Origin of the sequence: Halosimplex rubrum (genome assembly GCF_013415885.1) — an archaeon.
GTDB lineage: Archaea > Halobacteriota > Halobacteria > Halobacteriales > Haloarculaceae > Halosimplex > Halosimplex rubrum.
In genome coordinates, this window is sequence record NZ_CP058910.1 from 387335 (window position 1) to 441509 (window position 54175).

Sequence of the window (54175 nt, forward strand, 5' to 3'; positions counted from 1 at the left end):
CCAGGCACTCGCGACAGTAGGTGTAGCTCTGTTCGTCGGCGTTGGCCGTCCCGCACTGGTGACAGCGGACGCTGCCGTCGCCCTCGTCGGCCTCCTCGGGCGAGCGCGGGTCCCGTTCCCCGACCGACCGTCCTCGGTCCCCCGACTGCGGCGGCGAGGCCTCGTTGGACTCCAGCGAGACGCCCCCCAGCGACCGGTCCTCCGAGAAGTACCGGACCAGCAACAGCTGCAGGAGGGTGAACCCGGCGAGGTAGACGAGGATCCAGCCCCACGGTTCCATGTCGTGCTATACGTTGTCACGGCACTTGGGTGTTTGGCCGGGAGGCGAAACCGGCCCCGACCGGCAAGAACCGGAAGCTGGCCCTGTGACCGCCACGTTTTTGCCGGACAGACGTATCGGTTCGAACGAACGATGTCCCCATCCGCCCCCTCCTCCGAGCGGCCGGTCGATCCGTCTTCCCACCCGTCGCGCCGTCGCGTGCTCCGGGCCGGCGCCGGCCTCGCCGGCGTCGTCGGCCTCGCGGGCTGCGTGCTCTCGACCGAACCGTACACCGAGAGCGTCGAGCGGTCGTTCGACCCCGGTGACGCCGAGGAACTCGCCGTCCGGACCGACTCCGGCGACGTGACCCTCTCGGCCGAGGACGGTGACGCCGTCACCGGCACCGTCCGCAAGGTCTCGCGCGCCGGCGAGGACGCCCTCGACGAGGTGACCGTCGAGGGGAGCGTCGACGACGGCCGGCTCACCGTCGCACCGCAGCGGCCGGACTCGAACACGAACGTCACCGTCGACCTCGACCTGGCGGTCCCCGAGGGCCTCGCGGTCGTCGAGGCCTCGTCGGGCAACGGCGATATCGAGGCCGACGGCGTCGCCGGCGACGGCACCTACAGCTCGACCAACGGCGACGTCGACGTGACCGGCGTCGACGGCTTCGTCACCGTCGCGTCGACCAACGGAGACCTCGCCGCGACCGACGTGGGCGGTCTCGACGGCGCCGAGACGACCAACGGCGACGTGACCGTCGACGTGGCCGCGATGCGCGGGGACGCGACCTGCCGGTCGCGCAACGGCGACGTGACCGCCGCGGTCGCCGACGACCTCTCGGCGACGGTCACGCTGGCGACGGACAACGGCGACGCCACGGTCGAGGGCGTGCAGCTGACCGTCGAATCGTCGGGCGAATACCGCGTCGAGGGGACGATGGGCGCGGGCGACCACGCGCTCGAACTCCGCTCGACCAACGGCGACGTGACGCTTCTGGGGCTGTAGAATCGCTCGCTCGCTACGAGCCGCCCGGCGGCTGGCGCTCGCGCTGGAACTCGTCGAACACGTCCAGGTTCTCCGGTAGCTCGTACGCCAGTTTTCGCTCCGCCCGGCGGTCGACGTTGGCGTCTTCGAGGTCGTCGGCGACCGGCTCCCAGCCGTCCTTGACGGCGATCGATTCTGCGGGCGTGCCCGCCGCGATGTGGTGGGCGGGCACGTCCTTGCCGGCGATGGACTTCGCGGCGAGGACGGAGTTCTCGCCCATGCGGACGCCCGCGCGGACCATCGAGTCGTAGGTGACGCGGGCGTCGTCCTCGATGACCGTGTGGTAGTTGTCGACGGCGGTCTGGTCGTTGACATCGTGGTCGTGGCTGTAGACGTGAGCGTCGTCGGAGATGGAGACGCGGTCGCCGATGGTGAGCATGCCGCGGTCGTCGAGGTGGACGTCGTCGTGGACGACGACGTTGTCGCCGACGGCGATGTTGTGGCCGTAGGTGAAGGTGATCCCCTTGAAGAAGCGGCAGTCCTCGCCCACCTCGGCGAAGAGGTGGTCGGCGAGCATCCGCCGGAACCGCAGCGCGAACTCGACGTTGTCGGCCATCGGCGTGGCGTCGAACTGCCGCCAGAGCCACTGGAGGTACTTCGTGCGCTCGAACTCCCCCTCGTCCATGTTCTCGACCTCGGCGTAGTACTCGCTCTCGAGGGTGACGTTGCAGGGGTCGTACCCCTGGAGCCGCACCCGTTCGGCGGGGGTGACGTCGCCGCCCGACTGCCAGCGCTCGTAGGCCTCCCGGTCGCCGAACAGGTCGACGAGCACGTCCTCGACCACGTCGCAGGTGTCCTCCTCGCCCGACAACCGGTCGTCGACCTCCGCGATGAACGCGTGGATGCCCTCCTCGCCGCCCGGCGGCAGCGAGACGTGGCGCTTTGTCATACCCCGTCGAACGGCCGCGGCGACAATAGGGGTTTCTGTACCGGTCCGAAACCCGGTGACACCGGTGTCACCACCCCGTCGCCCGACGTGGCTTTAAGTCGCCGACGGCCGACCCTCCGCCAATGTCACCGTCCGAGGGGCGGGGCCTCCGCGGGGTCTTCTGGAACGACCGCGAGCGGCGGCCCCGGGCACCCTGGCGGCTCGCGCTCGCGCTCGTCGCCCTCCTCGGCGGCGGCGTCGGGGGCGTCCTCGGCGCGTCGGCCCTGGTCGCGCTCGCACCCGGTACCGCCGGAGCCACGCTGACCGCGCTCGTCACCGTCGCCGCCCGCACCCTCCAGATCGCCGGCTTCGTCGCCGGGGTCCTCGCCGCGGCGTGGCTGGTCGACCGCCGCCGGCTCTCGGACATGGGCCTCGACCGCTCGCCGGCGTGGTGGGCCGACCTCGCGTTCGGACTCGCGCTGGGCGTCGCGCTCCCGGGGCTCGTGTTCGCGGTCGAACTCGCCGTCGGCTTCCTGCGCGTGACCGGCACCGTCGTCGCCAGGGCCGACCCCACGCTCGCCGTCGGCCCGGGCGTCGCACCCGCGCTCGCGCTCGCGCTCACCCTCGCGTACTTCGTCGGCGTCGGCGTCTTCGAGGAGTTGCTCTTCCGCGGGTACCTGCTCACCAACGTCGCCGAGGGGCTCGCCGGCTGGCGCGGGATCGGCCTCGGCGGCGCGTTCGCCGGCGCGACCGTCGTCTCCAGCCTCGCCTTCGGCGTCGGCCACGGCCTGAACCCGAACGTCACCGTCCTGGCGCTCGTCAACATCGCGCTGTTCGGCGGCCTGTTCGCCGCCAGCTACCTCCTGACCGGCCGGATCGCCGCCGCCGTCGGCCTCCACGTCACCTGGAATTTCTCGATCGCCTCCCTCTTTGGCTTCCCCGTCAGCGGCTTCACGACCCCCGTCACGGTCGTCGCCGTCGAGCAGTCCGGCCCCGCGGTCCTCACGGGCGGCTCGTTCGGCCCCGAGGGCGGCCTGATCGCGCTCGGCGCGCTCGTCGTCGGGTTCGGCGCGCTGGCCGGCTGGGTCCGCTGGCGCGAGGGGGAGCTGCGGTGGCGCGAGTCGGTCGCGCGGCCGGCGCTCAGGGGAGCGCCGGGCGACGGTGCTGGGACCCCGACGCGGGACGACCTCGAACGCGCCGACGAACCGTCGACCGAGTAGCCGGTCGTCGGCCGCGCCCCCGCCCGCGGAGCGGCCGCGCTATCGGTAACCGAAAGACGCGTTTCACCCATCGAAACCACGTTACGGGACCCCTCGCTACCGCGAGGTATGACGGACCAGTCGAACGACGGCGACGGCGAGAGCGCCACCGGGTCGGCGCCGGTGTCCAGGCGCCGACTGCTGGCCTCGGTGACGGCTGCGGCCGGCACGAGCGCGGTCACCGGGCGTGCGTACGCGACGGCGGTCGGCGACACGGACGGCACCGCCGACGCCGGCGGCGCGATCCGGGAGGAGGCCTGGGTCGAGACTGGCGTCGACACGGACGACGACGGGACCGCCGACCGCATCCACGTCAGGGTGTCGTACCCCGAGGGGGCGACCGACGGCGAGCGACCGCCCGTGATCGCGATCGCGAGCCCGTATCACGGCGAGCAGACCCACGGCGACGCGACCGCGGCGATGTACTACGACCGGTCGATCGCGCCCGCCGCGGACGACGCCAGCGGCGCAGCGACGAGCGCGAGCGAACCCGCGACGCTCGGCGATCCGTCGACCGGCGGGGGGCCGGGACCCGGGCACTCGCCGATCGGCGACCCCGCGACAGCCCGGCGGGCCGAACGTCGGTACGTCCCCCAGGGATACGCCCTCGCTCGGGTCTCCTCGCTGGGGACGGCCCGCTCGACGGGCTGTTACACCGCCGCCGGGCCGCCGACGGTGTCCGCGCTCGAATCGGTCGTCGACTGGTTCAACGGCCGCGCGACGGCCTACGACGCGCCTGAGGGCGGCGCGGAAGTCGCGGCCGACTGGACCAACGGCCGGACGGGGATGATCGGCGCGTCGGCGCTGGGCGAACTCGCCAACGGCACGGCGACGACCGGCGTCGACGGCCTGGAGACGATCGTCCCCCAGTCGGCGAACGTCGGCCAGTACGGCCTCTTCCGCTCGAACGGCACCCCGATATCGGTCGTTCCCGACGGGAGCGAGGGGATGACCGACATCGGGACGTGGATCCAGGCGAGCAACGCCAGGCGCGACGACTGCGCTCGCTGGACCGAGCGCGCCGAGGACGGGCAGGACCTGGCGACGGGCGACTACAACGACTTCTGGCACGAGCGCACGTTCCTCGCCGACGCCGACGCGGTCGACTGTTCGGTCCTGATCGCCCACGCGGTCGACGACCCGATCGTCAAGCCGAACAACGCCGCCGACTGGTACGAGACGCTGGCCGCCCGCGACGTGCCGCTGAAGCTCTGGCTCTACGAGGGCGGCCACAGGGGCCCCGCCGGCGAGGCGTGGGAGCGGACCCTCGACCGCTGGTGGGCCCACTGGCTGAAAGACGAAGACACCGACGTGATGGACGAGGACCCGGTCACCGTCGTCCACGGCCGGTCGGCGGCCGAGGGGTCGATGGAGACCTACGCCGAGTGGCCGGCCCCGGCCGCCGAGCCCGCGACCGTCCGGTTCGGGTCCGGCGGCGCGACGAGCGGCGCCGTGACGACGGGCGAACCGGGCTCCGGGACGGAGTCGCTCGTCGACGACCCGTCGACGCCGGCGACGGACCTGGTCGCCGCCGAGGAGTCGTCCCACCGCCTGCGTTACGAGACGCCGCCGCTCGCGGAGCCGGTCCACGTCAGCGGGCGGGTCGTCCCGTCGCTGTCGCTGTCGCTCGACGAGCCGACCGTCGTCAGCGTCGCCCTGGTCGAGTACGGCCGCTACTCGGCCGATATCGTCACCCGCGGCTGGGCGGACCCGCTGAACCGACCGTCCTACCGCGACCACGACGCGCCGCTGGCCTACCGCCAGTCGCTCCGGGACTCGGCCCCGCTGCCCGAGGACGGGTCTGTCCGAGTCGAGTTCCCGCTGCAGGCGACCGACCACGTCTTCGAAGCCGGTTCGCGGGTCGGGCTCGTCGTCTACGCCAGCGACAACCAGTTCACGCTCCACCCGCCCGGAAACCGGACCGTCGAGCTGTCCCTGGCCGACAGCGCCGTCGACCTGCCCGTCGCCGGCGGCGAGTCGGCGCTCTCCGGCGCGTTCGCGGACGAGTCGACCGACACCGCGCGGCCGACCGGCACCGCGACGGCCACCGACTCGTCGGCCGGGACGACGGCGGGCGCCGAGCCCACGACCGATTCGCCGACCGCGACCGCGGGCCGGCCGACCGGGACGACCGACGGACCGGTCGAGTCCACCGTGGTCCCGGAGGGTGACGCGACGGTCGGCGGGACCACGAGCGGCGACGGGCCGGGCTTCGGCGTCGGCGGCGCCCTGGCGTCGATCTTCGGCCTCGGTGGCCTCATTCGACGATATTCCGACGGGGAAGACTGAACGGCGATCCGCGAGTCCGCGGGCACACAGCGGCGAGTCCAATTCTTTACTCGAACCCGACTCAGAGGGGGCTTATATGTCCGACCGCCCACGTCACTGGTAATGACGCACCTGTACGCGATCCAGCGCGAAATCCTCGAGTTCCTGGACGACCGAGCCAGCGCGGACACGACCGCGATCCGCCGACAGCTCGCGTACACCGCCGACGTGACCGTCACCTACGACGCGCTCGAACCGCATCTCGATCGGCTCGAAGACAGCGGCCACATCGAGTCGGTCGGCGCGGACGAGCCCGGCGCGACCTACTACCAGCAGGCCGACTCGGCGGCCGTCCAGCCCCAGACGGCGAGCGACTGAGCACCGGAGTACCCGCGCGACCGACCGGTGCGGCGCGCAACCGCGGCGGCTAAGTGCGACGACGCCCAATCGCCGGCCATGAACCAGCGCGAACTCGGCGATTCGGGCGTCGAAGTCAGCGAGGTCGGTTTCGGCGCGTGGGTCGTCGGCACCGATTGGTGGGGCGACCGCACGCGCGAGCAGGCCGTCGACATGCTCCACCACGCCGTCGACCAGGGGATCACCTACTTCGACACCGGCGACGTGTACGGCCACGGCGACAGCGAGGAACTCGTCGGCGACGCCCTCGGCGAGTACCGCGACGAAGTGACGGTCTCGACGAAGGTCGGCTACGACTTCTACAACAACCCCCAGGCCGGCCACGGCGAACTCCCCAAGCGCGTCGACCCCGAGTGGGTCGAGACGGCGCTCGACCGCTCGCTCGACAGGCTCGACATGGAGTACGTCGACCACCTGATGCTGCACAACGCCAACGTCGACGAGGTCGACGAGAGCGTGCTGGAGACGCTCGATTCGCTCGAAGAGTCGGGCCGCGTCGACTCCGTGGGCTGGGCCCTGGGCCCCTCGATCGGCTGGCTCGCCGAAGCGGAGGCGGCCGTCGAGGAGGGCTTCGACGCCGTCCAGCTCGTCTTCAACGTCTTCGAGCAGACGCCCGGTCGCCACACTATCGAGGCGATCCGCGACCTCGACGCCGAGACGAGCGTCGTCCCGCGGGTCCCCCACTCCTCCGGACTGCTGAACGAGCAGGTCACGCCCGAGACGGAGCTCGGCGAGGGCGACCACCGCGCCCACCGGCCCGACGAGTGGTACGAGACGGGCTGGGAGAAGGTCGAGGCGCTGCGGTTCCTCGAAGATCCGGCGGGCGTCGAGGGCACGCGGACGATGGCCCAGGCGTCGATCCGCTGGCTGCTCGGCCACGACGAGGTCGCGTCGGTCACGCCCACCTTCCGCACCACCGACGACATCGACGAGTGGGCCGGCGCCGCCGAGGTCCCGCCGCTGTCGGACGCCGAAATGGAGCGCGTCGAGGAACTGTATCGGGACAACTTCGGCGTCGACCGCGACGACGGCATGGACGCGCTGCGCTCGTCGGTCGGCGGCGCCGACCTCGAAGGCTTCGACGAGCAGGCCGCCGGCGACTGACCGCCGTCGGCGCTCCCAGCGGACGGCGAACCCCCCTTTCGACACCAGATCGGCAACCCCCTCGTTTCACCTCAAGCCGGCGCTATCCCGCGATTCTCTCCGAACCCCCTCGTTTCGACTCGAACCCCACTCACGTCTTGCGATTCGATGGCACGGACTTCACTTTCACCCCGCCCCGTCAGACGCTCGTCACACGACCGCAGTCGTGCGGTTTCCGATCGTGGGGGCTCCGGGGTGCGGTCCACGCGAAACGGGGGTGTTCGCGGCGGGGTCGGCGGCGGAGCCGTCAGTCCAGTCGGTCGAAGGTCTTCTCGGCCCACTGGACGGCGTAGTCGGCGCCGTACTCGCGGTAGGCTTCGGTGTCGAGCGCGCCGAAGGGAGTCGGCGGCTCTCGCCCGTGTTTGACGGCTGCACAGGCCAGCTCGGCGGCGTCGCCGAATCCCGTCTCGCCGCGGGCCAGTTCCGTCGCGAGGTCGGCGAGTCGGGGTTCGAGGCGTTCGCCCGCGTCGGCCCACGCGTCGAAGAGGTCGGGATGGTCGTCGGTCCAGTCGGCGAACGTCTCGCGGGTGGACAGACCCAGGTAGGCGTCGTAGAGCGCGACGGCCAGTTGATAGGTGCTCGTCGGGTCGAGGCGCCCCTCGCCGGCGGCGGCGAGGTCGCGGTAGCGCTCACCGAAGAAGCCGAGGAAGTGTTCCGGCAGGTCCAGCCCGACCTGGACGAGCGCCTCCGCCACGAGGAAGTCGACGAACGCGTCGGGCGACCCCTCCAGGCGAGGCTTGACGAGGACGACCGGCGGGTCGGTCTGGCGCGTCCAGGCGACGCCGCCGTCGCCGGGCGCGCCGACGGTCAGCTCGTCGCCCGCGTACCGCCGGAGCAGTTCGGGGGCGTCGGCGGGGAGCCACTCGTCGGGGTACGACCGGGGGTCGAGAGCGTCGGTGACGAGCGCCAGGTCCTCGGCCTGGGCGGCGGGGAGCGTCTCGAAGTCCCGCGCGCAGTCGAGCACGAGCGCGTCGGGCGCGTGTTCGTCACGGACCGCAGCGAGCTCCGCCGAGAGGTCCCGTTCGCTGAACATCAGCGGTCACCCCCCACGGACCGGTCTCCGGGAGCGCGACGGCGGTCGCGGACCGGCGCGGCGCTCGGCGCGGTGGTCATGTCCGCCGGGAGGGGCTGTCGGGGGTAAACCCCATCGGTTCCCGCCCGGACCGGGCGAGTCGACCACCACGGCCGCGGTATCGCGGTGGCACCGGCGCGAACCTTTAAATCGGATGGCGGGGCCAAGCGGTGATGTATGGTCGACGACGTTTCGCGGCGGGGCGTCCTGCTGGCAGGGGGCGCCGCGCTGTCGGGGGGTATCGCGACGAAACTGGGTTCCCGTTCGGCGGTCGCCCGGGGAGATCGGGACGGGGCGCCGGCGATTCGCTGGCAGGCGCTCGTCGAGAACGACGACGACGTGACCAGGCCGGTGTCGGTACGGGCGGACGACGGGCGCGTCCACGTCGGCGGGTTCTCGGGGGACGAGTCCGATGACACGGACCCCTGGCAGTTCGGGGCCGACGCGGTCCGCGGAACGGACCGCACCGGGACGACCGCCTACGTCGAGGGGCAGTTCCTGACCGAGGGGGCGGTGCCGGCGGCCGACGGCGGTCGCTTCTTTCTCGGGCGGTACACGGCGGACCCGGGTACCGACGACGCCACGACCGAGCCGACGGTCGTCAGGACGACCGCCGACGGCGAGGTCGACTGGCGCCGAGCCTACGAGCCGCCGTTCGACGACTTCCGCGTGACCGACGTGACACCGGGTACCGACAGCGGCGCGGTGTTTGTCGGCTACTCCGAGGCGTGGCGCGACCCGAACACGTGGCTGGTGGCCGTCGGCGGCGACGGCTCGGTCCGCTGGCAGCGGCGCCTCGACGAGTTCTACGCGACGTACGCGTGGGGAGTCCAGCGGACGGCTTCCGGGTCGTACCTCGTGTACGGCGGCGCCCGGAGGGGGTCGGAGCGCGATTCCGGTAGACAGAGCGGGTGGGTGGCGAAGGTCGGTGCCGACGGCGAACCGACGTGGTCGAAGCTCTATCGGCAGCGCTCGGCCGGCGAAGCGAGCGACTTCCACTACGTCGAGGACGCCGCCGAGACCGACGACGGATACCTGTTTGCGGGGTACGTCTCGCCCGCTGCGGAGGACGCGGAGGGGCGCGCGTGGGCCATCTCGACCGACGCCGCGGGCGACCGACTGTACAGCGCGCTTCGCCGACCCGGTGGCGACGGTGCCGGCGAGTTCGTCGCGGTCGTCCCGCACGGCGACGGGTACGTCCTCGCGGGTTCGACGTTTCCGACCGGTGACGCGGAGGTCGGCTACGCCTGGCTCCGCGGCGTCGACGCGTCGCTCTCCTCGAACTGGGAGCTGATAGACCCACTCGACCAGCCGTCCGTGCTCACCGACGCCGTGGCGACCGGCGACGGCGGGTTCGCAGTCGTCGGCAACCACCTCAACGCCGGCGGATGGTCGTCTCCGCTCGCCGCCAAACTCGGCGGCGACCCCGCCGAGACCCCGACCCCGACACCCACGGCGACACCGACCCCCTGGCCGACGCCGACCCCGACACCCACGGCGACGCCCACGGAGCCCCCGACCGAGACGCCGACCCCGCAACCGACGACCGCCCCGGCGCCGACCGGGACGGTGGAATCGGCGCCGGAGAGCCAGTCGACCGCGGCGTCCGAGGACGGTCCCGGATTCGGCCTCACCGGGACGCTGGCGGCGCTGGGCGGGAGCGCGCTGCTGGCCCGGTTTCGGGGCGAGTCGACGGACGGGAACTGACCCGCCGCGGCGGACCCGCCGGGCTCGGCCTACGCCAGGAAGACGACGACGAGCGCGAGCGCGAGCAGTGCAGCGATGCCGATCGTACCGAGCGTGAACTTCGTCGCGTAGCTCATGATCGGCGGTTCCGCGGCCAGCGACCTAAAGGCCCCGTTCCCGCGCGGCGGAACCGACCGCCGTGACTCACGACCCCGTCGCAACCCGCCGACCCGGCACGGCTCCTCGGCCCGGCGCGGCCTCGCGACTTCCGCGGTCGAATGTGGGCGATTTATCAGGACGACGGGGTTACTGACGGCCGTATGACGAGTGGTCTCTCGAGACGGCGGCTGTTGAGCGGTGCCGGGGTCCTGGCGTCCGGCGCTGTCCTCGGTGGAATCGCGGGAGCGTCCCGCGGAGACGGTGTGAACGACGCCGGCGCGGCCGAGGAGTTACCCCTCCGCTGGAATCGGACGTACTCGGACGCCACGTACAACGGGGCCGCCTCGGTCGTCGAGGACGGCGACGCGTACGTCGTCCTGGGTCAGTCGGGATCGGAGGCGTCGGGGATCCCGGGCTGGCTGTTCGGTACGGACGCGACGGGCGGGGAGGGGGAGTGGACGGCGACGGTGGCGAGCGACGGCCGCCAGCCGCCGACGTTCCAGACGCATCTCCCGGCCGTCGACGGCGACGGCTACGCACTGCTCGGCGTCCGCGCCCAGGCCGGGTCGATGTCGCTCGTCCGGACCGACGCCGACGGGGCTATCCAGTGGTGGGAGACCTACGAGGGGGACGCCGACGGGGGCGCGAACGCGAGCGTCCTCGCTCGCGACGCGATCGCCGCCGGGGACGGGTACCTGATTGCCGGCGCGCGCGCCGGTGGGCAGGGTACCGACTCGCACGGGCTCGTCGTCAGGGTCGGACCGGACGGGAGCGAGCGGTCCCGGACGCGGCTGTTCACCGACCAGCAGTCCGAGATCCGGAGCGTCGTGCCCGACGGCGACGGCTACGCGGGGGTGGCCGTCGTCCAGTCGTCGTCCGGCGACGGCGCGTCGGTCCGGTCGGTCCTGTTTCGCGCGGACGCCGACGACGAGATACAGTGGCGCGAGGAGTTCACCGCATCGACCGACGGCGGCCCGCTGGCGCAGAATCAGCTGGTCGACCTCGCGGTCGACGGCGACGGCTACGTCGCGGCCGGGTACGCCGCGAGTAGCTCCTTCGACACGGTCGACGGCTGGGTGCTCTCGGTCGACGGATCCGGCGAGGGGCGGGCGACCCGTCGGCTGTCGCCCCGACCGGTGACGCTGTTCACGGGCGTCGCGACCACCGACGACGGTGTCGTCGTCGCCGGCCAGGGCAGCGAGTCCCCGTCGAGTCAGGCGGCGGTCGGGCTGGTCGGCGAACTCGGCGACGGCCTCGAAGCCAACTGGAGCAAGAGGGTGTCGGTCGGGGCGGTCAACAACGTCCGCGACGTGATCGCGACCGGCGACGGCGGGGTCGCCCTCGCGGGGATCACGCAGTACCGGTCCCGGACCGCGGACCCGCGGAGCGAGGCGTGGCTCGTCAAACTCGGCGGCGAAGACGCGCCTCGGGTCACCGCGACGGCGCCCGACACGGACGCCCCGTCGTCGACCGCGACGGCGTCGCCGACCCCCGAACCGACGGCGACGCCGTCCCCGACCCCATCGCCGACGCCCGAACCGACCGACGACCCGACGGCGACCGCGACGGCGACCGTCCCCGCGACCGCGGCCCCCGACCCTACCGAGACCACCGACGGTGACGGCTCCGGCTTCGGCGCCGGCGCGGCGCTGGCCGCGCTGGGCGGGACGGCGCTGTACGAACGGGTTCGCGACGAGGACTGATTCGCGACGAGGGCCGGTCCGGGACAGAACCGTTCAGTCGTCGGCGCCGGCGCCCACGCCCGAAGCGCGGGCCACCTCGCGCCACTTGCCCGACCGGAACCGGCCGGTGTTGACCGCCGCCTTGACGTCGAACGTCCCCTCACCGCGGGCCGTCTCGGTCGAAGACGACTTCGCCACCGACCAGCGTCGTCCGCACGTCGATGGCACCGATCTCGTCGGGGTCGACGGCCCACGGCGACCGGTCGAGGACCACCAGGTCGGCGAGCGTGCCCGCCTCGACGGTGCCCAGTCGGTCCTCGTCGAACCCCGCGTAGGCCGCGCCGCTCGTGTACGCTCGCAGGGCCTCGGTCACCGAGAGCCGCTGGCGGTCGTCGGGGGCGGTCGCCGCCTGCCCGACGCCGAACAGCGGGTCGAGCGGCATGCAGTCGCTCCCGAAGGCCAGGTCCGCGCCCGCCTCCTGCAGGTCGGCGAACCGGTTCGAGGCGCGTCGGCGCTCGTCACCGAGTCGGGCGGCGTACAGCCCGTCCGCCCGCGCCCACTTCAGGAAGTTCGGCTGCATCGACGCCACGACGTCGCTCTCGCCGATTCGCTCGACCAACTCGTCGGTGAGCACCTCGGCGTGTTCGATCCGGTGGCGGGCGCCGTCGGCGGCGGCGAGCGCGTCCAGCGTCTCCCGGATCGCCTCGTCGCCGATGGCGTGAACGGTGACCTGCAGGTCGGCCGCGTCGGCGCGGGCGACCAGGTCGCGGAGCTCCTCGGGGTCGACGACCCACTGGCCGGTGGCCGCTTCCGATTCGTTATCGTCGGGATCGGCGTCGGCGTACGGTTCGGAGAGCTTCGCGGTGCGGCCACCGATGGAGCCGTCGGTGTAGGTCTTGATCGCGCCGGCGCGGACGCGGTCGCTCCCGTGGTTCGTCCGGAGGCCCAGCTCCTCGACCGCGTCGAGGTGGTCGCTCCAGTAGTTGAGCCGCACCCGGATCGGGAGTTCGTCAACCCGGTCGAGTTCGCGGTAGACGGCGGGCGCCACCGAACGGCGGACCATGTCGTGGACGCCGACGACACCGAGTTCCGTCGCCCGCTCGGTCGCGGCGCGGATCGCCCGACCCATCGCGGACCGGTCGGGTTCGATGGCGTCCCAGACCGCGTCGAGGGCGCGCTCGACGACCACGCCCGTCGGCTCGCCGGCGCGGGTGCGCACGTCCGCGCCGGGCATCGACCCGCGCAGGCGGTTCAGGGCCACCGAGTCGAGCGACGCGAGGTGCATGTCCTCCCGGACGGCCGCGACCGGGCGGTCCGTGTCCACGCGGTCCAGGTCGTCGGCGGTGAGGTAGCGGTCGTCGGCCCACGCGCTCTCGTCGTAGCCGAAGCCCAGCACCCACCGGTCCGGTCCCTCCTCGGCGTCGAGTTCGGCCGCGCGGGCCGCGAGCAGGTCGACGGCCGCCCCGGGCGAGTCCGCCGCCGAGAGGTCGGCGTTGACCAGCCGGCGGCCGACCATCGGCAAGTGGGTGTGGGCGTCGACGAAGCCGGGGAGGACGACCCGGCCCTCGCAGTCGCGGACCGTCGTCTCGACGCCGGCGAGGTGTTCGACGTCGAAGGCCGAGCCGACCGCGACGATCCGCCCGTCTCGAACGGCGAGGGCCTCGGCCGTCTCGTCGGGGTCGGTCAGCGCGTGGATCTCTGCGTTCGTGAGCACCAGATCCGCGGCCGCTGTCATAGTGGGAACTGGCGACCGGAGCGTCCCTAAGCGTTCGGGCGCGAACCGGACAGCAACTGTTAGGGGCGTCGACCGCGAGGCTCCGGGCATGACCGACGACTCCGACGCCGACGGTGCGGACGCGGACGGAGGGAGCGACCCCGAGGCCCTCGCCGACCGCGTCGCCGACGGCGACCTGCGACTCTACGAACTCGAGGACCACGCCGACGCCGAGACCGCGGCGACCGCCCGCCGGCTCGTCGTCGAGCGCGACACCGGCGTCGACCTCTCGGCGACCGGCGACTACGCCTTCGCGGCCGACTCGGCCGACTCGAACATCGAGAACCTCGTCGGCGCCGCGCAGCTCCCAGTCGGCGTCGCCGGCCCCGTCACGGTCCGCGGCGAGGCCGCGGACGGCGACTTCTACCTCCCCATCGCCACTACCGAGGGGGCCCTGGTCGCCAGCGTCAACCGCGGCTGTGCGGCCATCTCCGCCGCCGGCGGCGCGACCGCTCGGGTGACCAAGCGCGGGATGACCCGCGCGCCCGTCTTCCGCGTCGACGGCGTGGCCGAGGGCGCCGAGGTCGCCGAGTGGGTCGAGGAAAACGAGGACCGACTCGCCGAGGCGGCCGAGTCGACGACCGGCCACGGCCGCCTGCAGTCGGTGACGCCCTACCTCGTCGGCGACTCCGTCTTCCTGCGGTTCTCCTACGACACGGGCGACGCCAACGGGATGAACATGGCGACCATCGCGACGCGGGCGGCCGCCGAGGTGGTCGAGGACGAAACCCCGGCCTCCCTCGTGGCGCTGTCGGGCAACCTCTGCACGGACAAGAAGCCCGCGGCCATCAACGCCGTCGAGGGCCGCGGCCACACCGTCACGGCCGACGTGACCATCCCCCGCGAGACCGTCGAGGAGCGCTTGGGCACCACGCCCGAGGCCGTCGAGGAGGCCAACACCCGCAAGAACCTGATCGGCAGCGCCAAGGCGGGGAGCCTGGGGTTCAACGCCCAGGCGGCCAACGTCGTCGCCGGCGTGTTCATCGCCACCGGCCAGGACGAGGCCCACGTCGTCGAGGGGTCCAACTGCATCACGACCGTCGAGGCCCGCGACGGGGTCTCCGCGAGCGAAGCGAGCGGAGGCTCGGGAGAGCGGAGCTCTGCCGGTGAACTGTACGCCAGCGTCAACCTCGCCAGCCTGCAGGTCGGCACCGTCGGCGGCGGCACGGATCTCGCGACCCAGTCGGAGATGCTCGACGTGGTCGGCGTCGCCGGCGGCGGCGACCCGGTCGGGTCGAACGCCGACGCGCTCGCGGAGGTCATCGCCGCCGGCGCGCTCGCGGGCGAACTCTCCCTGGTCTCGGCGCTGGCCTCCCGGCACCTCTCCAGCGCCCACGAGGAACTCGGGCGGTAGGCAGTACCTGACTCCCGGAAATCTTTTCAGCGGTCACACCCCGTTTCACGTTCACTTCCGCTCCGGTGACGGCTGGCGTTTACGTATCGTCCCCCGGTAGTTCGACTGCGTCCGACCGGGAGCCCCGGCGGACGCGCCCACACCCATGCCTTCGAACAGCACCGCGGACCGCAGGGTCCGCACGACCGACAGCGGCGCCCCTCCGGCCGAGGGGGACGGCGACGGTGACGACGACCTGCCGGTGCGCCGCGCGACCCGGGTCATGCGCCTCCTGAAGCTCGCGGCGACGACGCTGGCCGCCCTCGCCACCGCCGCGAAGGCGCTCGGCCTGGTCTGAGCCGCCGGTCCGGGCGGCGCGCCGGCCGCCCGGGACCGCGTCGACCGCCCGGGACCGCGCCGACCGCCCGGGACCGGGTCGGCACCGTCACCGGTGCCGGAGAAACGCCTATTGCGGTCGCTTCCCTCGTGTCCGACGATGGACGACCGGGCTCCGATCTACGCGGCCGCCGCTGGGGTCATCGCGCCGGTGGCGACCGTCCGTCTCGTCGGCGGCGCGGTCGACGCTGGCGTCCTCAACCCGCTCGTCGGCCTCGTCGTCCTCTTTCTCGGCCCCGTCCTCGGGATCGTCTGGGTCGTCTCGGCGGCCTGGAAGCTCGGCCTGACCGACTGGGACCCCCTCGACCGCTTCCGCACGCGGGCCACCGTCCGCGAGGACATCCCCGCGCAGTTCCACGACGCCATCGACCACGAGACGCTGGACGCCGAGAAAGAGGAGGGGAAGATCCCGACGAACCTGTTCGTCTACGGCCTCGTCTACCTCGTCGGCGTCCCGATATTCGCGGTCGTGTTCATCCTCTAGAGTAGTCGGTAGGTCCCGCGGTTCTCCGTCGCCTCGCCCGCCCGGACGAGCTTTTCGAGCGTCTTTCGGGTGTACTCGGCGTCGACGCCCCGCTCGGCGGCGTCCTCGACGACCGCGTCCTCGGTCGCCTCGTCGACCTCGCGAACGGCGTCGCGGACGCGCTCTTTGCGGCTCTTCGACCCGCTCGACTCCATCGCCCGCTCGCCCGCCTCGGCGACCGCGTCGGCGTCGAGTCCCGACCCCTCCAGATACTCGGTGTCGGAGGGCCCCACGTCGTCGAGCTGGCGCTCCATCTCCGAGAAGGAGTCGAGTTCGGCGAAGGCGTCGCCGTGGCCCTGGCGGTTGGCGAGCATCGACGCGCGCACCTCCCGGGCGTGGTCCTCCTCGTCGGTGGAGACGAACTTCTTGCGCTTTGCGTACTGGCGGGTCGTCCCGCAGCGGGGACACTGGCTGGTCTCCGGGCGCCCCTCGACGACCCAGAGCATCGAACAGTCGCTACAGCCCACGACGGCGTACATCACTGATGGCTATCGCGCCCGCCGGTATCAACGTTCGGCAAGCGCGGCGGACGTGGTTCCGGCGTATCGCGGCGGCACATCGGGCCGCGACGCTACTCCCCGACCGCCGCGACCGTCTCCCGGATCGCCGCGACGTACTCCTCACGAGAGTATCCGAGTCGACCGATCCACACCTCCTGGTAGGAGGGATGCACGAGCGGGACGAGCCCACTCGCTCCAGCGACGACTTCATTCACGGCGTGCTCGAGCGGCTCTCGTGGGCCACCGAGCACAGTCCTCGTCGTCCGACTCAAGTTCAGCCACGTCGAGGTAGTAACCAATACGAAGAGATTAGTGCCAAGGGACAGGATGACCATAATACAGTGAATCTGTCGTCACGGGCCGTTTCACCAGTCATAGCGAACATTCTAATGGTCGCTACTGTGGTGATACTCGCTGCGACAGTTTCGGTGTTTGCGCTCGGTTTCGTCGACGAGGCTAACCAGCCCGGCCCCGTTGTTGGTCAATCGAGTGGTGAACTCCTGACACAAGACGGGTTCGATGGCGGAATCGTTAACATCACACACGTTGCAGGTGACACCTTATCCGCATCTGCCCTCGAAATCGCTGTCGATGCACAGGGCGCCTGCGGGAAGTCCGGTCGGTTAGTGAACCTGCCAGCGAGTGGTGGCGACCCGGTACCGACGAGCGAGTATGTTCGAGGCGACGATATTTTCGACAACTCATATAACTCAGTGGGCGGGCCAATTGGCGAAGCAGGCGGTCAGTGGCAGGCAGGCGAGACGGCAACGTTCCGAATCGCCGGGACGCCATGTCAACTTGATAGTGGTGATACGATTACCGTTCGCGTCGTCCACACGCCGACGAACTCGGTGGTAATCAAAGAGACACTGACCGTGACGTAGGTCAGTCCGATTCAGTCTTCGTCGTTCGGTTCTCGTCCTGCCACCCGTGAGAGATGAGACAAGCACGACGCGACCCACTGCATAGACATGCCTGAACAGAACGTCGGTGGCTGTGACCGACTTGCCTGCGCACTACTCGCCGCCCTGCTGACTGTCGTGGCCATCAGTAGTACCGCATTCGTAGAGTAGGCGTCGCTGGCGTAGCCCGCGTCGGGCGCTTCGCCGCCAAGGAGCACCGTAGAATATGATAGACATCGCTCGGACGACCGTATGACAGCCTGCGATCGACCGTGCAAACGCTTTCACATTCTACGATAGCCCGGTATCCCCGGGGCCGTTGCCCCAGGCGATGCGCTCGCGACACTCCGTGAGCGCGGGGCAGCGCCGGCAGTCCTCGGCGAGCGCGTTTCGGGTGTCGGGGTCGGGGAACTCGGGCATCGATCGGCTGGGTCACTCGGCCCCGGTGACGCCGCGCCAGGCGCGACCGGGCAGCGCGAGGACGGTCGCGAGGCCGGGGTAGCCGTCGGCCCGCCAGACGACGGCGGCGACCCCGACGAGCAGGAACTCGAAGGACAGCTCCGGCGAGAGGTCGACCAGCGCGAAGTGCGCCGCGAAGCTCTGCTCGACCTCGGACTCCAGCGGCGGGACCGCGGGCCACAGCATGAACCCGGCCTCGCGGAACTCCAGGGCGACCAGCGAGTACAGCGCGTCGCCGAACGTGTGGACGAGCGCGCCGATCCCGAACGCGACGACGAGCGGCTCCTCGCCCTCCTCGCGGGCGGCGGCGACGGTGTACAGCAGCGCGACGACCGGCCCGACGACCAGCAGCGAGTGGGCGAGCGACCGGCCGGTCGGCAGGATCGACAGCGTCCACGCGAGCGGCTTGTCGACCAGATCCGGAAACTGCGACCCGAACGCGACGACCAGCGTGGCCGCCGCGGTCGGGCGGTGACCGCGGCCGAATCGGGCGTAGAGACTGTAGACGAGATACGCCATCGCGAGGTGTCCCCAGGGCCACATCACCGGAGGGGAGGGCCGTCCGGTTCTTACGTGTGTCGGCTCTTCGACCGCGCTCCGGGGTGGGACGCCGTCGCGGTCGGTCGCCGCCCGTCGCCCGCCACCCTCGACCGGTTCTGAAAGGCATATGCGCCTCGCGGCCGTCGGGGCGGGTATGGGCTACGCGTGTCCCGTCTGTGGCGACCCCCAGACCGACGCCGAGCACCTCGCCAACCACCTCGCGTTCACGGCCATGCTCCGCGGGGGCGACCACGAGGCGTGGCTCGACGACCGCGTCGACGACTGGGCGGAGATGGACCCGCCGGATCTCGCCGAGCGCGTCGTCGACCACGCCGACGAGGCGGAGTTCCCGCAGGTCTTCGAGGACACCACCGGCGGCGACCACGACAGCGGTCACGGCCACGACCACGGACACCAACACGGGGGCGGGAACCGCGGTGACGGTCGAGGCCCGGGCGCCGCCGACGCCGTCGAGAACGCGGCGCCGGGCGGCGTCGCCGACCTCGACGAGTTCGAAGGCGAGACCGACGACGTACTCGCCGAAGCGAAGGAGCTGACCCGCCGGCGCCGGGAGAACGCCGGCGACGACGGCTCTGGGGACGGTGCCACCGACGACGGCGACGCCGCGGACGCGGCCGACGCCGACGCCGACGGCGACGAAACCGGGGACTCCTAAGTCGCGGCGGCCGAACTGGGGCGTATGGACACCGAGGGGACGATCGCGCCGGCGACCGCCGCCGCGGCCCGCGAGCGCTACGAGGCGCTCGGGCCGACGGCGCAGGTCGTCGTCAAGGAGACCGCGAAGGCCATGGAAATGGACGCCGAGGAGTACCGCGACCGCGTGACGAGCGAGGTCGTCGAGACCGCCCGCGACGCGCTGTTCGCCTCCATGCTGGAGGTCCGCGTCGGCTCGCGCGAGGCGTTCGACGAGTGGGTCGCCGACAACGACGGCTACGAGGTCCACGAGGTCGGCAACGAGAACGTCGACCGCGTCGTCTGGCACGCCGCGCCGGCGGCCGACACCGTCGTCGCCGCGACCTTCCACGAGGAGCGCGAGGCCGCCGTCGGCACGCTCCGCCGGCAGGCGTTCGGCCGGATCTACCGCGAGATGGTGACCGACGGTGACGCCACTGGAACCGACGAGCGCGGCGAGGGGGCGGACGGAGCGAGCGACGAGTAGCGCGCTCGCCCGTCGCCGTCGCGTATCCGTGTCGTTTTCACGCGCACGGCCGTAGCGAGGGGTATGCGTCGGGTCACTCGCAACGCCGTCCTGTTGATCCTCGGAGTGGTGGTCGCGCTGCTCGCGCTCGGTGCCCTCCCGTCGCTGCTCGCGAGCGGCGACCCCTACTACGTCACCGCCGAGCCCGTCGACGGCAACGGGTCCGCCGACGGGTCCGGCGCGGCGGCCGTCGACGCCAGCGCCGCCGTCAACGGCTCCGCGCTCTCGGAGCGACAGTACCCCTACACCACGCAGGCACTCCGCAACGGCACCTCCGACGGCTACCGGGAGGGACCGTGGGGGTTCAAGGAGGCGTTCACCCACTCGCCGTTCGACGAGCGGTCGGCGCTCTCGGCGCGCAACGCGACCGCCGTCTCCGAGTCGGGCGTGCTCGTCTCGTACAACGGCACGCTTTACCGGGTCGCGGTCGGACAGCGACCATGAGCGACCCCGACGACGGCGACGGCGTCGACGGTACCGACGCCGACCGAGAACGGACCGACGACGGTGCGCCGACTGTCGACCCCGCGGCGGACGGACCGGTTCGCGAACCCGACCACGAGTGGCGGGTCACCGACCGCGAGGCGGAGTACGAGACCGGCTGGTACACCGGCGGCTACGACCGCGTCGAGCAACCGGACGGCACCGAGAAAGAGTACTACTGGGCCGAGCTCCCCGACGCCGTCGTCGTCGTCGCGCGGTCCGGCGACGACCTCGTCCTCGTCGACCAGTACCGGCCGGTCATCGGCGAGCAGTGCCTCGAACTCCCCGCCGGCATCGTCGAGGACGGCGAGTCGTTCACGGCCGCCGGCGCGCGCGAACTCCGCGAGGAGACCGGCTTCGACCCCGCCGGCATCTCGCTGATCGAGGACTTCTGGTGTTCGACCGGCGTCCTGCGCCACCGCCGGGGCATCGTCTTCGCCGAAGGCCTCGAACCGGTCGAGCGCAAGCTCGACGGCAACGAGTTCCTCTCGGTGACGACGGTCCCCATCGACGAGGCGCTCGAGGTGGCGCGGCGCCAGCCCGCCAACGACGCCACCATCGAAGGGGTGTTGCTCGCGAAGGAGGACGGGCTGCTGTGAGCGGGGACGACGACCCGGGAGCCGACTCGGCGGACGAAACCGGGACCCACCCCTGGGAACGCGAGGACCCGGCGTGGCCCGTCCACGGTCGCGAGGTCGTCTGGGAGACGGATTTCTTCGAGGCCGGTCAGGACGTGGTCGAGCGGCCCACCGGCGAACGGGCGGAGTACTACTGGCTCGAACCGGGCGACGCGGCCGTGGTCGTGGCCTTCACCGACGACGAGGAAGTCGTCGTCGTCGAGCAGTACCGCCCGCGCCTGCGTCGCTACTCGCTCGGGCTCCCCGGCGGCGGCGTCGAAGCGGGGGAGGACCCTGCGGTCGCCGCGGCCCGAGAGTTACGCGAGGAGACCGGTTTCGTCGCCGGCGACCTGCGGAAGCTCGACGCGTACGTCCCGACGCCGTGGACGCGCTACACCCGCCACGTCTTCGTCGCCACCGACCTCGACCGCGGCGAGCGCGACCTCGACGACGCGGAGTTCGTCGAGTGGGAGACGGTCCCCGCCGACGAAGCGGTCGGCCGGCTGCGCGAGCGCGAGGGACCGGCGAACGGCATCTCGCTGCTGCCGCTGTTACTCGCCCGCGAGGAGGGACACCTGTGACCGACGGCGGGAGGCCGGCCGAGCCGACTCCCGCGAGCGCCGCCGACCTCGACGACCCGCCGGCCGACGCCGGCGCCGGCTGGACCCGCCTGGACACCGAAGTCGTCTGGGAGAACCCTTACTTCGCGGCCGGCTACGACGAGTACCGCCAGCCCGACGGCGCGGTGAGCCGCTACTACTGGATCGACCCCGGCGACTTCGTGGCCGTCGTCGCCGAGACGCCCGACGGCGAGGTCCTCTTGCTCGAACAGTACGACGCCCGGCTGGATCGGTCGCTGCTCACCGTCCCCGGCGGTGCCGTCGACGACGGCGAGTCGTTCGTCGACGCGGGCGTCCGCGAGTTGCGCGAGGAGACGGGGTTCCGCGCCGGCGAGGCGGAGCTACTGGAGGTGTTCGAACCGACGGCGTGGACCCGGATGACCCAGGCCGTCGTCTACGCGACCGGCCTGGAACCCGGACGCGCCGAGCGCGAGGGCGGCGAGGACATCGAGGCGTTCGCCGTCCCCGCCGACGAAGCCGTGGCCGCGGTCCGCTCGCGCGAGGTCCCGTTCGCCGCCTCGCTCGTCTCGCTGCTGGTCGCCCGCGACGAGGGGCTGCTGTAGTCGGGGACCGCCGGGTGCTCCCGGCGAACTCCGACGAACATATGCCGTCCGACCACCGATCGCGACCAACGATGGACGGCGAGATCTCCGGCGATGAACTGCAGGAGCTACTGGACGAGAACGGGGAGCAACCGCCCGAGGACCTCCGGATCGTCGACATCCGGAACCCCGGCTCGTTCGAGCGCGGGCACATCCCCGGCAGCGAGAACATCCCGGCAAACCAGCTCACGGACCGCGTCGAGGAACTCGACGGCGCCGACCGCGTCGTGACGGTCTGCCCGATGGGCAAATCCAGCGTCCAGGCCGCGCGGCTCGTCGGCTCCTACGAGGGCGTCGACGGCCCCGTCGAGAGCCTCCACGGCGGGCTGAACGACTGGGACGGGCCACTCGACGCGGCCGACGCGAGCGAGTCCGACGAGGGGCCGGCGTCGCCGTTCTGACCGGTCGTCCGACTCAGAGCCAGCGTTCCAGCGCCGCCGCTCGCGGGCGTGAGACGGTGGCTCGGTGAAAGTCCTCGTCACAAGGGGCTCAGTGGGGGTAACTGCTCGTCATCGCCACCGTGAACAGGTAGCCGAGCGGGCCCCAAAAACCCGTTTATCGGAGACAGGTCCGACACCGAGGGAGTGATTCTCCGGTGAGCGTATTGCGAGCTATCCCGACCTTCGACGACAGGTAGTGGTAATACTGCAAATTGCCAGTCCGCTATTTGGATTTCGGATAAGAAATAACAATAACGGACCGTGTATCTGTGCGCGTACGACTACTGATGGATCGAGACGACTTCGGCGAAGCGGCGCCCGGCGAAATCGTTCCAAGTACGACTCCGAAAGGGACATACTCGGCATTCCGGCCGGCCTCACTGCCGCCTTCGATCAGCACTGACGACCTCGTTACCCCGCTGGCAGAAGCGACGCAAGCGCTCGGTCGACTTCACGGAATCGGGCCGCGTGTCGGTTCGAGAGAGATCCTCATCGAACCGTTCATTCGGAAAGAAGCACTGGAATCTTCGCAGATTGAGGGGACACACGCTACGCTGTCAGACATCTACGCATACGAAGCCGGACAGGAAGCGCTCATCGACGAGGACAGGCGACAGGGCACCCAGGAAGTCGTGAACTATCTCCGGGCGCTCACACACGGATTAGACGCGATAACCGCCGGTGATCCCATCACTACCGAGCTGTTGTGCGAGATGCACTATCGCCTGCTCTCTGGAGTCCGTGGAGACAGAGCCGATCCCGGCGAACTCCGGACGACGCAGAACTTCATCGGTAGCACTCCGTATATCCAGGACGCGCGATACGTCCCCCCGCCACCGAGCGAGATTCCGGAGTTACTAGAGGACCTGCTCGAATACGCCAACGAGGACACCGACCTCCATCCGTTACTTCGCATCGGACTGATCCACTACCAGTTCGAGACGATTCACCCGTTCCTCGACGGGAACGGACGGCTGGGACGGCTCCTGATCAGTCTGCTCCTGCAGCGCGATGGACTGCTACCGGAACCATATCTCTATCTGAGTTCGTATTTCAACGCACGACGCTCGGAATACGTCGACCACCTGCTGGCGGTCAGTCAGCGTGGAGAGTGGGTGGAGTGGCTGCTGTTCTTCCTGCGTGGTGTCCAATCGCAGGCCGACGAGGCACACCGGCGGGCGGACTTACTGGTCGATCTTCGCGAGGACTACCAGCGACGCTATCAGAGCGAACGGTCGGGGAACATTCTCGAACTGGTTATGCGTCTCTTCGAGGATCCGTACCTCGACGTCAATACGGCAGCCGAGTGGCTGGAGGTCGAGTACAGCACGGCTAACCGACTCGTCGGGCGGCTCGAAGACGACGGGGTACTTGAGGAACTCACCGGGAAGGATCGCAATCGGTTCTACCGCGCCAACGAGGTTTTCGACATCATCAACAAGCCGATCGATCGACTCTGACAGCCTACCCAGAGAAAATCTATTACTAGAAATCGGGCCTCAGTGGGGTAACTGCTCGTCATCGCCACCGTGAGATATTACTCCGGCACAGGTCAAAAGCTCGTTTATCCGGGACGGGCACAGCGGGCCACAGCGTGAGCGCCGCAATTACCACGGACGGGCTCTTGGCCCACAGTATGGACCGCACTCCGGAGTCGTTTGCCGAGGCACTCGCTTCCGGCGACACCGGCCGCGTGAACGAGGCAATCGACACGATCGAAGCAGTCGATTCGGCTGTGCGCGCCGAACAGTATGCGGCGCTGTTCGACGCCTGCTATCCGGTCTACGAGAGCGACGACGGCTACGTCCGCCAGTCGGTCGTTCGGTTCTTGCGCGATGCCTATCCGATGCTCGAACTTACGATCGCCGCCAGCGAAACAGAGCGCATCGACGGCTACACGATCGACGACCTGCGCGAGAACAGGACTCGTCTCGTCGAGTTCCTGCTCGAAGCACTCGAAGACGACGACGGACGAGTCCGGACAGCCGCCGTCGACGGCTTCGACACGCTCGGCGTCGCGATCGACCTGGCGGAGATCGACGCCGAGAAACAGGTGCTACTCGAAGAACTCGACGACCGTACCAGCGACCTCCCCGAGGAGAAAGCCAAACACGTCGAGGAAGCGAAGCGGTCGGTGGCGCGAATGGATTTGGTCGGCAGTCTCGTCGCAGACCTCGATCTCGATGTCCCGTGAGTGTGACCGATCTACTGTCGCAGGAGTGGCGCCTCCGTGTGCAAGATTTGTGCATTCTGACGCAATCCTTATCAATCTGTGTGCAGAATATGCACATCGAATGAGCGCGAGTGACGATCCCCGACGAGTCCACTTCCAGTCGCCCGAGTCCCTCGTCGATCAGCTTGACGCCATCGCGGACCTCCTGGGTACGGATCGGACCGACCTGCTCGTCGAAGCGATCCGCGAGTACATCGAAGAGACCGCGCACAGCGACCAGTTCCAGGAACTCGTCGCCCAGCGGTACTACGACGACGAACTGGACTTCGAGACGGTCAAGCGACTCGTCGACCCCGAGACAGCCCAGCGGTTTCGGCTCCTCAAGGCCGACCTCGACGGAGAGCCCCACGATCTCGCCGCGCCGGAGGAAACTGACATCTACAACGGTGATCGACGGTCCGTGTCGCCCGAGGCGTCTGACGAGTCGGCAGACCAGCGATGAGCGGCCGGCCACGCCTGCGGACGGTCGTCGCGGACACGAGCGCACTCGTCAGCCTCGCCGTTCCCAGCGCCGACGAGACGTACGACATAGAGACGGGGCCGGACCCGCTCCAGTACGTGCTGACATCGTGTGCGGTGTCGGTCCCGCCGTCGGTCGTCACCGAACTCCGGGAGATTGCACAGTACAGTGACATCCACGCGGCGGCGGCCCAGAACGTCCTCGCGGCGCGAGCCCACTACGACATCGACGACCCGTATCAGCGTTCGGCGACACCGGAGTCACGGCCGACGTTCGGACTCGACGACGGCGAGACGGACGGGATCGCCCTCGCGAACGCGATCGAAGCCGACGGCTTTCTCACGGACGAGTTCGGTGGGAACAACTTTGCTCTCGTCCACGCCGCGCTGGCCGGACCGCGGATCGTCCCAACGCCCCGGTTGCTCTGTGACTACGCGCGCGACGGGCACATGACCGCCGAGGAGGTACGCGAGCTGATTCGGACGATCAGTCCGAACCGAAGCTGGGACGATAGCCCCTACGTCGCACAGTTACTCGATCAGCTCGAGTGATCGTTTTGGGTGTCCCCGGTGTCCATCTATCAACAGAAGACGGGTCTCAGTGGGGGTAACTGCTCGTCATCGCCACCACCCGCGGGTTCGCCGTCGCTCCTGAAAAGTCCACGTATTCGCACCGTATCCGAGGTAAGACAGCGCAAACGCGCACGTTCGGTCGACAAGCACCCGACTTATGTGCGCCGAGACGCGTAGGGAGACCAATGACCGTGCGCCACGACGGGATCACCGTCGAGTGGCTGGGCTACGCCACGCTGCGGTTCGCCGGCGAGGAGACCGTCGTCTACACCGACCCCGGCCGGTACGGCGTGCTCACCGGCGAGTGGGAGCCGGACACGGAAGGGATCGGCCACCCGCCCGCGCGGGACTACCGCCCGGAGGACGCCGACGTGGTGTGTCTCACCCACGTCCACCACTACGACCCCGACGGCGTCGAGCGCGTCTCGGGCCCCGACACGACGATCGTCGCGTTCGAGGCCATCGAGGACGGCGTCGAAAACCGCGAACTGCCGCCGCTCTCCTCGCTGCCCTACGAGGTCGTGACGGTCGGCGACACGGAGTCGCTGACCGTCGGCGACGTGCCGATCTGGACGGTCCCGGCGTACAACGAGGAGGACGGTCCCCACACCAGACCGGACGGCACGCCGTTCCACCCCGAGGGGTTCGGCTGCGGGTTCGTCGTCGACGTTGAGGGCAAGCGGGTGCTCTACCCCGGCGACACGGACGCGCTCGGTCCCCACCAGAACGTCGAGGTGTCGGTGTTCTGCCCGCCGATCGGGCCGCGGTTCACGATGGACCGTCACGAGGCCGCCGCCCTCGCCGCCGCGATGGAGCCCGAACTCGTCGTCCCGGTCCACTACAACACCTTCTCCACGCTGGAGACGGACTCCCGGGAGTTCGCCGCCGGCGTGGCCGAGGCCGGCGTCCCCGTCGCCCTCGACGAGCAGTGAGCGCCGGGTCGGTCAGTCGTCCCCGATCGCGGACTCGCCGCCGTCGCGGGGGAGGAAGTCGAACTCGGTCGTCTCGCCGACGCGGTCGCCGCCCTCGACGGCTTCGACGGTGAGCGTCACGTCCGCGGTGGCGCCGCAGCCGCGGCTGACGAACCCCTCCCACTCGTCGCCGACGGCGACCGGTCCCGACTCCGTCCGTCGGAGGTAGGCGCTGTATCGCGAGGTCACCAGTTCCTCGGAGATGCGGTCGGTCACCGGTGCGTACCGGACGACGACGCGCTCGGCGACCGGACCCGCGGCGGCATCGGTCGTCATCGGTCGATCCGAGGACGGTCTCGGTCAAAACGGTTTCGCGGGACGACGCCTGAACCGACGCGACTGCGCTGCGACAGCGTGTTGTACCCGGGCATCGAAGCGACGGCACGCTCGGATATGTCGCTAGCGATCACGCACTTCGCGGTCGGGGCTGCATGCACCGCGGTCGTTCTGACGGTGATCCCGCGCGTCCCCTTCCAGCGGACGCTGGTCGTCTGCGGCGGGATCTGGGCGATGCTCCCCGACGCGTGGCGATTCTTGCCGACCGCCGGCGCTCGATACGCCCACGAGTTCCACGCGACGGCGCTGGCGAACCTCTTCTGGTTCCACAGCGCCCTCGACCGCGCCGACGTGGGCGACTCGCAGGCGACCGGCGTCGCGCTCCTCGCGGCGTTTCTCCTCGTGACCGCGGTCGTCGAGTACCGCGACTACCGCGCGCCCGAGCCGCTCCGGGAGGCGCTGTCAGACGGGAGCCGCGAGGACGACTGAGCGCCTCGGCGGCGGTCACCGCCAGCCGGCGAGACCGGCGTGTTCGACCGCGACCTCGCGGACCCCGTCGGCGTCCAGCGCGCCGCGTTCGGTGACGACCGCGTCGACCAGCTCCGGGGGCGTCACGTCGAAGATCGGGTTCGCGACCGCGACGGCGGCGTCGCCGCCGTACACTTCCCGGGCGTCGCGCTCCTGGCGGTCGGCGCCGTCGGTCTCCGCGCGGTCGGCGCCGTCCACGCCGTCGCCGCCGTTCGCTTCAGCCGCCGCGATCTTGTCGCTCGCGGCGACGACGTAGCAGTCTGCGCCGGCGGTCGCGGCCGCAGCAGCGGCCGCTCGCGTGCCGACCTTGTTGAGGACCCGACCGTCCGGAAACACCGTGTCGGCGCCGACGACGACCGCTTCGACGCCCGTCGCCGCCAGCCGGTCGGCCAGCGCGGCATCGGTCGTCAGCGTCACCGCCGCGTCGGTCGTCTCGGCGACGCGCTCGGCCGTCCCGACCCCTTCCCGACCGGGACGGGACTCGGCGACCAGCACCGCCTCCGGGTCGGCCCGCTCGACCGCCGCCGCGACCGTCCCCGACCGCGAGACCGTGGCGATCCGGTCGGGCAGTCGGTCGGCCGCGAGGGCGGCGGCATCGGCGTCTGCAGCCGTCGCTCGCTCGATACCTTCGAGGGCAGCGGCTTCGATCGCCGCCGGTGTGGTCGCTCCGACCGCGGCGTCCATCGCTCGATTGACCCGGTTCGCGACGACGGCCATCGACGGGCGGGCGTCGAGCAGGTCGCGGGCGACGGCGGTGAGGGCGTCCCAGCTCGCGGGACCGTCCCCGATACCGGCGCCGCGGCCGTCGTTCGCCCGTTCGATCGCCAGCGCGGCTTCGTCGCGGAGGACCTCCAGCGCGCGCAGCGAGAGCCAGGCCGCCCCGTGGGCGGTATCACCGGCGACCGTCTCGACGGTCGGTCGCACCCGGTCGTAGGAACGCCAGAGGTCTGGGACCGTCTCCCGGCGGCGGAGCGCCGTGGGCGGGACCCACTCGAACTCCGCGGTCTCCTCGTTCGGGTCGACGGCCCGGGCGTCGCAATCGAAGAGATAGGGGTGGACGACCCAGCGCCGGCCGAGGCCGTCGTCGACGACTTCGAAGGGGTCGCCCCGCCGGACCAGGGCAGTCTCGGCGTCGGGGTCGATCCCGGTCTCCTCGCGGATCTCCTCGCGCGCGGCGGCGTCGGGGGCGCCCTCGATCGCGGGTCGCTCCGAGCCGCTCGCTCCCCGCTCGCGTGGGCGAGACGCCTCCTGCGGTCGCGTCTCGCCATCGGCGTGGCCCGCCACGGCGCCCCACCGCCCGCTGTAGGAGCCGACCGCGTCGCTCCGGCGGAGGAGGAGCACGTCCCCGCCGTTGCGGAGGAAGACCGTCACGACGTGGGTCTCCGCGGGTTCGTCGTCCCCTCGCTCGGCGGCCGCTTCGTCGTAATCGGTCATCGGTCCGACGTTGGACCGCGGGTCGTATCAGCGGCGGGGTCGCCGCGAGCGCGGACGCCGGGCGGTGCGACCGGCGCGGTCCGCGAGGGGAACCGACTTGCGTGCCCCGGCCGAACTCGCCCCCATGGAACTCGCCGTCATCAGCGACACGCACATCCCCTCGCGGGCCCGCGGGATCCCCGACGCGTTCCGCGAGCGGATCCGCGCGGCCGACCACGTCGTCCACGCCGGCGACTTCGACTCGGAGGGGACGCTCGCCGACGTTCGGGACCTGGCGCCGGAGCTGACCGCCGTCGCCGGCAACACCGACCCCCGGGTCGGCCTGCCCGAGCGGGTAACCGTCGAGTTCGGCGGCGTCACCTTCGTCGTCCTCCACGGCACCGGCCCCAAGCGCGACTGGGATGACCGCGTCGCGGCCGCCGTCCGCGAGGAGGCCGACGAACCGCGCGTGGGCGTCGCCGGCCACACGCACCGGGTTTTCGACCGGGAGGTCGGTGGCGTTCGCGTCCTGAACCCCGGGAGCGCGACGGGTGCCGCGCCGGCCGACCGGGCGACGATGCTGACCGTCGAGGCGGCCGACGGCGACCTCGACGTGACCGTCCGCGAGGCCTGATCGGGGTAGATACGATGGGGAGAATCAGAGCGCGTCGGTGGCGGCGTCGAACAGCGCGTCGCGGATCTCGCGGTCGGCCCCGAACACCGTGAGCGGCCCCTCGGCGCGAGCGACCGCGCCGGCCTCCAGGGCGAGCAGCGACCCGGCGACCTGCTCGCGCTCGGCGGGGTAGTAACAGACGAACCCCTCCAGTTTCCCGCGGGCGAGCAGCCCCCAGTAGACCACCGGCGCCCACGTCTGGACGGTCCGTTTGGGCACCTCGGCGACCGCGTCGGCGACGGCGTCCCACTCGCGGCGCTCGGCGCCGCCCGAGACGACTTCCGGTCCGATTATCATCGCGACCGTCGCCTTCTCCGGCGGGAGCGTCGTCCCGTCGGTCACCTCGGCAGTGGCGCCGTTGTACCGGACGCCGTTGCCGCGCTCGGCGACGTAGGTGTCGTCGAGGACCGGCACGTGGACCGCGGTGGCGACGGGCTCGTTCTCCGGGCCGCCCCGGCCGGTCCGCTCGCAGGCCGTCGCGGCGACGCCGAAGGTGGGGATGCCGGCGGCGAAGTTGTTCGTCCCGTCGAGGGCGTCGACCACCCAGCGGTACTCGCCGTCGCCGTCGTAGTCGCCCGACTCCTCGGCGGAGATCCGGTGATCGGGGTGTTCGTCGGCGATGGCGTCGAGGACGCGCCGCTCGGCCTCGCGGTCGGCCTCGGCTTTCACGTCCTTCGCGGTGTAGTCGGCCGGCGTGCCGCCGTTCTCGAAGGCCTCGCGGAGGTAGGCGCCGCCGGCCTCGACCGCCCGGACGGCCGTGTCGGCCAGCGTCGCGGCGTCGGCTGCGGGGTCGTCGGGCATAGGCTGGCCTGTGCAGCGGTGGCCTACCAGGGTTTCGGATCGGCGTCCGTCACCGACCCGGGCGAGCCCTGCTCGTAGCGGGGCGCTTTTGGCCGGCCACCACCCAGAGCGGGTATGGAACTGTTCGCGGTCGACGGGCTCCCCGAGGTGCGCCCCGGCGACGACGTGGGCGAACTCGTCGCCGAGCGCGTCGACCTCCGAGAGGGCGACGTGGTCTGTGTCTCCCACTCGATCGTCTCGAAGGCCGAAGGCCGCGGCGCCGACCTCGACGAGTTCGACCCCGACCCGCGGGCGCGAGCCATCGCCGAGCGCATCGGCGAACTCGCCGGCGAGGAGAAAGACCCCCGCTTCGCCCAGGCGGTCCTCGAAGAGAGCGCGGAACTGCTGACCGAGGAGCCGCTCATGCTCGCCGTGACCCGGTTCGGCCACATCTCCGTCAACGCCGGCATCGACCGCTCGAACGTCCCCGGCTCCGATCTACTCCTGCTCCCCGAGGACCCCTCCGCCAGCGCCGAACGGATCTCGGCGACCCTGGACGCGCCGGTCGTCGTCACCGACACGTCGGGGCGACCGTTCCGCCAGGGCCAGCGCGGCGTCGCCCTCGGCTGGGCGGGGCTGCCCGCGGCCCGCGACTGGCGCGGCGAATCGGACCGGGACGGCCGCGAACTCGGCGTCACCGTCGAGGCCGTCGTCGACGAACTCGCCGCCGCCGCGAACCTCCTGACCGGCGAGGGCGACGACGGCCTCCCCGTCGTCGTGATTCGAGACTTCGAGTTCGGCGACCACGAGCCCCACGACGGCCTCTTCCGGTCGCCCGAGGGCGACTACGTCCGCGACGCGCTGCGGGAGTGGGAGTACGACAAACAGCGACTGCGAGAGAACTCCGAATGAGAGCGATAGAACTCACGCCGGAGCGGCCGGTTTCGACGATGGCACAGCTGGGCGCGACCGCGGAGTCGGTCGGTTTCGACGCCGCGTTCGTCAGCCACCACTACAACAACCGCGACCAGTTTTCGGCGCTCACGGCGATCGCCGGCGAGACCGACGGGATCGACGTGGGCCCGGGCGTCGCCAACCCCTACGAGACCCACCCCGTGACGCTCGCCTCGCGGATGGCCACGCTCGACGAGTACAGCGGCGGCCGCGGCGTCTTCGGCGTCGGCCCCGGCGACGCCTCGACGCTCGCCAACCTCGGCATCGACCCCGACAGCCCGCTCCGGCGAGTGCTGGAGACGTTCAAAGTCGCCCAGCGCCTCTGGGACGGCGAGCGCGTCGACCACGACGGCACCTTCGAGGCCGACGACGCCGGCCTCAACTACGACGCCGGCTCGATCCCCGTCTACGTCGGCGCACAGGGCCCGCACATGACCCGCATGGCCGCCAAACACGCCGACGGCGTCCTCTACAACGGGGCCCACCCCCGCGACTACGCGTGGGCCAGCGAGCGCGTCGCCGAGGGGCTGGGCGAGCGGCCCGACGGTCGCGGCGACTTCGACTTCGCCGCCTACGCCTCGGTCAGTGTGGCCGAAGACGGCGACGCCGCCCGCGAGGAGGCGCGCTTCCCCGTCGCGTTCGTCGCCGGCGGCGCGCCCCCGCCGGTGCTCGAACGCCACGACATCGACCGCGAAGCCGCGAGCGAAGTGGGTGATGCCGTCTCTGCCGGCGAGTTCCGCGAGGCCGCCGGCAAAGTGACCGACGCGATGCTCGACGCCTTCTGCATCGCCGGCTCGCCGGAGGAAGTCGCGGACGACATCGACGCCGTGCTGGAGTACGCCGACAGCTTCGTCGCCGCGTCGCCGCTCGGTCCCGACGCGGAGCGAGCGATCGAGTTGCTCGGCGGGATGGACTGAACCGCGAGAATAGCGGGCGGCCGCGACGGGTTATCGCGCTTCCGGCGGCGGCGAACTCGCGCCGGTGAACAGCGAGAAGAACGCGCCCAGCGAGAGGTAGCCGAACACCGCCGACGCGGCGGCGACGAACAGGGCGCCGAAGGCGATCAGGACGTAGTTGACCGGGTCGTGGGCCGCCACTTCCGCGAACTCGCCCGGCATCTGGACGATACTGTCGACGAGTTCCGTCGCCGACTCTGCGAGAGTTACCATGCGCGAGTCTTTGCACCCTCCCTACTTCGAGGTTTCGTGTGCGAGTCGCCCCCGGCGTGGACGGTTTGGGAGTTCCGCCGTCGACACCGCCGACCTCGGGACCGTCACGACCGCAGAAAGCGCAACGGCCGCAGAAGACGCAAACAGCGTGAAAGCCCCAGCCTGCCGGCTCGACCGTCGATTCGGGAGGGAATGAAAGGGGCGCCGCGTTCGAGCCGTCCCGGACGACGTAAGCACCGCAGCCCGAAGGGCGAGGAACGCAGCGAGGCCCGGCCGGTCGAACGCGGCGGGGCTTTCACGCTGTCGGCGGTCACGATCGCGTCCGCGGTCGCGGTGGCTGTCGCGGCGGTAGCTGGAACGGTCGGCGCACTCCGGTCTCCAACACCCACCGTCAACTCACGGCGAGCGCGAGCCGCGTCGCCAGAAACAGGGCGGCCATGCCGAACACGTCGCCGGCGGTCGTGACGGCCGGGCCGACGAGGTCGTCGGGGTTGGCACCGCGGCGGTAACCGACGAAGACGACGACCAGGATGGTCCCGACCAGCGCGACGCCGGCCATCGCCGCCCCGGCGAGAGCGACCAGCGCGAGCGTCGGCCACGGCGCGACCGGCCGTCCGAGCGCGCGCAGGAGGCCGACGGTCAGCGTCGCCGCGACGAGGCTAGCCCCCAGCCCGTTGAGCAGGGCGGCGGCGACCGCCCTCGCGAGTCGGTCGTCGTAGGCCAGTCGCGGCTCGAGTAGCCCCTGGTGGAGCGCGCTCGACAGCCGCGACCCCAGCGAGCCGTAGACGCTCCCGCGGATCGCCAGGAACGCCGGAACGACGACCAGCAGGCCCGGGACCGCGGCGAGTTCCCCCTCCATCCCGCCGAGGATGGCGCCCGCGAGCAGGCCGCCGAGGGCGCTCACCAGCAGCGGCGGGAGCGCGCTCCGGTAGGTCTCGACGGCGACCGAGCGCAGGGTCACCGGTCGTCACCTCCCGGCGGACCCCGGGAGGGGCGGGCGTCGCGGCGACGACCGCTCACCCGACCACCACCCGGACGGAGCCGAACAGGACGAGCACGCCGAGCACGTCGCAGACGTTCGTGACGACGGGGATGACCACGTCGTCGGGGTCGGCCTCGAAGCGGTAGGCGCCGTAGGCGGTGACGACGGTCACGAGGACGGCCAGGACCGAGAGCACCACGCCGCTCAGGAGCGCGACCGCGACGACGGTCAGGGCCGGTAGCGCCGCTGTTCCGGTGGCCCAGGTGACGGCCCAGGCGCCGGCGCCGACCAGCGGGAACACCGTCACCGCGAGCGCGAGGGTCGCGAGGGCGTTGCCGCCGAGGCGCTCGTCGGTCGGCTCGAAGGTGAGCAGGCCGAGGTGGAAGGCCGTCGAGAGCCGCGCCGAGAGGACGCTCCCGAGGTTGCCGGCCGTCCCGATGGTGGCCGGGACGAGCACGAGCAGCGAGGGGTAGCGGGTCAGCGTCGCCTCGAAGGACCCGAGCGTGAGGCCCCCGAGTAGTTCGAGACAGGTGAGCGCGACCAGCAGCGGGAACAGCCGGCGGGTGATCCCGCGGACCGTCCAGTCGCCGGCCATCGTCACCGTGACCCGGGTCCGGCTCCGGTCCCCTCCCCGACGCCGGCCAGCGCCCGCAGGCGTTCGGCGCCGGCTCGGGTCCCCTTCGCGATGAGGGTGTCGCCGGCGCGCAGTCGCGTCTCGGGCGACGGCGTCAGGACCCACTCCGTGTCGCCGTCCGCCCGACCGGTGCCCGCGTCGCCGTCACCGTTCGCTCCGTCCGTCCCGCCCGCCGCCTCGCCCTCGCGGCGGACCGCGATGACGAGGGTCCCCGTGGTCGCCCGGAGCGCCTGTTCGCCGATGGTCGTGCCGTCGAGGTCGCTGCCGGCCGCGACGGGGACGCTGACGAGGATCTCGTCGGACTCCTCGACGGCCGCCCGGACGACCGGGTGACTCCCCAGCCCGCGGAGGACGCCCTCGCTGATCTCCAGGGCGGCGTCGCTGATCACCTCCGTGCTCGTCGCGATGTGGACCAACCCGCGGATCGCCACCGGCTCCGCGAGTTCGGCCGCCGCCCGGAGCGCCCACGCCTCGAAGCGCTCCTTCAGCGCGTCGACCTCCACCTCCAGTTCGCTCACCTCGCGGGCGAGTTCGGGGTCGTCGAACAGCACCGACCCGTAGGCCAGGTCGACCGCGAGTTCGCTGACGTTGCGCATCAACACGACCGTCTCGACCGCTCGGTCGAGGTCCGCGATGTCCGACTCGGGGACCGCCGACCGTTCGTAGGGGTCGCCGGTCATCGTCTCGAAGACGCCCTGGATACCGTCGTCGGGGCCGCGACAGAACGACACGTCGCCGGGTCGCAGCGTCGTCTCTCGGCCGGGGTCGAGCAGCCACTCGTCGCCGCGACGGACGGCGAGCACGCGTACGCCCGTCTCCGTCTCCAGGTTGATGTCGCCGAGCGTCCGCCCCGCGTAGGGCGATTCCCCGGCGAGTTCCGCCCGGGCGAGCGTCTCGACGGGGTCGGGGAGGCCCGCCCGCAGCGACGCCGGCAACCCCACGTCGTCGAGGACGACCTTCGCGATGTCGCCGGCGGCGTCGCTGATCGTCTCGGCGGCGCCGACGATGCCGAAGATGGGCGCCAGCTCCTCTGCCTCCTCGGGCGAGCGCCCGGCCATCACGAGGCTCATCCGCGCGCGCAACTGGAGCACGTCCATCTCCGACTCCAGTTCGAGCACCTCCGCGGCCAGCGCCGGGTCGTCGAAGAGGACGGAAGAGTAGGACAGATCGACGAGCAGCTCGGCGATGTCTTTCATCTCGCCGAGCAGTTCCTTGACGCTGACCGGCTCGTACTCGACGCGGTCGGCGGGGTGGGGGTCGACGGTGTCACCGTCGCCGCCGCGTCCGCGGTCCGGCGTCATCGGTGCCACCGCACGCGTCGACTGCTGGTCATGTTCGAGAGTCCGTGCGGCGAGCCCTTAGTCCATCGGGCGTCGCGGGGTCGGTCCGTCCCCCGTCGGTCTCCGGCGGGGGCGACCCGTCGCCGCCGAGGGCGAAGCCTTTACCGGGCCGGCCGCGTACTCCGCGGCAAATGGTACTCGACGATCTGGGAACGTCGCTCCGGAGCACCCTCGACGACCTCCGGGGCCAGTCCCGCATCTCCGAGGAGGACGTCGAGGAGGTCGTCAAGGACATCCAGCGGTCGCTGCTGCAGGCCGACGTGGACGTGGACCTGGTGATGGAGCTGTCGGACTCCATCAAGACCCGCGCCCTAGAGGAGGAGCCGCCCGCCGGCACCTCCGCCCACGACTGGGTGCTTCGGGTCGTCTACGACGAACTCGTCGGCCTCGTCGGCGACTCCACCGACCTCCCGCTCAAATCGCAGACGATCATGCTCGCCGGTCTCTACGGCTCGGGGAAGACCACCACGGCGGCCAAGATGGCGTGGTGGTTCTCGAAGAAGGGCCTGCGCCCGGCCATCATCCAGACCGACACCGACCGCCCCGGCGCCTACGACCAGTCCAAGGAGATGGCCGAGCGCGCCGAGGTCGACTTCTACGGCGACCCCGACGCCGACGACCCCGTCCAGATCGCCCGCGACGGGCTCGAAGAAGTCGAAGACGCCGACATCAAGATCGTCGACACCGCCGGTCGCGACGGCCTCAACGAGGAGCTCATCGACCAGATCGAGGACATCGAGGCCGAGGTCCAGCCGGATCGGGACCTCCTGGTGCTGGACGCGGCGATGGGTCAGTCCGCCAAGGACCAGGCCCAGGAGTTCGAGGACTCGATCGGCATCGACGGCGTCGTCATCACGAAGCTCGACGGGACGGCGAAAGGTGGGGGCGCGCTGGCCGCCGTCAACGAGACCGGCTCGTCGATCGCCTTCCTCGGGACCGGCGAGACCGTCAGCGACATCGAGCGCTTCGAACCCTCCGGGTTCATCTCGCGGCTGCTCGGGATGGGCGACCTGAAACAGCTCACCGAGCGCGTCGAGCGGGCGATGGAGGAGACGGGCGAGGAGGAAGACGACTGGGACCCCGAGGACATGATGGAGGGGAAGTTCACCCTCCAGGACATGCGCAAGCAGATGGAGACGATGAACAAGATGGGTCCCCTGGACCAGGTGATGGACATGATCCCCGGGATGGGCGGCGGGCTCATGGACCAGCTCCCCGACGACGCGATGGACGTGACCCAGGAGCGCCTGCAGGACTTCGAGGTCGTCATGGACTCGATGACCGACGAGGAGCTGGAGAACCCCCGGACAGTGGGCAAGAGCCGCATCGAGCGCATCGCCCGCGGCTCGGGCAAACCCGAGGAGCGGATCCGCGAACTGCTCGAACAGTACAACGCGATGCGCCAGATGTTAGACCAGTTCCAGGGCATGGGCGACGCCGACATGGAGCGGATGATGAAGCAGATGCAGGGCGGCGGCGGTGGCGGCGGCATGGGCGGGATGGGTGGCATGGGCGGCGGTGGCGGCCCGTTCGGCGACTGAGTCGCCCGTTCGGCGGTGGCGGCCTGTTCGGCAGCGGTGGCCCGAACGGGTTGAATATCTGATACACGAAACGGGTAACGGTGGGTCGGCCCAAACGGAGGCATGCGCGTCACCCTCATGGGGACCGGCGACGCGGTCGGCGTGCCCGCGCCGCTGTGTGACTGCGAGTACTGCGCCGCCAGCGAGCGTCGCCGCCGCCCGGCGGTGCTGGTCGAGGCCGCCGGGCGGCGGCTCGTCCTCGACATCGGTCCCGACATCGCCGACCAGCTCCACGAGGTGGAGGTCTACGACGTGGACGCCTTCTTCGCGACCCACGCCCACTTCGACAACTACTGGGGGATCAACGAGTTGAACCAGGCGGCGATGGACACCCACGTGCGGAACGAGTCGGAGTTCGACCACCCGACCTTCGGCAAGGATATCACCGTCTACGGGAGCCGCCCGGTCCGGACGTTCACCGAAGACACCTTCCCGCACATCCTCGACAACGTCGAGTACGTCCCGCTCGACGCCGACGAGGCGGTCCGCACCGACGAGTTCGACGTGCGGGCGTTCGACGTCGACCACGGCACGCACGCCTTCCCCACGCAGGGGTACGCCGTCTCCGCCGAGGGGTCGACCGTCGTCTACGCGCCCGACGTGGACGGCGTCGACGCCGTCCCCGACTTCTGCACCGGCGCGGACCTGCTCTTCTTCGACGGCTCCGTCCTGGGCGCGGAGTTCCACGGCGACGCCGAGGAACTGCGCGCCGACGCCCGCCGGTTCGACGCCGACCGCGTCGTCACCACGAACGTCTCCGAGCACATGCTCGAACGCCACACCGACGACCTCGACGGCCGCTCGGAGTTCGAGGTCTGGAGCGACTTCGACCGCGTGGCGCTGTAGCCCTCCGTTCGCCCGGCCGCCGGCACTGCCGGCACCCGCACTTCGCCGACAGCTTTTCCGCCGACCGCGACGCCTAGGGAGCCATGAGCAGTCAGTCATCCGACGGCGGCCCGGTCGGGACCGTCGAGGGGACCGTCGTCCCGCTGGTCGTGACCGCCCTCGTCGGCCTGGTCGGCGTCGTCGCCGCCTGGTACGTGTTCGTCCGCAGCACCGACTCGCTGGTCGACCTGTTTGGCCTCCTCGTCGTCGCCGGGGTCGCCCTCCTCGCGCTGTGGGTCGGGAGCCGGATCGCCGGGTCGCTCGTCTCGCCGTACAACGTCGCCGAGGTCGCGGTCGAAGGGCCGATCGCGCGCGAACGCGCGGGCGGCGTCCCCGGCTCGCCGACCGGCGCCGGCGCCGACGACGTGGTCGAACAGATCGAACTCGCCGACGCCGACCCCGCCGCGGAGGCGCTGCTGGTGAAGCTCAACACCCCTGGTGGGGAGATCGTCCCGAGCGAGGACATCCGCATCGCCGCCGAGCGCTTCGACGGGCCGACCGTCGCCTACGCCACCGACGTCTGCGCCAGCGGCGGCTACGACATCGCCAGCGGCTGCGACGAGATCTGGGCCCGCGAGGGGTCGCTGGTCGGCTCCATCGGCGTCATCGGCTCGCGGGTCAACGCCAACGACCTGGCCGAGCGGCTGGGGCTGTCCTACGAGGGGTTCACCGCCGGCGAGTACAAGGACGCCGGGACGCCCCTGAAGGAGCTGCGCCCCGACGAGCGGGCGTACCTCCAGGGCCTCGTCGACGACTACTACGAGCAGTTCGTCGAGACCGTCGCTGAGGGTCGGGACATGGAGCCCGCGACCGTCGAGGAGACCGAAGCCCGCGTGTTCCTCGGGAGCGAGGCCCGCGAGCGCGGCCTCGTCGACGAACTCGGCACCCGCCGGGCGGTGACCGACGCCCTCGAAGACCGACTCGGCGAGCCCGTCGCGGTCCGCGAGTTCGAGCCCGCCCACTCGCTGCGCGAGCGGGTCAGCCTGGGCGCCCAGCGAGCCACCTACGCCTTCGGCGCCGGGCTCGCGAGCGCCGTCGACGGCGACGCCGACGGGCTGCGCTTCCGTCGATAGGGCTCGCGCGGGCGTCGAGTCCGTACCGCCCGAGCCCACGCCGTCCCCGCGCCGGACGGTCCCTTCGGAGCTCCGCGTTCGGGCGATTCGGCGCTCGCGCGGGCGGAAACGGTCGCGAGGATTTTTATCCCGTGACCGCCTCCGTCGATCCGTGACAACGCTGGTCGTCTGTATCGACCGCGCGGGCGACCTCGTGGCCGGGACGGACCCGCCGATGGTGGGGCGGGAGGCCGTCGAGTCGCTCGTCGTCGACGTCGGCGTCGAAGACCCCGAGGACAGCCAGGTCAACTGCCTGCTCGAAGCCCTCCGCGTCTCCCGTGACCTCTCGGAGGCCGGCGACGAGACCGTCGTCGCGGTGCTCGCGGGGACCGACGACACCATCGGCGCCGACCGCGCCATCGCCCGCCAGGTCGAGGAGCTCATCGACGGCCACGACCCCGACTCGGCCGTGGTCGTCGTCGACAGCGCCGAGGACGAGCGGCTCGTCCCCATCGTCGAGTCGCGCCTCACCGTCGACGCCGTCGACCGCGTCGTCGTCCGCCAGGCCCGCGACATCGAGTCGACCTACTACCTGCTCAAGCAGTTCCTCGCCGACGAGGAACTGCGCAAGACCGTCCTCGTCCCCATCGGCGTCGCGCTGATCGCCTACCCCGTCCTCTGGTGGGCCGTCAGCCCCGGCGTCGCCACCGGCGCCATCGTCGCCGTCGTCGGTCTCTTCTTCCTCTACAAGGGCCTCGGCATCGACACCTACCTCGCCTCCCTCCCGGGTCAGGTCCAGGAGGCGCTCTACTCGGGCCAGGTCGCGCTGGTCACCTACGTCGTCGCCGCCGGTCTCTCGCTGGTCGGCGTGTTCGCCGGCGCCATCGGCGTCTCGGAACTCGGCTCGGAGAGCCCGCTCATCCTCGCCAGCCGCTTCGCCTTCGACGCCATCCCCTGGCTGACCGGCGCCGCGCTGGCCGCCAGTACCGGTCGCCTGCTCGACGAACTCATCCGCCGCGAGGGCGTCCGCAGCGCCTACCTCAACCTCCCGTTCGGCGCCGTCGCCGTCGGCCTCGTCGTCCGCGGGTTCTCCGCGTACTTCCTCGAACTCGCCGACGTGTTCAGGCCCTACCGGATCCGACCCATCGACGTCGGCCCCGTCGCCTTCGAGGGTGCCACCCTCGAACCCCCCGGCACCCGCCTCGCCCTGTTCATCCTCGCCGGCGTCTTCGTGAGCCTCGCAGGCGTCCGGTTCGCCGCCTACTTCAGCGGCACGACCGTCGAACAGGAGTTCGCCCACGGCCGCGAGGGCGGCGACTAGGGGTCGGTTCCGTTCGAGACAGCTCGAACGGAAGTGACGAGCCGGCGACTGCACTCGACGGCACGCGATGGAATCGCTCGCCGCGCTCGCGCTGTCGCCGGCTCGGCGCGTCAGTCCGCGGAGTCGTCGTCGGAGTCGTCGGGGAACGGCACGTCGAACCGGTCGCCGTCGTCGGGGATCCAGGCGTCGCCGTCGAAGTGCTCGCGGGCCTCGCGTTCGATGGGCGAGTCGTCGCCGGCGTAGCGCGTGGAGATGTGGGTGAGCGCGAGCCGTTTCGCGCCGGCGCGGTCGGCGATGGCGGCGGCCTCGCGGGCGGTGGAGTGGGCGGTCTCCGTCGCGCGGTCGGCCCAGTCGCTCGCGAAGGTGGCGTCGTGGACGAGGAGATCGGCGTCTTCGGCGGCGGCGGCGACGGCGTCGGTCGGTCGGGTGTCGCCGGTGTAGACCATCCGGCGGCCGGGTCGCGGCGGGCCGACGACCTCCTCGGGTTCGACGGTCCGGCCGTCGTGTTCGACGGCCTCGCCGCGGTGGAGCTTCGAGTACTTCGGCCCGGGGGAGATGCCGAGCTCCCCCTCGGCCTTCTCGCGGTCGAAGCGGCCCTTGCGGTCGTCCTCGACGAGAGCGTAGCCGACAGCGTTGGTGCGGTGGTCCGTGCGGACGGCCCGCACCTCGTACTCGTCGCGGTCGAGGACGACCTCGTCGGGGCCGACCTGGTTGATCCGGACGGGGAACGACGGGTCGTTGCCGGCGGCGTGGACCAGGTCCTCGATCTGGCCGCGGGTGCCGTGAGGGGCGTGGATTGCGAGCGGGCGCTCGCGGTCGTTGAAGTCGAAGGTCTGGACGAGCCCGGGGATGCCGAGGACGTGGTCGCCGTGGCAGTGCGTGACGAAGACGTGGTCGACGGCGAAGCCGGTGGAGAAGCGCATCATCTGGCGCTGGGTCCCCTCGCCGCAGTCGAACAGCAAGCGGTCGCCGTCGCGGTTGACCAGCAGCGCGCTCGTGTTGCGTCGAGTGGTCGGGACCGCGCCGCTCGTGCCGAGAAACGTCACGCGCATGTCCGCCCCTCGGCGGGCGCCCGGTAAACGCGTGTCGGATCCCGTCCTCCGCGCTCCAGCGACCGTCGGCGCCGCGCCGTGTCCCCCTATTTAACCGTTTCGTCCGTTCAAGCGCGTCGGTCGGGATCGGCCGCGAGCGAGTCTCCGGCCGCCTCGAAACTCGACTTGATCCGTCGAAATTCGGCTTCGGCGACTCCCTTTTATATGGGCGTCCCGCCGAAAGACGGGGACACGATGTCACGGATGCACCGACCGACTGCGACCGCGACGCGACCGAGCCGACGAACGAGTCCGCGAGCGGAGGTGTCGGTATGAGGCGAGCGGTCGTCGCGGTGGCGACGGCGCTGCTGGTCGTCACCGCCGGCTGTGCCGGAATGACCGGCACGGCGACCCCCGGCGCCGGGAGCGGAACCGGCGGCGACGGCGGGAGCGCGACCGACGGCGCCGACGCCGGGACGGTCAACTTCTACGTGAGCGACCAGCCCAACGACATGGACGACTTCGCGCACCTGAACGTCACGATCACGCAGGTGCAGTTCCACCTCGTCGACGCCGCCAACGAGTCGGCCGACGAGACGGACAACGAGTCCACGGCCACGTCCGTGAACGAGACGGGCGAGAACGAGACGACCGCCAACGGGACCGCGATCCCGATCGAAACTGACGACGAGGAGACCGAAGAACCCGAAACCGAGTCCGACGACGAGGCGGACGAGATGGACGACGACGAGGACGGTCGCTGGGTCACTCGCGACGTGAACGCGACCTCGGTCGACCTCTCGCAGTTGCGCGGCGCGAACGCGACGCTGCTGGAGCAGTTCGACCTTCCCTCGGGCGAGTACGACACGGTCCACATGGCGGTCAGCGAGGTCGAAGGGACGCTGAAAAACGGCGACGACCAGCGGGTCAAACTCCCGAGCAACAAGCTCCAGCTCGACACGGAGTTCACCGTCGAGAACGGGTCGGAAGTCGACTTCGTCTACGACGTGACCGTCCACGAGGCGGGCAACAGCGGGAAGTACATCCTGAAGCCGGTCGTGAGCGAGTCCGGGACCGACGTCGAGATCGAACGAGTCGACGACGATGACGACGAGCGCTCGATCAGCGCGTCGTTCGTCGGCAACGTCTCCGCCGGCGAGAACGTCACCGTCCGGGTGACCGAGAACGGCTCGGCGGTCGCGAACGCGACGGTGAGCGTCGACGACGGCGCGGACGGGACGACCGACGCCGACGGCGAGTACGTCGTCAGCGTCCCCGCCGGCGCCGAGGAACTCGAGATCGAGGTCGGTTCGAACGACGCCGAGGCCGAACTCGAAGCCGAGTTCGGATCGGACGGGGACGACGACCGTCCCGGTGACGGCGGTCCCGGCGAGGGCGCCGGGAACGGCCAGGGCAACTGACGCGAGCGACGGGCGCAGCGACAGCGATCGCGGTCAGTTCCCGCGTTCGTCCGCGCACGGGCGGTCGCGCTCGGCGACGTCGACCGTGCGCGAGGCCGAGGCGACGGTGGTGTTCTCCGTCGTGACGGTCGCGCGGACGGGGACGGTGTCGCCGCCGTCCAGCGACGGCGGACGGTCGGCGGTCCCGAACAGCGTCAACCGCTCGGAGCCGCCCGTCGAGAGCGCGAGGGTGTGGGTCTCGACGAGCGCGCCGTCGTCGACGGACACGGTCACGCGGAACGACGGTTCGGGCGGCCCGCCGTCTCGGAGGGGACGTTCGACGACGAGCGACCCGCTCAGTCCGGCGTTGCCCGGCATCGGTCCCCGGTCGTTGCAGGTGACGACTCCGTCGGAGTCGGGGTAGGGGTCCGCGGACTGGTTGCCGACGGCCACCCGCGGCTCGAAGGCCGAGACGGTGGCGTTCGCGGGACGGTCCTCCGACGTGAGCGCCGAGAGGCCGGCCGCGGCACCGACGACGACGGCGAACAACAGGACGAATCCGGCGATGGCGAAGCGACGCATGCGTCGTCGGTGACCCGGAACCGGTATGTGTCTTGTCACCGGCACGCCGGAACCAGTCGGTCGTCGTGCGAGCGGGCGCGGCGACCGCGATCGGACGCGAGTGTCCGTGAGAGCGGGGGTCGTACCTTCGGAACTGTTTTAGGCGCCGCTGGGCCAAGACCTAGCAACGAATGAGCGACCTCGAACAGGAGTATCGACTCGACTACTTCGAGGAGCACGGCTTCCACCGGAAGGAGTGCTCCGAGTGTGGGGCCCACTTCTGGACGCTCGACGGGGACCGGGCGACCTGCGGCGAGCCGCCATGCGAAGAGTACGGCTTCATCGACGACCCCGGCTTCGACGAACAGCTGTCGCTCGAAGAGACCCGCGAGGCGTTCCTCTCCTTCTTCGAGGAGCGGGGTCACGAGCGCATCGACCCCTACCCGGTCGCGGCCAATCGCTGGCGCGACGACGTGCTTCTCACGCAGGCTTCTATTTACGACTTCCAACCGCACGTCACCAGCGGCGAGTCCCCGCCGCCGGCCAACCCGCTGGTCGTCTCCCAGCCCTGCATCCGGATGCAGGACATCGACAACGTCGGCAAGACCGGCCGGCACACCATGGCCTTCGAGATGGGCGGCCACCACGCGTTCAACGCCGACGAAGGCACCGACTACGCCTACGAGGGCGAGGTCTACTGGAAGGACCAGTGCGTCGAGCACTGCGTCGACCTGCTCGATTCGGTCGGCGCCGACGTGGAGGATCTGACCCTCATCGAGGACCCGTGGGTCGGCGGCGGCAACGCCGGCCCCGCCTTCGAGGTCATCTACCGCGGGCTCGAACTCGCGACGCTCGTCTTCATGCAGTTCGAGCAGGATCCGGAGGGGGAGTTCGAGATGAAAGACGGCAACACGTACAGCCGGATGGACCGCCGGGTCATCGACACCGGCTACGGCATCGAGCGCTGGACGTGGATGTCCCAGGGCACCCCCACCGTCTACGAGGCCGTCTACCCCGAGACGATCGACTTCCTGAAAGAGAACGCCGGCCTCGACTACTCCGAGCGGGAGGCGGAGATCGTCCACCGCGCCGCGAAGCTCGCGGGCCACATGGACATCGACGAGGCCGAGGACATGGAGTCGGCCCGCGACAACATCGCCGACCAGCTCGACGTGAGTACCGGCGAACTCACCGACCTGCTCGAACCGCTGGAGGACATCTACGCCATCGCCGACCACTGCCGGACGCTCGCGTACATGCTCGGCGACAACATCGTCCCGTCGAACGTCGGCACGGGCTATCTCGCCCGGATGGTCCTCCGCCGGACCAAGCGCCTGGTGGACAACGTCGGCGTCGACGCGCCGCTGGACGAACTCGTCGACATGCAGGCCGAGCGGCTGGGCTACGAGAACCGCGACACCGTCCGCGACATCGTCCGGACCGAGGTCGAGAAGTATCGCGAGACCCTCGACCGCGGGGGACGGCGCGTCCGCCAGCTCGCCGACGACTACGCTCAGCAGGGCGAGCCGATCCCGGTCGGCGAGCTCATCGAGCTGTACGACTCCCACGGCATCCAGCCGGACATGGTGGAGGAGATCGCCGCCGAGAAGGGCGTCGAGGTGGAGGCGCCCGACGACTTCTACGCGCTCGTGGCCGAACGCCACGGCGGCGGCCAGGCCTTCGAGGAGGAGGAGGGCCGACCCTACGCCGATCGACTGGCGGAGCTCCCGGACACCGACCGGCTGTACTACGAGGACCAGCAGCGCACGGAGTTCGAAGCGGTGGTACTGGAGGTGTTCGAGCGCGACGACGACCGCTACGACGTGGTGCTCGACCAGACGATGTTCTACCCCGAGGGCGGGGGCCAGCCGCCGGACCACGGGACGCTGTCGACCGACGACGTGACCGCCGAGGTCACCGACGCCCAGATCGTCGACGGCGTCATCCTCCACACGGCCGACGAGGACCCCGGGAAAGGCGAGTTCGTCCGCGGCCAGATCGACGCGACCCGGCGCCGTCGGCTGATGGCCCACCACACCGCGACCCACATCGTCATCCACGCCGCCCGGCAGGTGCTGGGCGAGCACGTCCGCCAGGCCGGCGCCCAGAAGGGCGTCGAGTCCTCGCGCATCGACGTGTCCCACTACGAATCGATCTCCCGCGAGCAGGTCGAAGAGATCGAACACCGCGCCAACGACATCGTCCGCTCGAACGGGCCGGTCACACAGGAGTGGCCCGACCGCCACGAGGCCGAGGACGAGCACGGCTTCGACCTCTACCAGGGCGGCATCCCCGCCGGCGAGAACATCCGGCTCGTCCACGTCGCCGAGGACGTGCAGGCCTGCGGCGGCACCCACGTCGCCCGCACCGGCGACATCGGCACGATCAAGATCCTCGGCACCGAGCGCGTCCAGGACGGCGTCATCCGCATCGAGTTCGCCGCGGGCGACGCCGCCGTCCAGGCCACCCAGGACACCGAGGACGCCCTCTACGCGGCCGCCGACACCCTCGACGTGGCCCCCGAGGAGGTGCCCGAGACGGCCGAGCGCTTCTTCACCGAGTGGAAGGAGCGCGGCAAGACCATCGAGGACCTGAAGGAGGAACTCGCCGAGGTCCGCGCCGCGGGCTCGGGCGGCGGCGAGGAAGTCGAAGTCGGCGCGGAGACCGCGGTCGTCCAGCGTCTCGACGGCGACATGGACGAACTCCGCGCCACGGCCAACGCCCTCGTCGAAGAGGACAAGATCGCGGTGCTCGGATCGGGTCGCGACGGCGCGACCTTCGTCGTCGCCGTCCCCGACGGCTCCGCGGTCAACGCCGGCGAGGTCGTGAGCCAACTCGCCGCGAAGGTCGGCGGCGGCGGCGGCGGCCCGCCCGACTTCGCGCAGGGCGGCGGCCCCGACGCCGACGCGCTCGACGACGCGCTCGACGAGGCCCCCGACGTGCTCCAGCAGGTCGCGAACGCGTAGGGACCGCCGGGGTCACGCATCCATTCGATGGACTGAAACGATCTCTCCACTAACAATTCTCCGTGAGAGCAGTGCGACTCTTCGGGCGCGTACCGCACTGGCGGCGCTGGTGGGATCTGGCGCAGGTGTCGTTCGCCGGGTGGCTGCTCCTCGTCTTGCTCGGCGGTCCCGACGCCGTCGTGGGACTGACCGGACTGGGCGCGGTAGCGCGGCCGCTCGAACTCGTGGCGAGTTGGGGACTGCAGACGGCGCTCGCGTCGGGGCTGGTCGGGTTCGTCCTGCTACACGCCGCCGACGAGCGAAAGCCAGCTGTCGGAGGTTCGAGCGGGAAGTAACGCCGTTTATCCGCCGCTGACCGGCGGAAAAAGCGCGAGTTCGTCGCCGTCGTCGACGCTCGTCTCGAAGCCATCGGCCTCGGCGAACGGATCACGGCCCTCGTGGAGCAGACGGACGTGGCCGTACAACTCGCCGTCGTCGTCGAGGACCTCCGATTCGAGGCCGGGGTGAGCGTCCAGCAGCGCGTCGAAGGCGTCGCCGACGGTTTCGGCGCCGGTGTCGACCTCGATCTCGGTGTCGCCGGCCGTCTCGGCGAGCGTGGCGAACAGTCGCCAGTGCATACCCGAGAGAGGGCACCGATACCCAAAGAGCGTTCCGCACTCGGGCGACCACTGACCCGACCGCGTTCGCTACTCGTCGTCCTCGCGGCGCTGGTCGACCGCGACCGTCCAGTCGCTCCCGTTCGACGCCTCGTCGGCGGCTTCCCCATCGTCGTCGTCACCCGACTCCGCTTCGTCCGCGCCGTCGTCTGACTCGACATCGTCCGCCACCTCCCCGGGAGCGCCCGACTCGGCGATGGTCTCCGAGTCGTCGCCGACGGTCTCGTCGGCGGACGCGTCAGGGCCGGTCAGCTCGTCCACGTCGGTACCGGGGAGGTCGGCGAGCTCCTCGCGCGCCGGCTCTCCGGACCGGTCGTCCGATGCGCCCTCGGCCCCGGGCGTCGCGTTATCGGCCTCCGAATCTTCGGCCGGGTCCGCGGCGCTCTCGCCGAAGTCCGCGGCGCCGTCGTCCGGGTCGGTCGCCTCGTCGTCGGCCGACTCGCCGTCCGCCGGCGCGTCCGACCGCTCGGCTTCGAGCGCCTCGATGCCGGGGGCGTCCGCGTCGACGAGGGGGTCGGCGGCCGACTCCGCCGACTTCGTCCCGTTTCCGACCGACCCCGACGCGTCCGGCGGCGTCTCGCCGTCGACCGACTCCTCGCCGACCGTTCGCCCGGGGTCGATCTGTTCGTCGGGGGTGAGCGCGGCGCCGGCGACGCCGGAGGGCTCCGGCGTCGCACCGTCGCGGGGCGTCGCGGCCGCTTCGACCTTGCGGATGGCCTCCGGGGCGGCGACGACGTAGACGGCGTCGCCGGGGGCGAGCGTCCGGTCGCGGGCCGGGAGCGGTTCGACGGGCCCCGAGTCGGGCCGGATCGCGACGACGGTCACGTCGAGGGCGCCGACGGGCTGGCCCGCGAGGTCGCTCCCCGCGCCGACGGTGACGGCGGCCATCGTCTCCTCGGCGACCCGGAGGATCGACGCGAACTCCCGGTCGGGGCGCGTCTCGACGGGCAGGGTCACCAGTTTGTACTCGCCCTCGCCGTCGAGTTTCCGCGTGTCGGCGGCGTCGATGGCGAGCGTCGCCACGTCGTCGACGACCCCGCGCAGCTCCGCGGTGACGACGCGCTCGAAGGGGTCCGTGCGCCACACCTGGACGAGGTCGCCGGCGCTGGCGGCGAAGGCGGGGTCGGCTCTCACCGCGACCGCCGAGGTCTCGGGGGGCAAGGTCGGACCGATACCGGCGGCGCGGGAGCCGACGGCGAGGTACTCGACGCTCCCGTCGTCGGCCAGTTCGAGGTCGACGTGGCCGACGCCGTAGTCGGCCTTCAGCCGCGTCACGAGGCGCTCGCGCAGCTCCTCGACGGTCAGCCGCCGCGGGAAGACGAACGTCTTGCCGGCGAGTTTCTCCGTAGTCTCGGCGGGGACGGGGTCGTAGCCGACGATGTCCTCGACCTCGTCGGGGAGCTCGACGGTGATGACGCGGCCGACGGCCTGGACGACGCGGCTGACCTCCGTCTCGACGGCCCGTTCGCCGGTGGCGACGGCCACGTCGCTGCCGAGGCGGTCGCCCACGTCGGCGCCGGCGCGGGTCGCGGCCAGTGCGACGAGGAACGTGACGACGTGGAACAGGATCCCCGCCTGGTCCAGGGGGTCGCCGCTCCCGTCGGGCGCGATGACCTCCCCGAGCGCCTGGTCGGTGTTGAGGACGACCGCGACGGCACTGAGACCGAACAGGGCGGGGAGTTCACCGGGGACGCGCTCGCGGACGTACCAGCGATAGAGGAGCGCGACGGCCGCCGCCACGCCGGCGGCGAGGACGGCGAAGGCGAGCACGCGCACCGCGTTCGTCAGCGCCCGCTCGGTGAGCGAGCCGGACTGGCCGACGACCGCGCCCGCGAGGTCGCCAGTAGCTGCGGCGTCGGCGACGAGCGCGATGTCGCCGACCGCCGCGAACGCGGGCCAGACGCCCGCCGCGAGGCCGTTCACGCCACCGCCTCCCGGAACGCGTCGAGTTCCCCGCGCGTCCCGACGGCGAACACCTCGTCGCCCGGGGAGAGCGTCGTCGACCCCTTGGGCGCGACGACCCAGCCGCTCGCGCCCCGCACCGCCATCACGGCGACGCCGTAGGCGCCCCGGACGTTCGCCTCGCCGACGGTCGCGCCGTCGAGCGGCCCGCCGGCGCCGACCGTGACGCGCCCGAACCGGCGGCCCGCTCTGCGGAGGAGACTGAGCAGTTCGTACTCCCGGCGGACGCCGCGGGACTCGACGACCACGCGGGCGCGGTCGGCCTTCAGCAGCGGCTCGGCGTCCGTCCGCGTGACCGCGACCGTGATCCGCCCCTCGCCACCGGTCGTCGTCGGCGCCCGCACCGGCTGTGGGACGCCGTCCTCGTCGTCCCCGTCGGCGTCGGCCTCGTCGTCGTCGCTCCCCGTCGCCTCGGGGTCGGGCCCGGCGGCGGCGGTCGCCTTCTGGGTCTTCGCGCTGACGACCGTCCCGCGGACCTGCGCGTCGGGCGTGATGAGCGTCACCTCGTCGCTGCGGGCGACGCCCGTCGGGACCAGCGCGGTCACCGAGACCGCCCGCTTGCCGTCGGGGACCCGTTTGGACAGGCCGGAGAAGGGCGGCGCGGCGACGACCGAGGCGCGGCCGCGCTCGTCGACGGTGACGGCGGCGTCGCCCAGGTCGTACTCGGTCTTGAGCCGCTCGGCCAGCCGCGATTCGAGCTCGGAGATCCGCAGATCGGCGGGGAACGTCCACTCGCTCGCGCGGATCTCGGCGCGCAGCTCGTCCGGGAGCGGCGGGTACCCCTCCATGTCGGCGACCTCGCCGACGACGCGGACCCGCGCCTCGTCGCGGCCGGCGAGCGCGCCCCGCACGTCCGCGGCGAGCGTCCGCTCGCGGAGTTGCTTCAGCGAGAGCCGCTTGGGGAAGGTCATCCCCATCTGGTCGCCGCGGCTGTGGGCGTACAGCGAGATCATCAGGACGACCAGGATCGCGGTCGTGATCGTCACGGCGTTGGCCGATTCGGAGATCGTCGGGTCCGCGAGCGCGAGCAGGCCGCCGTTGACCCCCGCCAGCGCGACCGAGAGGACGACCACACCGAACCCGGGGATGGTGACGCCGGTGAAGTACTTGAAGACGAACCCGAGCGACCACGCGACCAGTCCCGGGATGATACCCGTGAGGATACCGAGATAGATACCGAACAGCAGTTCGACCGGGAACGAAGCCATGGGCGGTGTGACGGAATCCTCTCGTAAACCCCTATCGGCGATGGATCGGAGGACCGGCCGGCGGGAGCGTCTCCGACAGTGACAGGACCCATCCCGGGTCGGTGGGATTTTAGCCGCTCGGGCACCTGCGGTGGGTATGGACCCGAGGCGGCTGGCGCACCATCCGCAGACGGTGTTCGTCGGGACCCGCGCAGCCGTCTGGCTACCGACCGTCGTCGCCATCCTCTCGTTCGGGACGGGCGTGGCCAACATCAGCGCCACGTCGGTCAACCCCCTCATCGAGACGTACATCGATATCCCCCGAGAGGTGCAGCGCGCTGCGGGCTTCACCGGCGCGCTCACCGGCTTCCTGATGCTGCTGAGCGCCTGGGGGATGCGCCGGCGGCTGCGCGCGGCGTGGTTCTCGACGGTCGTGCTCCTCCCGGTGACGGCCGTCCAGGGGCTCGCCCAATCGAGCCGCTACTCGCTGCCGCTGATCGCCCTGTCGCTGCTGTCGCTGCCGACCGTACTGGTGAACTACCGGCGGTTCGACCGGCGGGCGGACCTCTCGACGACCCAGCTCGCCGCGGCCGCCGCGCTGTCGGGGACGCTCGTCTACGGCACCGTCGGCGCCTACCAGCTGCGCGAGGAGTTCACCAACCTCTCGACGCTGACCGACGCGCTGTACTACACCATCGTCACCGCCAGCACCGTCGGCTACGGCGACGTGACGCCCGCGAGCCAGCAGGCGAAGCTGTTCGGGATGAGCGTCCTCGTGCTCGGCGTCGCCAGCTTCACCGTCGCGCTGGGGTCGCTGCTGGGCCCCGCCATCGAGGCTCGCCTCTCGCAAGCACTCGGTACAATGAACGAATCCGACCTGGAACTCCTGGACGACCACGTCGTCGTCCTGGGCTACGGCGACCTGACCGAACCGCTGCTCGAAGAACTCTCCCACGCCGCCGAGTTCGTCGTGATAACGCCCGACAGCGACCTGGCGGCCTCGTTGCGAACCCGGGACCTACACGTCGTCGTCGGCGACCCCAGCGACGAGGACCCGCAGAGACAGGCCGGCGTCGAACACGCCCGCGCCGTCATCGCCGCGACCAACGAAGACGCTCAGGACGCGCTGTCGATCCTCACCGCCCGACAGTGCCACCCCGGCGCCCGCATCGTCGCCGCCGCCACCGACCGCGAGAACGTCGAGAAACTCCGTCGCGCCGGCGCCGACGCCGTCATCAGCCCCGCCGTCATCGGCGGCCACCTCCTCGTCGAGTCCGCGCTGGGCAGCGGCGACATGGAGGGGCTCGCCGAGCGCCTGCTCGACGCCGAGGACGACGACGGGGCCGACGACTGAGGCCCGTTCCGGCCGCCGACCCGCTCACGACCGGTCGACGATCACCACGTCGGCGTCCAGGTCCTGGATGCGCTCGAAGGTGGGCGGGGAGATCAGTCGCGAGGCCGTCGAGCGGTCGGTGCTGGCGCCCATGAAGAGGAGGTCGAAGTCGTCGGCGTTGTCGGCGAGGTAGCGCTCGATGGTCTCGACGGCGACGCGCGTCTCGAAGCCGCCGTCGAACGCCTCGACCAGGTCGGCGAGCATCGCCTCGGCGCGCCGGCGCTCGCGCCCGCCCGAGACGCACGAACAGACGCTGATCCGACCCGACCGGCCGACCAGCCGGCGAGCGAAGTCGAGCATGCTGTGAGCCACGTCGCTCGCCCGGCGGACCGGCACCAGCACGCGCTTCCAGCGGGTCCGCCCGGCCGCCGAGCGGTGGACGACCACGTCGACGTCGCCGCGGAACAGGTCGTAGATGTAGGGCGTGAGCGCGCCGTGGCGCTGCTCGTAGGCCGCCGCGACCAGATCGCAGTTCGTCTCCCGGGCGGTCTTGAGCACGGTGGCCGCCCGCGAGCGACCCCCCACGGCGACGACCACCTCGCAGGGTACCCCGACTCGCGTCTCGATCTCGCTCGCGCGGTCTTCGAGGTGCGCCGCCGCCTCGGCGACCGCTCGCTCCTCGGCGCGGTCCCCGGGCGAGTCGCCCTCGCCGTCGTCCTCTCGCCCGTCGGACGACCCGTCGCGGTCACCGTTCGAGACCGACTCGCCGTCGGCGACGCGCCGGTCGGCTCGCCGGCCCTCGTCGAGGAGGTCCCGCTCGGCGCTGGCGACGGCCCCGTCGTCGACCACGTCCAGCAGGACGACCTTCCCGGCGTCGTGGGCGGCGGCCAGTCGGGCGCCGAGCATCGCCGTGGCGTCGGGGTTGTCCCCGCGCATCGGGACGAGGACGTGGTCGTCGCTGCCCGTCGACTCGTAGAGGAACTGCGCGCGCCGGTCGTAGAAGCGCTCGCGCCAGACGACGAACACCAGCGCGACGACGCTGCTGGCCAGCAGGACCGACAGCGCGAACACCAGCTGGTCGCCCGGGCTGACCAGCAGCCCCAGCAGCGCCGTCGAGTAGGCCGACGGCTCCTCGATGTCCAGCGCCCAGGTGCTCGCCCCGGCGAGGAAGACCGCGACCGCGGCCTGAAACGCGCCGACGGTCAGGCCCTCGACCGCGACCCCCGCGACGGCCCCGCCGCCGCCGAGGCCGAGCGCCGACGCGAGACCGAGCGCGGCCCAGCCACAGAGCGCGCCGGCGGTGAGTCCGGCGACGAACCGCGTCGGCGAGGCGTACTTCCCCTCCGGGTCGGCAAAGAGCGTGTAGGTGCCCGACGCCAGCGGCGGAAAGAGCAGAAAGGACAGCTGCTCGATGCTGTTGAACAGAAGCGTCACGACCGCGATCAGCAGCGGGACGAACGCGAGGACCGAGACGTGGACGAGGTTGCTCGTCCGCTCGACCCAGCGACGGAGGGCCCGCAGCTCCCGCCGCTCGAGCCGCCGGAGCCGCGCGACCGCCGCGTAGATCCGGTCGCCGAGCGGGCCGCGCATGGCCGCCACTATCCAACCCGCGGCACAAAAATGATCGTCCGACCGCCCGGTCGACGCGGGGTCGAGCGGTTCGGCGTCCTCGACGCTCGCCGGCCGGAGGAACCGCCGCTCAGAGTCGCGTCGCCGCTTCCAGGGAGATCTCGATCGCTCGCTCGACGTTGTTCTTCGCCTTCTCGGGGAGTTCCTCGTCGTCGGTCTCACCCTTCTGGGTGCCCTCGACGAGGTTGCCGTCGACGGTGCAGATGGCGCCGGCGGCCAGCCCCTTCCGCCGGGCGAGCGTGAAGACGGCGGCGGCCTCCATCTCGACGGCCAGCAGGCCCGCGGCCTCCCAGTCCTCGACGTACTCGTCGGTCTCGGCGTAGAAGGCGTCGTCCGTCGCGATGGCGCCGACGTGGACGTCCTCGCCGCGCTGTTCCGCGCTGCGGACGAGCGTGTCCAGCGTGTCGTAGTCGGCGACCGCGGGGTACTCCACCTTCTCGTAGCGCTTGGTCGTCCCCTCGTCTTTGGCCGCGCCCGTCGCGACGACCATGTCGCCGATCTCGATGTCCGACTGCAGCGCCCCCGTCGTGCCGACGCGAACGAAGGTGTCGACGCCGACGTTCGCGAGCTCCTCGACGGCGATCGTCGCGGAGGGACAGCCGATCCCCGTCGAGCAGATCGTCAGGTCCCGGCCCTCGTAGGTCGCGTTGACCAGCTTGTACTCGCGGTTCTCGGCCACGGGTTCGACGTTCTCGCAGTGGCCGGCGATGCGCTCGACGCGCCCGGGGTCGCCGGGGATCAGCGCGATGTCGTGTACGTCGCCCTCCTCGACCAGCAGATGCGGCTGTTTCGCCATGGGCGACTCTGCGTCCGGGCGGGGCAAAACGGTACCCGTTCGGGCGGCCGCGTCCGTCGCCGACCGGTTCCTCCGGAACGGTTCGGACGGATGGGGAGGGCTCCGGAGCCGAACGGGGGAGCGTTTCGGTAGCGATTCGAACCCCGAAAACCGCACGATTCCGGCAGGGTTCGACCCGAAACGAGGGGGTTCGCCGTGGGATAGCGGTTCGACACGAAACGGGGGTGGTGGCGGGCGTCGACCGAGCGGCCGTTCGGGTCGCGGGCGGTCGAACGGCGGCGGCCGACCGACCGGAGGGCGGTGGTCGAGCGGGCGGAGGGCGGCGGTCGAGCGGGCGGTCAGAGCGCGGGACCGATCAGGAACAGGAAGAGGTTGTTGGCGGCGGGGCCCATGCCGACGGCGGCGACGAAGGCGAAGAGGAGGTTCCCCTGGGTGGGGTCGTCCTCGACGAGGTCGGCCAGGAGGACGACGATGCCGGCGGCGACGACGAGCTTGACGACGGCGAACAGCCAGCCCTTGCCGATGTAGGGGTAGGTGGGGAGCGTCTCGGCGAAGTCCATGAC

The 54175-nt window shown here is 71.2% G+C and carries 58 protein-coding genes and 1 pseudogene (2 of these 59 cut by a window edge); 35 read left to right on the top strand and 24 right to left on the bottom strand.

What is annotated here, in order from left to right; translation table 11 throughout:
• Window positions 1-280, bottom strand: partial view of a DUF7577 domain-containing protein gene (locus tag HZS55_RS01965; protein WP_179910087.1) — the 5' portion only. It extends 14 nt beyond the left edge of the window; only the first 280 of its 294 coding nucleotides appear in the window; it begins with the start codon at window positions 278-280; its stop codon lies beyond the left edge, outside the window.
• A 132-nt stretch (window positions 281-412) separates the two neighbouring features.
• Between HZS55_RS01965 and HZS55_RS01970 the strand changes: the two genes are divergently transcribed.
• Complete coding sequence (locus tag HZS55_RS01970) at window positions 413-1267, top strand: DUF4097 family beta strand repeat-containing protein (protein ID WP_179910088.1); 855 nt, start codon at window positions 413-415, stop codon at window positions 1265-1267.
• Window positions 1268-1280: 13 nt separating this feature from the next.
• Here the strand turns inward: HZS55_RS01970 and HZS55_RS01975 are convergent, their stop codons facing one another.
• Window positions 1281-2195 (bottom strand): acyltransferase, encoded by a 915-nt coding sequence (locus HZS55_RS01975; protein ID WP_179910089.1) that lies wholly within the window; start codon window positions 2193-2195, stop codon window positions 1281-1283.
• A gap of 122 nt (window positions 2196-2317) precedes the next feature.
• On the opposite strand from HZS55_RS01975, the gene HZS55_RS01980 reads away from it, so the two are divergent.
• The 4 genes from HZS55_RS01980 (at window position 2318) to HZS55_RS01995 (ending at window position 7222) form a co-directional block, all read left to right on the top strand.
• On the top strand, window positions 2318-3394 hold the full coding sequence (locus HZS55_RS01980; protein ID WP_179910090.1) for a CPBP family intramembrane glutamic endopeptidase: 1077 nt from the start codon (window positions 2318-2320) through the stop codon (window positions 3392-3394).
• A 108-nt stretch (window positions 3395-3502) separates the two neighbouring features.
• A complete protein-coding gene (locus tag HZS55_RS01985; RefSeq protein WP_179910091.1) occupies window positions 3503-5722 on the top strand; it encodes a CocE/NonD family hydrolase in 2220 nt (739 codons plus the stop codon).
• A 102-nt stretch (window positions 5723-5824) separates the two neighbouring features.
• Entirely contained in the window at window positions 5825-6079 is a 255-nt protein-coding gene (locus HZS55_RS01990) for a hypothetical protein (RefSeq protein WP_179910092.1), read from the top strand.
• A gap of 78 nt (window positions 6080-6157) precedes the next feature.
• Entirely contained in the window at window positions 6158-7222 is a 1065-nt protein-coding gene (locus tag HZS55_RS01995; RefSeq protein ID WP_179910093.1) for an aldo/keto reductase, read from the top strand.
• Window positions 7223-7508: 286 nt separating this feature from the next.
• Here the strand turns inward: HZS55_RS01995 and HZS55_RS02000 are convergent, their stop codons facing one another.
• Window positions 7509-8294: a DUF7089 family protein gene (locus tag HZS55_RS02000; protein WP_179910094.1), complete on the bottom strand. Its 786-nt coding sequence runs from the start codon at window positions 8292-8294 to the stop codon at window positions 7509-7511.
• Window positions 8295-8510: 216 nt separating this feature from the next.
• Here HZS55_RS02000 and HZS55_RS02005 point away from each other — a divergent pair, with 216 nt between their 5' ends.
• A complete protein-coding gene (locus tag HZS55_RS02005) occupies window positions 8511-10040 on the top strand; it encodes a hypothetical protein (protein WP_179910095.1) in 1530 nt (509 codons plus the stop codon).
• Between the two features lie 401 nt (window positions 10041-10441).
• Window positions 10442-11881 carry a hypothetical protein gene (locus tag HZS55_RS02010; RefSeq protein WP_179910096.1) on the top strand — a complete coding sequence of 480 codons (1440 nt, stop codon included), beginning with the start codon at window positions 10442-10444 and terminating at the stop codon, window positions 11879-11881.
• 33 nt (window positions 11882-11914) lie between these two features.
• Here the strand turns inward: HZS55_RS02010 and HZS55_RS02015 are convergent, their stop codons facing one another.
• Both HZS55_RS02015 and HZS55_RS02020 read right to left on the bottom strand, forming a co-directional pair.
• The gene (locus HZS55_RS02015) at window positions 11915-12058 is read right to left on the bottom strand and encodes a hypothetical protein (RefSeq protein WP_179907701.1); all 144 of its coding nucleotides are present in this window, start codon (window positions 12056-12058) and stop codon (window positions 11915-11917) included.
• On the bottom strand, window positions 12021-13595 hold the full coding sequence (locus HZS55_RS02020; RefSeq protein ID WP_179910097.1) for an amidohydrolase: 1575 nt from the start codon (window positions 13593-13595) through the stop codon (window positions 12021-12023). The genes HZS55_RS02015 and HZS55_RS02020 overlap by 38 nt, the downstream gene beginning before the upstream one ends.
• Window positions 13596-13683: 88 nt before the next feature.
• Here HZS55_RS02020 and hmgA point away from each other — a divergent pair, with 88 nt between their 5' ends.
• The 3 genes from hmgA (at window position 13684) to HZS55_RS02035 (ending at window position 15847) form a co-directional block, all read left to right on the top strand.
• Window positions 13684-14988 carry a hydroxymethylglutaryl-CoA reductase (NADPH) gene (hmgA, locus tag HZS55_RS02025; protein ID WP_179910098.1) on the top strand — a complete coding sequence of 435 codons (1305 nt, stop codon included), beginning with the start codon at window positions 13684-13686 and terminating at the stop codon, window positions 14986-14988.
• Between the two features lie 145 nt (window positions 14989-15133).
• On the top strand, window positions 15134-15325 hold the full coding sequence (locus tag HZS55_RS02030; protein WP_179910099.1) for a hypothetical protein: 192 nt from the start codon (window positions 15134-15136) through the stop codon (window positions 15323-15325).
• Window positions 15326-15463: 138 nt separating this feature from the next.
• On the top strand, window positions 15464-15847 hold the full coding sequence (locus HZS55_RS02035) for a hypothetical protein (protein WP_179910100.1): 384 nt from the start codon (window positions 15464-15466) through the stop codon (window positions 15845-15847).
• On the opposite strand, the gene HZS55_RS02040 is transcribed toward HZS55_RS02035, so the two are convergent.
• Both HZS55_RS02040 and HZS55_RS02045 read right to left on the bottom strand, forming a co-directional pair.
• Window positions 15844-16365 (bottom strand): DUF5817 domain-containing protein, encoded by a 522-nt coding sequence (locus HZS55_RS02040; protein ID WP_179910101.1) that lies wholly within the window; start codon window positions 16363-16365, stop codon window positions 15844-15846. The two genes, HZS55_RS02035 and HZS55_RS02040, sit on opposite strands and share 4 nt — an antisense overlap.
• Before the next feature lie 92 nt (window positions 16366-16457).
• Window positions 16458-16571 (bottom strand): annotated as a pseudogene (locus HZS55_RS02045) (uracil-DNA glycosylase); the annotation flags it as partial.
• Between the two features lie 156 nt (window positions 16572-16727).
• On the opposite strand from HZS55_RS02045, the gene HZS55_RS02050 reads away from it, so the two are divergent.
• The gene (locus HZS55_RS02050) at window positions 16728-17270 is read left to right on the top strand and encodes a type IV pilin (RefSeq protein ID WP_246308338.1); all 543 of its coding nucleotides are present in this window, start codon (window positions 16728-16730) and stop codon (window positions 17268-17270) included.
• Window positions 17271-17579: 309 nt separating this feature from the next.
• Here HZS55_RS02050 and HZS55_RS02055 read toward each other — a convergent pair whose 3' ends face one another.
• Together HZS55_RS02055 and HZS55_RS02060 are read right to left on the bottom strand one after the other, a co-directional pair.
• A complete protein-coding gene (locus tag HZS55_RS02055) occupies window positions 17580-17708 on the bottom strand; it encodes a hypothetical protein (RefSeq protein WP_394353548.1) in 129 nt (42 codons plus the stop codon).
• Window positions 17709-17720: 12 nt separating this feature from the next.
• A complete protein-coding gene (locus HZS55_RS02060; protein ID WP_179910103.1) occupies window positions 17721-18290 on the bottom strand; it encodes a metal-dependent hydrolase in 570 nt (189 codons plus the stop codon).
• A gap of 151 nt (window positions 18291-18441) precedes the next feature.
• Between HZS55_RS02060 and HZS55_RS02065 the strand changes: the two genes are divergently transcribed.
• From HZS55_RS02065 to HZS55_RS02120, 12 genes are all read left to right on the top strand, one after another.
• On the top strand, window positions 18442-18963 hold the full coding sequence (locus HZS55_RS02065) for a DUF5810 domain-containing protein (RefSeq protein ID WP_179910104.1): 522 nt from the start codon (window positions 18442-18444) through the stop codon (window positions 18961-18963).
• Window positions 18964-18987: 24 nt separating this feature from the next.
• A complete protein-coding gene (locus HZS55_RS02070; protein ID WP_179910105.1) occupies window positions 18988-19467 on the top strand; it encodes a DUF5809 family protein in 480 nt (159 codons plus the stop codon).
• A gap of 63 nt (window positions 19468-19530) precedes the next feature.
• The gene (locus tag HZS55_RS02075; protein WP_179910106.1) at window positions 19531-19950 is read left to right on the top strand and encodes a hypothetical protein; all 420 of its coding nucleotides are present in this window, start codon (window positions 19531-19533) and stop codon (window positions 19948-19950) included.
• Entirely contained in the window at window positions 19947-20588 is a 642-nt protein-coding gene (locus tag HZS55_RS02080) for an NUDIX hydrolase (protein ID WP_179910107.1), read from the top strand. Before HZS55_RS02075 ends, HZS55_RS02080 begins: the two co-directional genes overlap by 4 nt.
• Window positions 20585-21187 carry an NUDIX hydrolase gene (locus tag HZS55_RS02085; protein ID WP_179910108.1) on the top strand — a complete coding sequence of 201 codons (603 nt, stop codon included), beginning with the start codon at window positions 20585-20587 and terminating at the stop codon, window positions 21185-21187. Before HZS55_RS02080 ends, HZS55_RS02085 begins: the two co-directional genes overlap by 4 nt.
• The gene (locus HZS55_RS02090) at window positions 21184-21789 is read left to right on the top strand and encodes an NUDIX hydrolase (protein WP_179910109.1); all 606 of its coding nucleotides are present in this window, start codon (window positions 21184-21186) and stop codon (window positions 21787-21789) included. The genes HZS55_RS02085 and HZS55_RS02090 overlap by 4 nt, the downstream gene beginning before the upstream one ends.
• Window positions 21790-21860: 71 nt before the next feature.
• On the top strand, window positions 21861-22229 hold the full coding sequence (locus HZS55_RS02095) for a rhodanese-like domain-containing protein (RefSeq protein ID WP_179910110.1): 369 nt from the start codon (window positions 21861-21863) through the stop codon (window positions 22227-22229).
• Window positions 22230-22555: 326 nt separating this feature from the next.
• Window positions 22556-23728, top strand: a complete 1173-nt coding sequence (locus HZS55_RS02100) for a Fic family protein (protein ID WP_179910111.1) — start codon at window positions 22556-22558, stop codon at window positions 23726-23728.
• 176 nt (window positions 23729-23904) lie between these two features.
• A complete protein-coding gene (locus HZS55_RS02105; RefSeq protein WP_179910112.1) occupies window positions 23905-24462 on the top strand; it encodes a hypothetical protein in 558 nt (185 codons plus the stop codon).
• A 100-nt stretch (window positions 24463-24562) separates the two neighbouring features.
• Window positions 24563-24943, top strand: coding sequence for a ribbon-helix-helix protein, CopG family (locus HZS55_RS02110; RefSeq protein ID WP_179910113.1), 381 nt, complete (start codon window positions 24563-24565; stop codon window positions 24941-24943).
• Window positions 24940-25512: a hypothetical protein gene (locus HZS55_RS02115; protein ID WP_179910114.1), complete on the top strand. Its 573-nt coding sequence runs from the start codon at window positions 24940-24942 to the stop codon at window positions 25510-25512. Before HZS55_RS02110 ends, HZS55_RS02115 begins: the two co-directional genes overlap by 4 nt.
• 206 nt (window positions 25513-25718) lie before the next feature.
• Window positions 25719-26465 (top strand): MBL fold metallo-hydrolase, encoded by a 747-nt coding sequence (locus HZS55_RS02120; RefSeq protein ID WP_179910115.1) that lies wholly within the window; start codon window positions 25719-25721, stop codon window positions 26463-26465.
• Between the two features lie 12 nt (window positions 26466-26477).
• Here the strand turns inward: HZS55_RS02120 and HZS55_RS02125 are convergent, their stop codons facing one another.
• The gene (locus HZS55_RS02125) at window positions 26478-26780 is read right to left on the bottom strand and encodes a hypothetical protein (protein ID WP_179910116.1); all 303 of its coding nucleotides are present in this window, start codon (window positions 26778-26780) and stop codon (window positions 26478-26480) included.
• A gap of 117 nt (window positions 26781-26897) precedes the next feature.
• On the opposite strand from HZS55_RS02125, the gene HZS55_RS02130 reads away from it, so the two are divergent.
• Window positions 26898-27269 (top strand): hypothetical protein, encoded by a 372-nt coding sequence (locus tag HZS55_RS02130; protein WP_179910117.1) that lies wholly within the window; start codon window positions 26898-26900, stop codon window positions 27267-27269.
• A 15-nt stretch (window positions 27270-27284) separates the two neighbouring features.
• Here the strand turns inward: HZS55_RS02130 and HZS55_RS02135 are convergent, their stop codons facing one another.
• The gene (locus HZS55_RS02135) at window positions 27285-28742 is read right to left on the bottom strand and encodes an NUDIX domain-containing protein (protein WP_179910118.1); all 1458 of its coding nucleotides are present in this window, start codon (window positions 28740-28742) and stop codon (window positions 27285-27287) included.
• A 124-nt stretch (window positions 28743-28866) separates the two neighbouring features.
• Here HZS55_RS02135 and HZS55_RS02140 point away from each other — a divergent pair, with 124 nt between their 5' ends.
• Window positions 28867-29355: a metallophosphoesterase family protein gene (locus tag HZS55_RS02140; RefSeq protein WP_179910119.1), complete on the top strand. Its 489-nt coding sequence runs from the start codon at window positions 28867-28869 to the stop codon at window positions 29353-29355.
• 24 nt (window positions 29356-29379) lie between these two features.
• On the opposite strand, the gene HZS55_RS02145 is transcribed toward HZS55_RS02140, so the two are convergent.
• Entirely contained in the window at window positions 29380-30195 is an 816-nt protein-coding gene (locus HZS55_RS02145; protein ID WP_179910120.1) for an inositol monophosphatase family protein, read from the bottom strand.
• Window positions 30196-30309: 114 nt separating this feature from the next.
• On the opposite strand from HZS55_RS02145, the gene HZS55_RS02150 reads away from it, so the two are divergent.
• A complete protein-coding gene (locus HZS55_RS02150) occupies window positions 30310-31086 on the top strand; it encodes a coenzyme F420-0:L-glutamate ligase (RefSeq protein WP_179910121.1) in 777 nt (258 codons plus the stop codon).
• Window positions 31083-32045, top strand: a complete 963-nt coding sequence (locus tag HZS55_RS02155; RefSeq protein ID WP_179910122.1) for a 5,10-methylenetetrahydromethanopterin reductase — start codon at window positions 31083-31085, stop codon at window positions 32043-32045. The genes HZS55_RS02150 and HZS55_RS02155 overlap by 4 nt, the downstream gene beginning before the upstream one ends.
• A 30-nt stretch (window positions 32046-32075) precedes the next feature.
• Here the strand turns inward: HZS55_RS02155 and HZS55_RS02160 are convergent, their stop codons facing one another.
• The 4 genes from HZS55_RS02160 to HZS55_RS02175 all read right to left on the bottom strand — a co-directional run bounded on the left by HZS55_RS02160 (window position 32076) and on the right by HZS55_RS02175 (window position 35214).
• Window positions 32076-32297, bottom strand: coding sequence for a hypothetical protein (locus HZS55_RS02160; protein ID WP_179910123.1), 222 nt, complete (start codon window positions 32295-32297; stop codon window positions 32076-32078).
• A gap of 391 nt (window positions 32298-32688) precedes the next feature.
• Complete coding sequence (locus tag HZS55_RS02165) at window positions 32689-33258, bottom strand: magnesium transporter (RefSeq protein ID WP_179910124.1); 570 nt, start codon at window positions 33256-33258, stop codon at window positions 32689-32691.
• A gap of 55 nt (window positions 33259-33313) precedes the next feature.
• Window positions 33314-33874 (bottom strand): magnesium transporter, encoded by a 561-nt coding sequence (locus HZS55_RS02170; protein ID WP_179910125.1) that lies wholly within the window; start codon window positions 33872-33874, stop codon window positions 33314-33316.
• Window positions 33875-33876: 2 nt separating this feature from the next.
• Window positions 33877-35214 carry a potassium channel family protein gene (locus tag HZS55_RS02175; protein ID WP_179910126.1) on the bottom strand — a complete coding sequence of 446 codons (1338 nt, stop codon included), beginning with the start codon at window positions 35212-35214 and terminating at the stop codon, window positions 33877-33879.
• A 170-nt stretch (window positions 35215-35384) separates the two neighbouring features.
• Here HZS55_RS02175 and HZS55_RS02180 point away from each other — a divergent pair, with 170 nt between their 5' ends.
• The 4 genes from HZS55_RS02180 (at window position 35385) to HZS55_RS02195 (ending at window position 40091) form a co-directional block, all read left to right on the top strand.
• Window positions 35385-36794, top strand: a complete 1410-nt coding sequence (locus tag HZS55_RS02180) for a signal recognition particle protein Srp54 (RefSeq protein ID WP_179910127.1) — start codon at window positions 35385-35387, stop codon at window positions 36792-36794.
• Between the two features lie 102 nt (window positions 36795-36896).
• On the top strand, window positions 36897-37679 hold the full coding sequence (locus HZS55_RS02185) for an MBL fold metallo-hydrolase (RefSeq protein ID WP_179910128.1): 783 nt from the start codon (window positions 36897-36899) through the stop codon (window positions 37677-37679).
• A gap of 83 nt (window positions 37680-37762) precedes the next feature.
• On the top strand, window positions 37763-38791 hold the full coding sequence (gene sppA / locus HZS55_RS02190; RefSeq protein ID WP_179910129.1) for a signal peptide peptidase SppA: 1029 nt from the start codon (window positions 37763-37765) through the stop codon (window positions 38789-38791).
• 151 nt (window positions 38792-38942) lie between these two features.
• The gene (locus HZS55_RS02195; RefSeq protein ID WP_179910130.1) at window positions 38943-40091 is read left to right on the top strand and encodes a DUF373 family protein; all 1149 of its coding nucleotides are present in this window, start codon (window positions 38943-38945) and stop codon (window positions 40089-40091) included.
• A 110-nt stretch (window positions 40092-40201) separates the two neighbouring features.
• Here the strand turns inward: HZS55_RS02195 and rnz are convergent, their stop codons facing one another.
• Window positions 40202-41143 carry a ribonuclease Z gene (gene rnz / locus HZS55_RS02200; protein ID WP_179910131.1) on the bottom strand — a complete coding sequence of 314 codons (942 nt, stop codon included), beginning with the start codon at window positions 41141-41143 and terminating at the stop codon, window positions 40202-40204.
• A 311-nt stretch (window positions 41144-41454) separates the two neighbouring features.
• Here rnz and HZS55_RS02205 point away from each other — a divergent pair, with 311 nt between their 5' ends.
• A complete protein-coding gene (locus tag HZS55_RS02205) occupies window positions 41455-42543 on the top strand; it encodes a DUF4382 domain-containing protein (protein ID WP_179910132.1) in 1089 nt (362 codons plus the stop codon).
• 33 nt (window positions 42544-42576) lie between these two features.
• Here HZS55_RS02205 and HZS55_RS02210 read toward each other — a convergent pair whose 3' ends face one another.
• On the bottom strand, window positions 42577-43104 hold the full coding sequence (locus HZS55_RS02210; RefSeq protein WP_179910133.1) for a hypothetical protein: 528 nt from the start codon (window positions 43102-43104) through the stop codon (window positions 42577-42579).
• Between the two features lie 170 nt (window positions 43105-43274).
• Here HZS55_RS02210 and alaS point away from each other — a divergent pair, with 170 nt between their 5' ends.
• Window positions 43275-46049, top strand: a complete 2775-nt coding sequence (alaS, locus tag HZS55_RS02215) for an alanine--tRNA ligase (RefSeq protein WP_179910134.1) — start codon at window positions 43275-43277, stop codon at window positions 46047-46049.
• A 71-nt stretch (window positions 46050-46120) separates the two neighbouring features.
• Window positions 46121-46384, top strand: coding sequence for a hypothetical protein (locus HZS55_RS02220; protein ID WP_179910135.1), 264 nt, complete (start codon window positions 46121-46123; stop codon window positions 46382-46384).
• Between the two features lie 6 nt (window positions 46385-46390).
• Here the strand turns inward: HZS55_RS02220 and HZS55_RS02225 are convergent, their stop codons facing one another.
• From HZS55_RS02225 to HZS55_RS02235, 3 genes are all read right to left on the bottom strand, one after another.
• Entirely contained in the window at window positions 46391-46666 is a 276-nt protein-coding gene (locus tag HZS55_RS02225) for a ubiquitin-like small modifier protein 1 (protein WP_179910136.1), read from the bottom strand.
• Window positions 46667-46735: 69 nt separating this feature from the next.
• Window positions 46736-48628: a TrkA C-terminal domain-containing protein gene (locus HZS55_RS02230; protein ID WP_179910137.1), complete on the bottom strand. Its 1893-nt coding sequence runs from the start codon at window positions 48626-48628 to the stop codon at window positions 46736-46738.
• Entirely contained in the window at window positions 48625-49875 is a 1251-nt protein-coding gene (locus HZS55_RS02235; RefSeq protein WP_179910138.1) for a potassium channel family protein, read from the bottom strand. The genes HZS55_RS02230 and HZS55_RS02235 overlap by 4 nt, the downstream gene beginning before the upstream one ends.
• Before the next feature lie 136 nt (window positions 49876-50011).
• On the opposite strand from HZS55_RS02235, the gene HZS55_RS02240 reads away from it, so the two are divergent.
• A complete protein-coding gene (locus tag HZS55_RS02240; protein ID WP_179910139.1) occupies window positions 50012-51208 on the top strand; it encodes an NAD-binding protein in 1197 nt (398 codons plus the stop codon).
• Window positions 51209-51232: 24 nt separating this feature from the next.
• Here HZS55_RS02240 and HZS55_RS02245 read toward each other — a convergent pair whose 3' ends face one another.
• The 3 genes from HZS55_RS02245 to HZS55_RS02255 form a co-directional block, all read right to left on the bottom strand.
• On the bottom strand, window positions 51233-52777 hold the full coding sequence (locus HZS55_RS02245; protein ID WP_179910140.1) for an HPP family protein: 1545 nt from the start codon (window positions 52775-52777) through the stop codon (window positions 51233-51235).
• Window positions 52778-52886: 109 nt separating this feature from the next.
• On the bottom strand, window positions 52887-53612 hold the full coding sequence (locus HZS55_RS02250) for a nucleoside phosphorylase (protein WP_179910141.1): 726 nt from the start codon (window positions 53610-53612) through the stop codon (window positions 52887-52889).
• 338 nt (window positions 53613-53950) lie between these two features.
• Window positions 53951-54175 carry the final stretch of a DUF63 family protein gene (locus tag HZS55_RS02255; RefSeq protein ID WP_179910142.1) on the bottom strand. 618 nt of this gene lie beyond the right edge of the window, so 225 of the gene's 843 nt are visible here — the last part of the coding sequence; its start codon lies off the right edge, out of view; it ends in the stop codon at window positions 53951-53953.

What these genes read in the sequence shown, in the direction of transcription:
- HZS55_RS01970 (WP_179910088.1), top strand. Translation starts at nt 413, where the DNA reads ATGTCCCCATCCGCCCCCTCCTCCGAGCGGCCGGTCGATCCGTCTTCC.
- HZS55_RS01975 (WP_179910089.1), bottom strand. Translation starts at nt 2,195, where the DNA reads ATGACAAAGCGCCACGTCTCGCTGCCGCCGGGCGGCGAGGAGGGCATC.
- HZS55_RS01980 (WP_179910090.1), top strand. Translation starts at nt 2,318, where the DNA reads ATGTCACCGTCCGAGGGGCGGGGCCTCCGCGGGGTCTTCTGGAACGAC.
- HZS55_RS01985 (WP_179910091.1), top strand. Translation starts at nt 3,503, where the DNA reads ATGACGGACCAGTCGAACGACGGCGACGGCGAGAGCGCCACCGGGTCG.
- HZS55_RS01990 (WP_179910092.1), top strand. Translation starts at nt 5,825, where the DNA reads ATGACGCACCTGTACGCGATCCAGCGCGAAATCCTCGAGTTCCTGGAC.
- HZS55_RS01995 (WP_179910093.1), top strand. Translation starts at nt 6,158, where the DNA reads ATGAACCAGCGCGAACTCGGCGATTCGGGCGTCGAAGTCAGCGAGGTC.
- HZS55_RS02000 (WP_179910094.1), bottom strand. Translation starts at nt 8,294, where the DNA reads ATGTTCAGCGAACGGGACCTCTCGGCGGAGCTCGCTGCGGTCCGTGAC.
- HZS55_RS02005 (WP_179910095.1), top strand. Translation starts at nt 8,511, where the DNA reads ATGGTCGACGACGTTTCGCGGCGGGGCGTCCTGCTGGCAGGGGGCGCC.
- HZS55_RS02020 (WP_179910097.1), bottom strand. Translation starts at nt 13,595, where the DNA reads ATGACAGCGGCCGCGGATCTGGTGCTCACGAACGCAGAGATCCACGCG.
- hmgA (WP_179910098.1), top strand. Translation starts at nt 13,684, where the DNA reads ATGACCGACGACTCCGACGCCGACGGTGCGGACGCGGACGGAGGGAGC.
- HZS55_RS02030 (WP_179910099.1), top strand. Translation starts at nt 15,134, where the DNA reads ATGCCTTCGAACAGCACCGCGGACCGCAGGGTCCGCACGACCGACAGC.
- HZS55_RS02035 (WP_179910100.1), top strand. Translation starts at nt 15,464, where the DNA reads ATGGACGACCGGGCTCCGATCTACGCGGCCGCCGCTGGGGTCATCGCG.
- HZS55_RS02040 (WP_179910101.1), bottom strand. Translation starts at nt 16,365, where the DNA reads ATGTACGCCGTCGTGGGCTGTAGCGACTGTTCGATGCTCTGGGTCGTC.
- HZS55_RS02055 (WP_394353548.1), bottom strand. Translation starts at nt 17,708, where the DNA reads ATGCCCGAGTTCCCCGACCCCGACACCCGAAACGCGCTCGCCGAGGAC.
- HZS55_RS02060 (WP_179910103.1), bottom strand. Translation starts at nt 18,290, where the DNA reads ATGTGGCCCTGGGGACACCTCGCGATGGCGTATCTCGTCTACAGTCTC.
- HZS55_RS02065 (WP_179910104.1), top strand. Translation starts at nt 18,442, where the DNA reads ATGGGCTACGCGTGTCCCGTCTGTGGCGACCCCCAGACCGACGCCGAG.
- HZS55_RS02070 (WP_179910105.1), top strand. Translation starts at nt 18,988, where the DNA reads ATGGACACCGAGGGGACGATCGCGCCGGCGACCGCCGCCGCGGCCCGC.
- HZS55_RS02075 (WP_179910106.1), top strand. Translation starts at nt 19,531, where the DNA reads ATGCGTCGGGTCACTCGCAACGCCGTCCTGTTGATCCTCGGAGTGGTG.
- HZS55_RS02080 (WP_179910107.1), top strand. Translation starts at nt 19,947, where the DNA reads ATGAGCGACCCCGACGACGGCGACGGCGTCGACGGTACCGACGCCGAC.
- HZS55_RS02095 (WP_179910110.1), top strand. Translation starts at nt 21,861, where the DNA reads ATGGACGGCGAGATCTCCGGCGATGAACTGCAGGAGCTACTGGACGAG.
- HZS55_RS02100 (WP_179910111.1), top strand. Translation starts at nt 22,556, where the DNA reads ATGGATCGAGACGACTTCGGCGAAGCGGCGCCCGGCGAAATCGTTCCA.
- HZS55_RS02105 (WP_179910112.1), top strand. Translation starts at nt 23,905, where the DNA reads ATGGACCGCACTCCGGAGTCGTTTGCCGAGGCACTCGCTTCCGGCGAC.
- HZS55_RS02110 (WP_179910113.1), top strand. Translation starts at nt 24,563, where the DNA reads ATGAGCGCGAGTGACGATCCCCGACGAGTCCACTTCCAGTCGCCCGAG.
- HZS55_RS02115 (WP_179910114.1), top strand. Translation starts at nt 24,940, where the DNA reads ATGAGCGGCCGGCCACGCCTGCGGACGGTCGTCGCGGACACGAGCGCA.
- HZS55_RS02120 (WP_179910115.1), top strand. Translation starts at nt 25,719, where the DNA reads ATGACCGTGCGCCACGACGGGATCACCGTCGAGTGGCTGGGCTACGCC.
- HZS55_RS02125 (WP_179910116.1), bottom strand. Translation starts at nt 26,780, where the DNA reads ATGACGACCGATGCCGCCGCGGGTCCGGTCGCCGAGCGCGTCGTCGTC.
- HZS55_RS02130 (WP_179910117.1), top strand. Translation starts at nt 26,898, where the DNA reads ATGTCGCTAGCGATCACGCACTTCGCGGTCGGGGCTGCATGCACCGCG.
- HZS55_RS02135 (WP_179910118.1), bottom strand. Translation starts at nt 28,742, where the DNA reads ATGACCGATTACGACGAAGCGGCCGCCGAGCGAGGGGACGACGAACCC.
- HZS55_RS02140 (WP_179910119.1), top strand. Translation starts at nt 28,867, where the DNA reads ATGGAACTCGCCGTCATCAGCGACACGCACATCCCCTCGCGGGCCCGC.
- HZS55_RS02145 (WP_179910120.1), bottom strand. Translation starts at nt 30,195, where the DNA reads ATGCCCGACGACCCCGCAGCCGACGCCGCGACGCTGGCCGACACGGCC.
- HZS55_RS02150 (WP_179910121.1), top strand. Translation starts at nt 30,310, where the DNA reads ATGGAACTGTTCGCGGTCGACGGGCTCCCCGAGGTGCGCCCCGGCGAC.
- HZS55_RS02155 (WP_179910122.1), top strand. Translation starts at nt 31,083, where the DNA reads ATGAGAGCGATAGAACTCACGCCGGAGCGGCCGGTTTCGACGATGGCA.
- HZS55_RS02160 (WP_179910123.1), bottom strand. Translation starts at nt 32,297, where the DNA reads ATGGTAACTCTCGCAGAGTCGGCGACGGAACTCGTCGACAGTATCGTC.
- HZS55_RS02170 (WP_179910125.1), bottom strand. Translation starts at nt 33,874, where the DNA reads ATGGCCGGCGACTGGACGGTCCGCGGGATCACCCGCCGGCTGTTCCCG.
- HZS55_RS02175 (WP_179910126.1), bottom strand. Translation starts at nt 35,214, where the DNA reads ATGACGCCGGACCGCGGACGCGGCGGCGACGGTGACACCGTCGACCCC.
- HZS55_RS02180 (WP_179910127.1), top strand. Translation starts at nt 35,385, where the DNA reads ATGGTACTCGACGATCTGGGAACGTCGCTCCGGAGCACCCTCGACGAC.
- HZS55_RS02185 (WP_179910128.1), top strand. Translation starts at nt 36,897, where the DNA reads ATGCGCGTCACCCTCATGGGGACCGGCGACGCGGTCGGCGTGCCCGCG.
- sppA (WP_179910129.1), top strand. Translation starts at nt 37,763, where the DNA reads ATGAGCAGTCAGTCATCCGACGGCGGCCCGGTCGGGACCGTCGAGGGG.
- rnz (WP_179910131.1), bottom strand. Translation starts at nt 41,143, where the DNA reads ATGCGCGTGACGTTTCTCGGCACGAGCGGCGCGGTCCCGACCACTCGA.
- HZS55_RS02205 (WP_179910132.1), top strand. Translation starts at nt 41,455, where the DNA reads ATGAGGCGAGCGGTCGTCGCGGTGGCGACGGCGCTGCTGGTCGTCACC.
- HZS55_RS02210 (WP_179910133.1), bottom strand. Translation starts at nt 43,104, where the DNA reads ATGCGTCGCTTCGCCATCGCCGGATTCGTCCTGTTGTTCGCCGTCGTC.
- alaS (WP_179910134.1), top strand. Translation starts at nt 43,275, where the DNA reads ATGAGCGACCTCGAACAGGAGTATCGACTCGACTACTTCGAGGAGCAC.
- HZS55_RS02225 (WP_179910136.1), bottom strand. Translation starts at nt 46,666, where the DNA reads ATGCACTGGCGACTGTTCGCCACGCTCGCCGAGACGGCCGGCGACACC.
- HZS55_RS02235 (WP_179910138.1), bottom strand. Translation starts at nt 49,875, where the DNA reads ATGGCTTCGTTCCCGGTCGAACTGCTGTTCGGTATCTATCTCGGTATC.
- HZS55_RS02240 (WP_179910139.1), top strand. Translation starts at nt 50,012, where the DNA reads ATGGACCCGAGGCGGCTGGCGCACCATCCGCAGACGGTGTTCGTCGGG.
- HZS55_RS02245 (WP_179910140.1), bottom strand. Translation starts at nt 52,777, where the DNA reads ATGCGCGGCCCGCTCGGCGACCGGATCTACGCGGCGGTCGCGCGGCTC.
- HZS55_RS02250 (WP_179910141.1), bottom strand. Translation starts at nt 53,612, where the DNA reads ATGGCGAAACAGCCGCATCTGCTGGTCGAGGAGGGCGACGTACACGAC.